The sequence below is a fragment of the Gilliamella sp. Gris3-2 genome (genome assembly GCF_001690345.1).
Classification (GTDB): Bacteria; Pseudomonadota; Gammaproteobacteria; order Enterobacterales; family Orbaceae; genus Gilliamella; species Gilliamella bombi.
The window spans coordinates 1-57,671 of sequence record NZ_LZHB01000014.1 but is presented as its reverse complement, the minus strand read 5'-3'; the positions used below and the strand labels follow the sequence as shown (position 1 = coordinate 57,671).

The following is a 57,671-nucleotide window of genomic DNA, read 5'->3' as shown; positions in this document are numbered from 1 at the left end:
ATTCGATTAGTTAGTGTTGACTTACCAACATTTGGTCGGCCAACAATAGCAACTTTAATAGGTTGATTGATTAATGATTCTGTTCCATCAACAAAATCATCACATAATTCAGTTAGATCATCTAATTGTTGATTATCATCCGAGTTATTATCTTCGTTATTATCGAACTGGAAAATAGGATCTAATACAGTTTCAATTAATGAACTTACGCCACGACCATGACTAGCTGCAATTGGATGAATTTCTCCCAATCCTAAACCATAAAAATCAGAAATCGCAGTATCGACATCAATACCATCAATTTTATTGGCTACTAAAAAAGTAGCTTTATCGCGAGAACGGAGATGTTTTGCAATAGCATGATCAGCTGGCATTGCACCAGCTCTAGCATCAACCAAGAAAAGAACAATATCAGCTTCTTCTATTGCTTGCAGGGATTGTTCAGCCATAAAGCTTTCAACCCCATCTTCTGTTCCATCAATACCACCAGTATCAATCAAGATATATTCATGGCCCTTGATCTCAGCTCTTCCATATTTACGATCACGAGTTAATCCAGGAAAGTCAGCCACTAAGGCATCTCGAGTTCGTGTTAACCGATTAAATAGAGTCGACTTTCCAACATTTGGACGACCAACAAGCGCTACAACAGGTACCATGTTTCTTCTCTAGATTACTTTAATTCTTTGTAAAGGCGTAAATATCACCATTTTTAGCTTGGACAATTAACTTATTGCTTACAACTAATGGTTTAGATATTAATCCGCTACTACTCACTTGTGTTTTAGCAACAAGTTCACCGTTTTCAGCATTTAACCAATATAGGTAACCTTCAAAATCACCAAACACGACATAATTTTGGTAGATGACAGGATCAGTTAACAAACGATGAGTAAAGTTTGACTGAGTCCAAAGTTCTCCGCCACCACTCTTAGCGATGGCCCGAACATTGTCATCCTGATCAATAACAAACAATCTATCGGTATCAACAGCAAAGCTATGAATAGATCCAAGTACTTTACGCCAAACAGTTTGACCATTACTTAAATCAAGCGCAACAACACTACCATTATAACCAACAGAATAGACTAAATTACCTTCAACTACCGGAGTAGAATCAACATCATTTAATTTTGCTATTTCTGTAGAGCCTGATGGCTGTGAAATGCGTTGTTGCCAAATTAATTGGCCATCATTAATATAGTAAGCATTTACTCGACCATTATCATCACCAACGATTGCTGCACCATGAGCGATAGTGGGTGTAGAGTTACCTCTTATTGATAATGTTGGAACTTCGAAGGAAACATCCCACAAATAATCACCAGTGTCACGATTAATACCTTGAAGAACACCATTAGCAGTATGAATTATTAATTTGTTATCAGAAGATACCGGGCGGGCAAGTACTTCCCCTTTCACTGCTTTTTCCCAAACAACTCTACCGTTGAGACGATCTAACGCATAGACAATGGCACGTTCACTACCTACATAGACATATTTATCATCAGCACTTACACCACCTGAAAATAGTGCAGTTTTACTACTGAAAAGTGTACTTTTAGATAAATTGACATCCCATATAGTATTACCGCTTGATAAATCAATTGCCTTAACTTGTCCACTACGACTCGCTACATAGATAGCATTATCATAATTAATCGGACCTAATAATGAATAAATATGAGTATTACCAGCAGTACTATTTTTCCATACTTGTTGAATAGAAAATTGATTATCTACTTTCGGTGACGGTGCAATTTGTACAATCTCATCTTCTTTACCGAATAAAGAACACCCAGCTAGTGAAAAAACAAAAACACCAACAAAAAGATATTTTGATAACTTCATTGTATAGACCCTTATAGCAGGATAAATTAATTTTTACTTTCTTCAGATGCAGCTTGTTTCGCTTTAGCTTCTTGCTCTGCTTTTTCTTTGGCTGCTTGAGCCTCTTTTTCTGCCTTTTCTTTAGTAGCTAAAACTTCTTGTTCAACTTCTTGTTTTGCTTTTAAATATTCAGCTTGGTTCAACTTCATTTTAATACTTTCTTCTAAATCTTTAGTTGGTGAAGAAGTCAAAGCAACATTATAAGCACTCACTGCGTCAGCATAACGAGTCATTTTAACAAGCACATCACCTCGGAGATCATTAATTACGGCACCCCAACTTTCATTAGTTACATTACCTAAAGATGTTAGGCTTTCTTGATATTGACCTTGTTGATACTGTAAGCGTGCTATACGAATATTGGTAATCGCTTTAACAGGCTCTGAATCCGCTTTCTTTAATGCATCAACTAACAAGGCTTGTGCCTCAGGATAATCTTTTAATACCTCAACATAAAATTTTGCTGCACGCAAATTAGCAAACACGCTATAAATAGTATCGTTGTTTTTAGCAAAAGATACTAATTCATTAACAGAATCTGGTTTATTATCATCTAATTGAGCAATTAATTGTTCATACTTATCTGATGATGCTATCGCCTTTTCAACTTTATATGATTGCCAATAACGCCAGCCATAAAAGGCCAATAATCCAATCACAATAATGGCAACCATAATTTTCCATGTTTTAGCAAAAAAACCTTTTATCTCTTCAATTTGTTCTTCACTGGATAACTGATGACTCACGTTTTTCTCCTATTTCCTTTACTTAATAGACAAACAAGTTTGGACAATATCTGCTTGTGCCACTTCAACTTGTTCGCCTGTTTGTAAATTTTTAATCATTACTGTCTGATTAGCTAATTCATTTTCACCAATAATAACTGCTATCTTAGCACCTAATTTATCTGCTTTTGTAAATTGTTTCTTAAAATTACTGCTACCATAATTTGTCATGATTCGCCAATCAGGTAGACCATCACGCAATTGCTCTGCAACACTTTGAGCAACTGAAATGGTTTTTTCATCACCAGAGGTGATCATATAAATATCAATCGAATTATCACCATTAAATGATGGATTAACCGCTTGAACTAATAATACTAAACGTTCAACTCCCATTGCAAAACCAACTGCTGGTGTTGGTTTTCCTCCAAGTTGGCCTACAAGACCATCATATCGTCCACCACCGCAAACGGTTCCCTGTGCCCCTAGGCTGTTAGTTACCCATTCAAAAACTGTTCGATTATAGTAATCCAAACCGCGTACTAATCTTTGATTAATATTATATTCTATCCCAGCACTATCCAATAGTCGGCATAAGCTTTCGAAGTGAATTTTGGACTCCTCATCTAAATAATCAAACAATTTTGGAGCTTGATTCAGCAGCTCTTGAACAACTGGATTTTTTGAATCAAGTATGCGCAACGGATTAGTATACATTCTACGTAAACAATCTTCATCCAATTTATCTTTATATTGTTCAAGAAAAGTAACTAATGCATTTCGATAGTTGACCCTAGCCTCAAGCGAACCAATTGAATTAAGTTCAAGAGAAGTATGCTGTTCGATACCAAGTGCTCTCCAAAAACGAGCCGTTAATAAAATCAGCTCGGCGTCAATATTGGGCCCTTCAAGTCCAAAGACTTCAACACCAAATTGATGAAATTGACGATAACGCCCTTTTTGGGGTTTTTCGTAACGAAATGCTGGTCCTAAATACCAAAGGCGTTGTTCTTGATTATAAAAAAGTCCGTGCTCAATTCCTGCACGAACACAACCTGCAGTAATTTCAGGGCGTAAAGTAATGCTTTCATCATTTCGATCATTGAAAGTATACATCTCTTTTTCGACAATATCGGTGATTTCTCCGACCGCTCGCTTAAATAGTGCGGTATCTTCAACAATAGGTGTTCTAATTTCGTTGTAGCCATAACTGTTTAGTACACCTTTAACGATTTTTTCAATCTGTTGCCAACTTGCACTATCTGTTGGGAGTAAATCGTTCATCCCTCGTATAGATTGGATCTTTTTCTCTGTCATTTATTTATTCACTATCTAATAAAATTATAATTCAGTTGCTGCAATTCTGTTTTTCAATATTAATGCTTTAGCACGAATTCTAGCTTCTAATTCATCAATCATTTGTTCATTATCAATACGACCAATACGTACACCATCTTCATAAAAACCACTTTTGTTATGACCGCCAGCAACTCCCATAGTTGAAGCTAATGCCTCCCCAGGACCGTTAACCACACAACCAATAATTGATACATCCATCGGTGTAATAATATCTTCTAATCGCTGTTCTAATGTATTGACTGTATTAATCACATCAAACTCTTGGCGAGAACAGGTTGGACAGGCAATAAAATTAATACCACGAGACCGTATACGCAGCGATTTTAAAATATCAAATCCAACTTTCACTTCTTCTGTAGGATCAGCAGCTAAGGAAACTCGAAGTGTATCGCCAATGCCTTCTGATAGCAATAACCCCAATCCAATGGCCGATTTAATAGCACCACTTCGAACACCACCTGCTTCAGTTATACCTAGATGTAATGGCTGCTTTATTTGCTTAGCTAGCAATCGATAAGCATCAACGGCAGTAAACACATCAGATGCTTTTACACTGACTTTAAACTGCTCAAAATTAAGTCGATCAAGTATATCGACATGGCGCATCGCTGATTCAACTATCGCTTTTGGTGTAGGTTCACCATACTTTTCTTGAATATCTTTTTCTAGAGAACCAGAATTAACGCCGATTCGTATCGGGATATTTTTATCTTTAGCACAATCAACAACAGCTCGAATTCTTGATTCATTACCTATGTTGCCAGGATTGATTCTTAAGCAATCAACGCCATATTCAGCAACTTTTAATGCAATACGATAATCAAAATGAATATCAGCAATGAGTGGAACTTTTGCCTGCTGCTTAATAAATTTAAAAGCTTCAGCTGCATCCATTGTAGGTATAGAAACACGCACAATATCTACACCAACACGTTCAAGTGCTTGAATTTGGGCTACTGTTTTTTCTACATCTGTGGTTCGAGTATTTGTCATTGATTGAACTGCAATCGGAGCTCCACTACCAATAGGAACATTGCCGACATAAATTCGGGTAGATTCTCGTCTAACAATTGGTGAATCTTGATGACTCATACATACTTAACCATTTTACAAAATAACTAGTAATGATCTTAACAAGATTTAAGACAAATGTCTGTATGAGAATAAGAAAATTTGCTAACTATTAACACGAGTAGCTGAGGCTGGAGAAATATAATGACTTACTTCAATAAGATTACTTTTATTATCTTTATTGGCATAATATAAAATTACACCAAGCGCACAAAGAATTATAAATATTCCCCAAAAAATAAAAGGAGCTTTTCTAGTTCTTTTTGTTTTAAATGCTTGCGTTTGAACTTTCTTTTGTTGAGACTTAGATTGTTTAGTTAATTCATCGAAATACGGTTGATAGTGTTCTGATGATAAGCCAACAATTTCGGCATAAGAACGAATATAACCTTTTACAAAAACAAGTGGGGCGTGAGGTAATTGGTCATTTTCGATATCAACAATTACTGTCTTTCGCACATGAATTTTATTGGCAATATCATCTTGAGTTAAACCCATTTGTTCTCGTAAATCAACGAGCATCACTCCTAATGAAATATTATCCATCATACCCTCATTTAATACTAATCGTTAGCTAATTTAATCTTTACAAACAGTTACATATTTTTACAATTAATCAATTTTATTTGCATTAAACCATTGTGCTGGTTTTTCAATTTCATTTTGAGCTGCAACTAATTGTAATTCATATTCATCTTGTTTTAAGGTTTCAAGCATAACCGCATACACGGCCGAAGTAGTATGTTCTAAAGCTTCAACCAATGATTTCCCAAGTAAAACATTAGCTAAAAAAAGTCCACTTGTCATATCACCAACACCAACGGGTTGTCTTACACCAAAGTCAACTAGTGGTCGGTCAATATGCCATGCTTCTTCGCTAGTTACAAGCAACATTTCAAAGCGATCAAGTTTATATCCAGCTCTGCTTAAATGTTTAACTAAAATCGCTTTAGGCCCTTTTTTACATAACTCTCGACAAGCTAAAATTGCTTCATCAACATTATTAATACGTTGTTTTCCATTAAGCTCTTCAAGTTCCAAAATATTGGGTGCCATCATATCAGCCATAGGCAATGCTGTATTGCATAAAAACTCAGAAACACCTGGTGCAACAAAACATCCTTTTTCAGGATGTCCCATTACAGGATCGCAAAAGTAAATAGCATTAGGATTAACAGCTTTTACTTTTTTAACTATTTCAATAATTGCATTACCTTGTTCAGGTGATCCCATATAACCACTTAATACTGCATCACACCGTTTCAATTCATCAATTTCATTAATTCCATCAGCAATTTCGCTTAAATGCGATGCAGACATTACCGTTCCAGTCCATTGTCGATATTGAGTATGATTAGAAAATTGTACGGTGTTTAAAGGCCAAACATTTACGCCTATTCGACGCATAGGAAATACAGCCGCACTATTCCCTGCATGACCAAATACAACATGTGACTGAATCGATAAAATATTTCTCATGAAATTAACTCCAAATTAACAAACAGTAATATTTTTTACCACGACGAAGTAAAGTATAACGATTATATAGTTTATCGCTATCAGTAAAATGATAATCAGTTGTAGTGTTACGTTCACCATTAACAGAAATAGCATTAGATTCAATCATCGTTCTAGCTTGTCCTCTTGATGGTGCAAATTCCGCATTAACAATTGCTTGTTGTAAATCAACATTTTCCTCAACAGCTAATGTTGGCATACCATCTTGAGCTAATTGTTCAAAATCAGCTTCAGACAAGTCAGTTAATTTACCAGAGAATAGACTTTCTGTAATACGTTTTGCTGCGATCAATCCTTCTTCACCATGAACTAAGCGTGTAACTTGCTCAGCAAGTACATATTGAGCTCGTGGTGCAACACCACTATTTTTATCTTCCTCTTCCAATGCATCAATTTCACTTAGAGGCATAAATGTGAAGAATTTTAAGAATCGATAAACATCAGCATCAGCAGTATTTATCCAGAATTGATAGAATTTATAAGGACTTGTCTTCTTAGGGTCTAACCATACGGCACCACTTTCAGTTTTACCAAATTTGGTCCCATCGGATTTAGTGATTAACGGTACAGTCAAACCATAAACTTGTTTTTGATGTAAACGACGGGTTAAATCAATACCTGCAGTAATATTACCCCACTGATCAGATCCACCAATTTGTAAAACAACATCATGTGATTTATTCAAACAAGCAAAATCATAAGATTGTAACAAGCTATAAGAAAATTCAGTAAATGAAATACCCACCTCATCACGATCTATACGTTGTTTTACTGATTCTTTATTAATCATCGCATTAACTGAAAAATACTTACCAACATCACGTAAAAATGTCAGTACATTCATGCCACTAAACCAATCATAGTTATTAGCCACAATCGCTGAATTTTCACCACAATTAAAATCTAAAAATGGTGACACTTGTTGTTTGATCTTTTCACTCCACTCAATAACTGTTTCCTCAGTATTAAGTTTTCGTTCAACAGCTTTAAAACTTGGATCGCCAATTAATCCAGTTGCTCCCCCTACAAGCGCAACAGGTTTATGACCAGCTAACTGAAAACGTTTTAAACAAAGTAATGGAACTAAATGACCGAGATGCAAACTATCTGCTGTTGGATCAAAACCACAATAAAGCGCAATAGGATTTTGTTCAATTTGTTCTATTAGTGCTTTTTCATCAGTAAGCTGAGCAATCAGCCCACGTTCTTGTAGTTGTTTGATCACATTTTTTGTCATGATATTTTACCTATTAAATTTATTACAGTTATATTCTAGTTTAAATAAAATTTATTCTAATTTATTTTGTTGTGATAACGTTTATACGCTTGTTTAAAATGATCTGCTACTGTTTCGTTTGGTTTTTTATCAAAAAGACTAAAAATAATAATAGCTATAGAAGCAAATAAAAATCCAGGGATAAGCGAATACAAATTAAACCAATTAAAATTAATCCATAGCAACACAGTTACAGTACCAGTTATCATTCCAGCTAGCGCTCCATTACGTGTCATACGTGACCAAAAAACAGAAAATACGATTATAGGACCAAACGCCGCACCAAATCCAGCCCAAGCATGACTCACTAAATCAAGTACACTATTATTTGGATTAATAGCTAATAAAATAGCAATAACTGAAACTAATAGCACCATTATACGACCAACCCAAACCAGTTCCTTCTGTTTTGCTTTTGGTCTAAAAAACGCACGATAAAAATCTTCTGTTAGAGCACTTGAGCAAACTAATAACTGACAACTTAATGTACTCATGACTGCAGCTAAAATAGCTGCCAACAAAATACCAGCAATCCAAGGATTAAAAAGTAATTTCGACAATTCGATAAAAATACGTTCATGTTTACCATCGTTAATCAAGTAAGATAAATCTGGATTATGAGCAAAAAAGGCGATACCAAAAAAACCAACCGTGATTGCGCCAGCTAAACACAAAATCATCCATGTCATACTAATCCGTCGAGCGTTTTTCATTACTTCATGTGAATCAGCAGCCATAAATCTGGCTAAAATATGAGGTTGCCCAAAATATCCAAGCCCCCAACCTAATAATGAAATAATGGCAATAAAATCCATATGAGCAAATAAATTGGTATAATCTGAATTGAGCGATTCAATATATATCAATGCATCAGAAAGCCCACCAGCATTCACCATAACCATAATTGGCGTTAGAATAAGTGCAAACATCATTAAACTAGCTTGAATAGTATCAGTCCAGCTTACTGCTAAAAAACCACCGATAAACGTATAGGCAATTGTTGCACCTGCACCCGCTAACATCGCCCAGCCATAGCTCATACCAAATGTACTCTCGAATAACTTTGCGCCTGCAACTACACCAGAAGCACAATAAATGGTAAAAAATATTAGAATAATGACAGCTGAAATAATGCGTAGAAGTGAGCTTTTATCATCAAATCGACGAGCAAAATAATCGGGTAAAGTTAATGAATTATGATTGATTTCAGTAAAGACTCGTAATCGTCCTGCAATGAGTAGCCAATTTAAATAAGCACCAATAATCAATCCGATTGCAATCCAACTTTGTGAAATACCAAACAAAAAAACAGCACCAGGTAATCCCATTAATAGCCAACCACTCATATCTGATGCGCCAGCTGAAAGCGCAGTCACAACACTACCGATACGACGCCCACCTAAAATATAATCACCAAAATTTTGCGTTGAGCGAAACGCAAAAAAACCTATGGCAATCATGCCTAAAATATATACAGCAAAGGTGACAATCATTGGTAAGGGCATATCTTTAAAAAACCTTATTTGATAAAATTAAGAAATAGTACGCTAGCTTATCATAAAATGACTATGCTAAAAAGTCAGTGAGTATAAATGTGAATAGACAAATAATAAAAAACTAAACAACATTAAAAATAAAAATATCTTACAATTATTAATCAGTATGTTTCATCGTTCCCATCTATATTAAAAAAACTAAAGGCAACTTACAGATAAACAGTAAATAAAAGTATATAATATGCACCTTACTATTTTTTAATAAAATTATTTTGTGAAACAATCTACCCGAATTCAAATTCTAGAAAGATTAAAGGATCATATTAAAGATCCAACAACAGAACTAGTGTATGAAACACCTTTTGAACTATTAATCGCAGTAGTACTTTCTGCTCAAGCGACTGACGTTAGTGTAAACAAAGCCACAAAACCACTGTTTGCTATTGCAAATACGGCTGAACAAATTTTGGCTCTTGGTATTGAGAAATTAAAAAGCTACATCCGCACCATTGGCCTTTATAACAGTAAAGCAGATAACATTATAAAAACATGTCAAATTTTGGTAGATAAATATCAGGGTGAAGTCCCTGAAAGTTTTGATGCACTAATTGAATTACCGGGTGTTGGTCGTAAAACGGCAAATGTTGTGTTAAACACCGCTTTCGGTTGGCCTACCATTGCAGTTGATACACACATATTTAGAGTAAGCAACCGTACAGGTTTTGCACCAGGTAAAACGGTAGAGGTTGTTGAAGAAAAATTACTGAAAGTCGTACCTAAAGAATATAAAATAAATTGTCACCACTGGCTAATATTACATGGCCGTTATACCTGTATTGCTAGAAAGCCTAGATGTGGATCCTGTGTTATAGAAGATTTGTGCGAATTTAAAGAAAAAATTTACCCAGAGTAGAAATCAATGCCAAATAAATTTAATTTAGACCAAGATGATATAAACTTGTTTAAAAATAGTATTGGTAACATCACCAAAAAACTAAAACAAGATACTGTCGTTCATAAACCACAAAAACGTTCACAAAAAGCAATAGAAACCCAAAAACAGCAATATGAAAAAATTAATGCTGAATTTTATTTTTCTGATGATTATCAGCCGCTATTGCAAGAAGACCCAATTCGCTATAGCCGAGAAAATGCAGATCCCTACGAAGTAAAAAAATTGCGCCGTGGATTTTATGAACCAGAATTCTTTTTGGATCTACATGGGTTAACTCAACAAGAGGCTAAAAAAGAAATTGCCGCTCTTATCGCAGCATGTTTACATGAAAGAGCTCATTGTGCTTGTATCATGTATGGACATGGGAAAAACATCTTAAAAAAACAAACACCCATGTGGCTAGCTCAACATCCTCATGTTATCTGTTTTCATCAAGCGCCTAAAGAATTTGGTGGCAACGCAGCACTTCTCATTTTATTTGATATCGAGAACAAACTAATAAATAGTTAGCTTTTGAAAACTTAACTATCTAGATAATCATAAAAATAATTTTTTACTCTTCTTCCGTCAATTTTCATCTAAACCTTTGTGATGACATTAGCATGTAGATAAAAAACAAAAAATAAAATAACGTTAACTAAAGAATAATGTTTAAAAAATAGTTGTTAATAACATAAAACAAAAAAACCAGCTTAGCGATAACGTCAAGCTGGTAAACATTGGAAGCAATGTGAGCAATGTCATACTTTTTCAAAAGCCTCTAAAGCTCTAACAAAGTACGAATTAATGATAATGATTATCATTAACAAAATCAAGCATTTTTTTATTTTTCTAAGCTAAATAAAAATAAACGCTTTATTCACTAATTTCATAATAAGAGGATTGATATTTAACAATATAAAAAATAAGCAGAATATTCCTATTCTGCTTTTTATAAAAAATTATACGCAATGGCTAATTTAGGCGAAATAAAATAGAGTATAATACTTATTATTTTTGATAAATAAATTCAACACCTTCTTCATCGCTTTCGTCCCAGTCATCAAAATCATCGTCATCATCAAAAGCCTCATCCATTGCTTGTTGATGGTAATCATCCCACATAAATTCCACTTTTTCAGGTGATGACTCTTCTTGTTCGGCTTCACGTGGATGCGCATTGATATATTCCATTAAGTCCCAACATAAGGCCTTTATACCTTCTTGATTAATGGCTGAAATAATATAATATTTATCTTGCCAATCAAGTGCCCTAGCTATTTCAGCTGCACGTTTAGCGCTCTCTTCAGGACCTAATACATCCATTTTATTAAATACCAACCAACGTGGTTTATTAGCTAATTTTTCACTATATTGTTGAACCTCTTTGATTATTACTTTAGCATTTTCTATCGGATCTGATTCATCTACTGGTGCCATATCGATCAAATGAACTAAAACACGACAACGTTCAAGATGTTTTAAGAAACGAATACCAAGTCCTGCACCGTCTGATGCCCCCTCTATTAAACCAGGAATATCAGCAACAACAAAACTTTGTTCGTTATCCATTCTTACTACACCTAAACTAGGCACTAAAGTAGTAAATGGGTAATCTGCAACTTTTGGTTTAGCAGCTGAAACTGAGCGAATAAAAGTTGATTTACCAGCATTAGGCAAGCCCAACATCCCCACATCAGCAAGTAACAATAATTCTAATAATACATCGCGCTTTTCACCTGGAGTACCATCAGTTTTTTGTCTTGGCGCACGATTTACCGATGATTTAAAACGCGCATTTCCAAGCCCATGAAAACCGCCCTTGGCAACCAATACTTTTTGTTGGTGATGCGTTAAATCACCAATAATTTCACCTGTATATTTGTCGGTAATTCGTGTTCCCACAGGCACTTTAACGGTAATATCTCGACCACGCTTACCCGTACAATCAGAACCCTGTCCATTTTGGCCACGCTCAGCGCGGTAATTTTTTTCAAACTGAAAATCAACTAATGTATTTAAATTCTCATCAGCAATAAAAAAGACATCACCACCATCACCACCGTCGCCACCATCAGGACCACCTTTAGGTATATACTTTTCTCGGCGAAAACCGACACAACCATTTCCACCATCTCCAGCTTCAACACGGATTGATGCTTCATCAACAAATTTCATTATTCTTCCCCTTTATTGCGGTTAATTAGCCAGCCTTTCCTTGGATGCCAAATATAATGCCCAATGGTCGCAAACATAGCACCCGCAACAACAGATACTGCACCAATATAACCTAAAATATTTAAATATTGCATAGCAAACTTTTCAGGCCAAATTAAAGCAAACAAATCTGAAAAGATGAGCGAAAATAATGGCGTTAAAGTTGTTATTGCACTCACTTGTGCTGCTTGCCAGCGCTCCATAGCCATCACTAACGCACCATAAGCAATAATAGTATTTAAACCACAAAATATGATAGCAAACAGTTGAGTTGCATCAGCATTTATAATTTTACTTGACGACGTAAAAGGCAACAAAAAAACAGTACAAATAAGGTAAATTAACCAAAGTAACTGTTCTGCACGTAATTTCTGTAATAGTACTTTTTGAGCAAGCGCATAGCAAGCCCATGATACCGAAGCCAGTAAACCAAACCACACACCAATACCATACGAAGACATATTAGAAAACAGATCTACAATATTTTTATTAAAAAATAACGCAAGCCCAACTAATAATACTAAAATACCAATAATTTGAGTCGGCCTGAGTCGCTCTCTAAAAATAAAAGCACTTGAAATCATAAAAATCACAATGCCAGTTTGCCCGACAACCTGAGCGGTTGTAGCTGAAAGATACTGAACTGCACTAGCAAACAGTGCAAAATTACCCAACAACCCAAAACCTGCAATCATCAATAAAACAAAACGACGATGTTTTCTGAACATCATTAAATTAGGAAATTGCTTTTTGTAAGCCAACCAAATAGTAATACCAAGAGCTGAAATAGCCAATCTCGACCAAGCTAATGTCAATGGATCAACAACCACTAGCGCATATTTCATTGCAATTGGCACAATGCCCCACATCACTGCGGTTAACATGGCAAGTGCAAAACCTAATTTAACATTTTGCTGCTTTATCATATCACCATCAATTTTATATTAACTTCAAGAAATGAAAAAAGCCCCACAATAATTGTGAGGCTTCTAAAACTTTTTGAACCGTTTATGAATTAGCTGTTAGCAACTACACTAACATAACGACGATTCTTAGGTCCTTTAACTTCAAACTTTACTTGTCCATCAATTAAGGCAAATAAGGTATGATCACGACCACAACCTACATTAGTGCCTGGGTGGAATTGAGTTCCACGTTGACGAACTAAAATGTTACCAGCAAGAACTTCTTGACTACCATAACGTTTAACACCTAAACGTTTACTTTGGGAATCACGACCATTACGTGATGAACCACCAGCCTTCTTATGTGCCATTGTTCGATACTCCTATTAAGCGATTGCAGTGATCTTCACATCAGTGAACCACTGACGGTGACCTTGTTGTTTACGATAGTGTTTACGACGACGGAATTTAACAATTTTCACTTTATCGCCACGACCGTGTTCAACAATTTCTGCTTTAATTGTTGCACCTTCAACAAACGGAGCACCAACTTTGATGTCTTCACCATTTGCTACCATTAAAACTTTATCGAAAACAACTTCTGCACCTGTTTCGACTTCAATTTTTTCCAAGCGAACGACTTGTCCTTCGCTAACTCGGTGTTGTTTACCACCACTTTGGAAAACTGCGTACATACTTAACTCCGCAATAAAAAGCAGACGATTACTTGATTAAACATATATGTCTGCGTGATTAATCTTATAGGGCGTGAATTTTACGCAAATTTTATTCTTGTTGCAAGCGCTGTTTAACAAAAGATCGCAAAAAGTTACAAAAAAGATCAGATAGATACTCTTTTCAAGCTACAATAACCATAAATTACTATTTAGCTAAAATAAAATTACAAAATAATATTGAGTGTTTATATGTCGAAAATAAAAATTCGCCCCACCGAATCAATTATTAATCGTTTAACACTATTACTGTTCTGTTTAGGTGCTATTGCTTTAATCGCTTTATCATTTTCAATCCAGGTAGCCAATGATACAAAAGGTGGGGCATATATGGTTAATCAATTAGGCTTACTAAGAATGAAGAACTACCAAATACTAACAATGGTTCCACTCAATAAGAAAGATTATGATAATTTAAATATTTTTATTAATATTTCTTCATCACAAAAACATTTAACGCTTTTAAAACGCTATAATTTAATTAATGAATTTAATCAGTTAGAAACTGATTGGAATACTCGACTTATTACTAAAATACAGCAAGCACAAAAAATCGATGAAATAAGAATTGATATTGAAAGCTATGTTGCTCGTATCAACCATTTGGTAGATAAGATTGATCAAAAAACCGAAAACAAAATTTATTATATTTCTCAAGTACAACAATTATTTATTGTTATTATCGTAATTTTTTTAGCTGTTCAAATTTATTACTTACGTTACTACCTTCTTGCACCATGGCAAAAATTAGTTAGTATGGCTGAAGCAATTTCTAGCCACAATTTTAAATCGCGTTTTAATATTAAAAGCAGAAAGAATGAATTTGATCTTTTAGGGCTAGCTTTTAACAAAATGTCCGAGCAAATTGAATCACAATATTTATTGTTAGAAAAACAAGTTGCAGAAAAAACAGCTAAATTACAACAAACCAATAAAATTGTTTCATTTCAATATCAAACAATTAAGCAACTACATACTTCAGAGCCATTGTGTGAACGTTTTCTAAAAATACTACACAAATTAGAAGATTTAGTACCATTAACTCAATTTAAAATCCGTTTTTATGAATCAAATGATCCTGAGCATTATCAACAAATCAGTTACGATAATGAGCAAAAATTACCTTATTGCCAAAATTCTAAATGCAAAGCTTGTTTAAGCTCATCAAAATCTTATCAAAAAAATAACTTTCAACGCCATTGGCACCTTCAAGAAAACGGGGAAAAATATGGGATATTATTTGCTTTGCAGCCAAAAAATATCATATTAACCAATGAACAAGAAAACTTAATTGTGGGAGTTATCGAGCAAATGACTACTGCAATGAAGCTCGATAGACAAATTGAACAACAAAAACAATATTTATTAATAAAAGAACGCTCAGCAATGGCCAGAGAGCTGCATGATTCCATTGCTCAATCTCTATCTTGTTTAAAAATACACCTCAGCTGCTTACAAATGCAATCAGATTTAACATCACAAAGCAGTATTGATTTATTGGCAACAATGCGTAAAGAAGTCAATATAACCTACTCTCAACTAAGAGAACTAATTACCTCTTTTCGCTTACGCCTTAACCAAACGGGTTTTTATGCAAATTTAATGGAATTAATTGAGGAATTTAATCAAAAATTACAATTTAATATTCAGTTTGAATATTTATTGCCGCTGAATATTATCAATAGTAAATATGCATTTCATTTATTACAAATTATTCGTGAAGGACTAAATAACATATATAAACATGCTAAAGCCACACAGGTTATTGTCAGTTTAAAAATTGATGATCATCAAATTATTTCCGTCTGTATTGAGGATAATGGCATTGGTTTACAAAACAATATTAAACAGGATAATAGTTATGGTCTAATCATTATGCGTGATAGAGTTGAAATACTAAATGGTAATTTAACAATAAACAGTCCTCCCCACAAAGGGACACAAATTATGATAGCATTTAAGGTTAATAAAACCATTTCATTCAAAGCAATAGAAGAGTAAAAATGGAACAAATAAATTGCTCAATACTTCTTATTGATGATCATCCAATGTTAAGAAATGGCGTAAAACAGCTGATAAATACAGTCAACCATTTTGACATTGTGGGAGAAACTGGCTCTGGAATAGAAGGCGTTAAATTAGCCGAAGAGCTTGATCCTGATATTATTCTACTTGATATCAATATGCAAGATGTTAATGGATTAGAAATATTACGCTACCTGCGTGAAAAAAAAATATCGAGTCGCATTATTATGTTTACAGTATCAGATGCAAAAGAAGATATAATCACCGCACTAAAAACAGGTGCTGATGGCTATTTATTAAAAGATATGGAGCCTGAAGATTTTCTAAAATCACTACAAGAAATCTCGATTGGAAAGCTAATTATGGATAATGCTATTTCACATATTATCCTCAATTATATGCGTAATAACGAACAACTAACTACAAAACAAATGCATGATGTCAGTTTATTGACACCAAGAGAAAATGAAATTTTTAATTTATTAGTACAAGGACTACCAAATAAGCTAATTGCAAAAGATTTAGGTATCGTTGAAAGCACAGTCAAAGTACATATCAAAAGTATATTCAAAAAACTTAATTTTAAATCAAGAATGGAAATGACAGTATGGTATTTACAAAGTAAGGAATAAACGTATACATTGAAAAATAAAATATATCTTGTTCAGCGATGCACCAGATAAAATCATTTATTCAACAGAATAACAAACATCACAAAACGGAGTATAGCATTTAAAAAATATAGAAAACTACCATGATCTATTATAGAATTAGATTAAAAAACAGCCACTATTTATAATAATAAAAATACCAAATCTAAACTAGGAATATTTGAAATGCCAATATTGATAAATGCTTATTCTACAGTCACTCATCCACCAGCCATTAATTTTCCCTGCGAGCGTCTATACCATCGCGGATTGGATGATTCTGAGTTGACGAAACACCTTGATGGTTTTATCGGTTATGTCATGCAAGCAGGAGATGGGCAGATGAATTCACGCCGTTATGCTTTGTATCGCCATATCCAACGAGTTAAACATCAATTTACCTTTGAGATTGAAGAAGATAATTTCAATGAATTTACCACTTGGGGCTGGCAGGCGAATGCAATTATATTTATGCCTGATGGAACTATTCGGAATCCTGACGGAGATGTATTACAAGATCCTGATGGTAACATTGATTTAGATGTAATCGTCCCTTATCCACTAGAAGCATTAAAGCGAAAAACAAAAACTGAACAGTATTTAGCCAAATTGGGGTTGCATACACCTACACATTTACCACCGGTTATTGCCGAATCGGAAGTAATACTTAGAACACCTGACGAAGTAGCTAAACGAGCCTTAGCAATAATGTTAACAGGTATTCAGGCTGAAAGTTTTAGAGAAAATGATCCAATTAATCCGATGGAATTTAAAGAACGTTGTCCAATGGGGTTTGAGGCTTTATCAAATAATGAGCGTGACTTTATTTATAGCGGGCAGCCGACAGAGCAAGATGTGATAGATATGTCTTGGAAATACGAAGCATTATTACCTTTACAATGGGCTATCAATTGGCAATCTGAGCTCCCTTTTGCTGATACTATCTGCGATGTTTCATCGTTAGTTGACCAAGGAATGCAACATAGTGGACAAGATTTTTCAACCGTGGCCTTAAGACCAGTTAGTGAATTGTTGGATGCTTTAGATTTACACTACCGCTTACATTGGATAACCACAGATTTTCGAATGAAAGATAAGCAACCTCCCGCATCGATTATAAGTGATGTTATTCAAGAGCGTCATTATGCTTTAAATTGGTTAACCAATTTTGAAAATGCTGATTGGGATGATGTCGATACACCAACCTAATATTTTCATCTTCTCATTTGTTGACATCATATTTAATATGGTGTCAAAGTTCTAAATATTGACCATAATATCAAAGCTAATAAATAGTTTAAACTTTCGTTTTCTATCTTTTTAAATCGCTAAATATTTGCTGATTATGTCACATCACCATAAAAAGAATTAACACGATCCTTACCAAAATATTATACATAGCCCCCTCTATCATTTTTTATTTTGATAATATTGTTGTTCATATTGTTCTAGCAATACCTAGTTCTTGGCTGAACAACCACGCATACAATAATAATAGATTTCAATATATTTAAATAGTGCTTTATTGGCTAGCATCCTCGGTCACTGCGAACGAGCATATTTTTAAGAAAGTAGCGCCGAAACAAAGCTTGCTTTAATGTATTACAGACTAAATGACGGTCTAGGTAACGACTCGTTTGCCTAGCTTTTCGATATTATGAAAGTTAATATTCCCCCATAAAATCGTTCAGGTAGAGCATTGATTTTATTAAAGTTTTTTAAATTTAATGTTTTTGTAAAATCAAATAGTTATAGTTTGCTTTATGTTTTTATTACGATGTTTTTTGGATTATTTACCACTCTTACAAATTGCTGACAACTGCAGCAGGATAGCAAAGAGACCATTTTATCCCAGCTAAAGCCAAAAATTGCTAAGAAAATCGCTCTATCTTCTTAGCTCATACATTGCTACTAAAACTATTTAAAGCAAAAGCTCAAAACGTCCGAAACTATACCGAATAAAAACAACCATTAAAGTTTACTTTTTTTAATAGATTGTCTGCTATTGAGAATATAATTCCCCCCAGCAGTCAAGGACTAAATCCGAAAGGCTAATTAGCAGCACAAAGTCCATTCCTACTAGCTCTCCCACCGAGCACATCACCGTCGTCCGAGTCAACACCGAATAAGTAATTATTTCCAGTATCACTTGTCCAGTAGTTGCGACTAGCAAAATCTGCGTTGGTATAACGGCTCATATCTCCCCACTCAGTAAAAAAGCCTACGCCAATTCGACGCTGGTAATGATTACCAGATGATGATGGGATGGCACCGACAGAACCTTGACACCAGTGACCTGACCACTTACCGGAACAAACCGCATTAGTTAAATCCCTTACCTGTGGAAAACGATAACCTAAATGGCTACACCAAGAAGCTTGTTTAGAAGCGTCAGTCGCTCGAAATCCACGATTAACGAACCATTGCTTCAACACAAACCCATACTTGACAACCACACTACCTTGACTATCTCTACCCACTAACTCGAATGTTTGAGGCAAGGTTGGCTTGCTAATTGGACTTGGGGAATCTGAGCTTTTTTGGTTATCACTTGCCCTAGGACCCGTTAACGTAACGCGCATTACCTCTACTGAATGATTGGATATCCAATTATCGCCTGCATTTGGTAACGTCCTTGTCACAGTAGCTGTTATTCCCCCATGTGTAACAGGAGTCCAAGTCAACTGACTACCTCCACCTATGTCTAAATCAAAGTACAAACCATCTGCACCTGTTGTCGGAAAATTTAATTCGTAAAATGTTGGATTAGTTGATTGAACTAGAAATCCTTTAGTTGGATTCCAAATATTAGCTGGACCAGCGTAATCACCTGCACCATAGGTTAGATTTGGTCTTACATGACAGATTTTAGGAGGTAAATTTGGGCTGATGTAGTACTCCACCGATTGACGGTGGAAATAATTTGTATCTGGTACACCGTACTGTGTTTTTAAAGACCCCTCTGTACTACTTAATATCACCTTATAAGGTGCTTTACAAATATCTAAAATATCATTACGACTAACAGCATTACCATTTTTATCGGAAAAATAAGCAGATAGATTTCCTTTTGCGGTTACGCCATTTATTCCCTGACCATCACCATCATCATCGCCCCAATAATGATAAGTGTTCACTATATCATTTAAACTGACTGAATCAACTGATGAGGGAATCAACATGTGAATATCACTTAAAGTACTTCCTTTAGGTAAAGTTATTGGATTTGTTACGCTTGATGTATTGGTTGATGGAGTAACTATTGTTCCATCCAATAGAGTGATATTCAATAAATCATCGGTTGTGATCGCTTTAGTTTTACCACCATCAAATGTTAAATATGGTGCACTACCTTGTATAACATTACTAGTATGCGCAGTTAATGCCTGCAAATTAGGCGAATACGGCAATAACAACAATGGCACTAATACCAACGTTTTTTTTGTAGATAATTGTATGGATAATTTCGATGCTAAAAATGAAGTAAGTGTAAAAACTCGTCTAACGTGGTTATTTAATAAATTTAAGACATAGGTTTGCCAGTGCTGGTGTCTGGTGTCTGGTGTTGATAAGTATACTGCATAACATCCCTTTTGTAAAGTAATATATTGTTTTATTTTATTTTTTTAACGATCTATAATCTATAAAATATAGCTGAATTAATTCTAATTTTTAAAATTATAATGTTTAAAAAAAATTTGGCTACATTTTTAACTAAAAATTTTGTAAAGATTTATTAAGATACTTGATTTTTTTTGGATGTGCTGAGTTTCGATCGTTTTTATCTTGTGATAAAACACACTCGGCTCAATAAAACAGAGTATTATAAAAAAAATGAAAAATAGAAGAATTAAATTCCATTAACTCTTTTCCTTCATCAGGATGTGCTGTCACCTAAGCGAAATTAGCACGCCAAATAATAATATTTGGTAAATTATTGATATAAATGTTATTTCTTTCACGAAAAACTAAAATTTAAACACAGATTTTTATCTGTACTATTTCAATCAATTACGCCATAATGTTATAAAAATAACAGTGCTTGGCTATATTTGTTATTTTTATAACATCCCTATTTATTTACAGACTAACAATATTTAATTAAACATTATTACAAAGACATTTTAAGGATCTCGTTATGAGTTATGCAAAGTATATCGATCATACTTTACTTGCAATGAACGCAACAAAAGACCAAATAACTAAACTCTGTGAAGAAGCTAAACAATATCATTTTTATTCAGTTTGTGTAAATTCAGGCTATGTTCCTTTAGTGGCTAGTTTACTAAAAGGTAGCGATGTAAAAGTGTGTTCAGTCGTTGGCTTTCCTTTAGGTGCAATGCTAACTAGCGCTAAAGCCTTTGAAACCGAAATGGCGGTTAAAGCAGGCGCGCAAGAAATCGATATGGTTATTAATGTGGGTTGGTTAAAAAGCAATGATTGGGATGCGGTTAAACAAGATATTGAGGCGGTATTTAATGCTTGTGGTGCTGTGCCATTAAAAGTGATTTTAGAAACTTGTTTATTAACTAAAGACGAAATTGTTAAAGTTTGTGAAATTTGTAAGCAAATCGGTGTTGCTTTTGTTAAAACCTCGACTGGGTTTAGTGTATCTGGCGCAACGGTTGAGGATGTTAAGTTGATGCGTGATACCGTTGGCAATGAGATGGGCGTTAAGGCATCGGGTGGTATTCGTGATCGTCAAACGGCTGAAAAAATGGTTCAAGCGGGGGCTTCGCGTTTAGGGGCTAGTGCTGGTATTGCGATTGTTTCTGGTGATGTAACTTCGACCAGTGATTATTAATCAATGATATCAATTAATAAGCTACTTATGTAGCTTGTTATTATTGATTTATAGGATCAGCATGGAAACACAATCACAAAAAAGAGTGAATGATCTTATTCAACTTTTAAAAAAAACAGATAAGATTCATTTAAAAGATGCTGCAAAGTTGTTGGCTGTTTCAGAAATGACTATTCGCCGAGATTTGAGCCATGTTGGCTGTTCCCTAAGTGTTTTGGGTGGCTATGTTGTTAGTGATGCTCGTCATCAAATTACCCCGTATTTTTTGTCAGACCAACAAGATAAACAGGTTTATGAAAAACAATATATTGCCAATATAGCTAGTAAATACATTGTAGAAAACGATACCGTTTTTTTTGATTGCGGTACGACTATTCCTTTTATTATTGATGCCATTGATGATGAAATAACTTTTACTGCTATCTGTTATTCATTAAACGCATTTTTAGCATTACAAAATAAATCTAATTGTAAGACAATTTTATGTGGTGGTCATTATCAGGCTAATAATGCGATTTTTAGCACTATTGGACAGCATAGTGAATTAAATTCGATTTGCCCAAATAAAGCGTTTATTTCGGCCGCAGGGATTGATATTGAACAAGGTGCAACTTGTTATCATTTTGATGAAGTTGCTATGAAATTGCAGGCGATAAAAAAATCAGGTCAAAATATTTTGATTGCCGATCATACTAAATTTAATCAAGTTAAACCGGCTTTTATTGGTGAGTTAACTCTGTTTAATCAAATTATTACAGATAAAGTGCCAACCAAGCAATTTATTAATTTTTTAGCTAACCATAATATAGATTTAATGTATTAATATGAAAAATATCACAATTTTAGGTTCGACAGGTTCAATTGGTTGCAGTACGCTAGCGGTTATTGCTCAAAATCCACATCTATTTAAAGCTTATGCTTTAGTAGGAGGTAATAATGTTGCCAAAATGACTGAGCAATGTCTGGCTTTTAAGCCTAAATACGTTGCCATGGCAACAGCGCAAGCTGAGACGGCATTAAGAGCAAATCTTGCTAATTTAAAATTGGATATTGAAGTGTTAAGTGGTGAACAAGCCATTTGCGACTTAGCGCAGTTGCCCGAGGTCGATCAAGTGATGGCGGCTATTGTGGGGGCGGCAGGGCTAAAACCAACGCTTGCTGCGATTAAAAAAGGTAAGCGTATTTTGTTGGCCAATAAAGAATCGTTAGTAACCTGTGGGCATTTGTTTATGCAAGCGGTTAAAGAGTATGATGCTGAGTTGTTACCAGTGGATAGTGAACATAACGCTATTTTTCAAAGTTTGCCAACGGCGGTACAGCATGATTTAGGTTTTGCTAATCTTGCTGATCATGGTATTACTAAAATCGTGTTAACAGGTTCTGGCGGACCATTTCGCGATTGGGATTTAGCTAAACTGGTACATGTCACCCCCGAGCAAGCGGTTGCTCACCCTAATTGGTCGATGGGTAAAAAAATATCTGTCGATTCGGCAACGATGATGAATAAAGGGCTGGAATATATTGAAGCTCGTTGGCTATTTAATGCCAGTGCCGACGAAATGGAAATTATTATTCATCCGCAATCAATTATCCATTCAATGGTACGTTATCAAGATGGCAGTGTGGTGGCTGAACTTGGTGTGCCTGATATGTGCACGCCAATTGCTTATGCCATGTCTTACCCCGATCGTGTTCCTTCAAGCGTACCACCTTTAGATTTTACGCAAATTTCGTCGTTAACATTTAAACAACCTGACTTTGACCGTTATCCATGTTTAAAATTGGCAATCAATGCCTTTAATCAAGGGCAAGCGGCTACCACGGCGCTCAATGCCGCCAATGAAGTTGCGGTTGAAGCATTTTTGCAACATAAAATTGGTTTTATGGATATTGCTAAAGATGTATCAAAAGTATTAGATCAATTGGCTTTCCCTGAGCCATCGACGATTGATGATGTTTTTATGATAGATCAGTGGGCAAGATCACAATGTAGTCGGTGTTAAATGCTATTTGATTTTATAAACAGTAATTTAATTAAATAGTTGAGTTATTAAATAGTTAAATTACTGAGTAGTTAAGTTATTGAGTGGTAAAGGACAGTCAATCATAATTATATTTTGAAACTATTGTGTTCAATCTTGCTGCCCTATTAGTAAGTTTTTACTATTTTTAGTATGCCATTTGTTTTGCTGTTAATGTTGGATTATCGCTAATAAATGATTGTAAAAATGTACTATCAGGTAGTGCAGTTAATGCGCCTTTTTTGGTTGTAGCTAAGGCTCCACAAGCACTGGCAATGGTCATCATGCTTTCTAACATCAGTTTATCCTCAGGCATGCCTGATGATGCAATACTGCTGAGTAATCCTGCGACAAAAGCATCACCTGCACCGGTTGTATCAACACTATTTACATGGTACGAATCAAACGAAAATGTTTTACCTTTCCATAATACAATGCTGCCATCTTTACCTTTGGTAATTAATTTTAATGGTGCTTCATAGTGTTGTTGTAGTTTATTTAATGCTTCACTCCAATCATTGCTTTGAGTTAACCAAAATAGTTCTTCGTCTGATAGTTTGAGGATATCAGCATCATGACAAAATTGGGTAATGGTGGTGCGCATTTCGTCTTTATTGGCCCACATCTGTTCGCGCAAGTTAACATCAAAGCTGATTAGGCCATTTTTAGCGGTAAGTTGTTCAATCGCAATTTTAAGTGTTTGACGGCAGGTGTGGCCAACTAGCGCCAAAGAGCAAAAGTGTAAAATATCTTGGTTAAAATTAGGAATTGCTTGCTGAGATAAAAATTGATCAGCTGAAGGTGAAACCAAAAAAGTAAAACTACGTTCACCGTTTTTTCCTAAATCAACAACCACAGTACTTGTTCGATGATGTTCATCTTTTTCAATGCTTTGGCAATCAACGTTATATTGGCGGAATGTGGTTTCCATAAAATCACCAAAAGGGTCATTACCAACACGACCAATAAACGCTGAAGGCAGCCCTAATTTTGCAATACCAATTGCAACATTTGCAGGTGCGCCACCAGCACATGCTTTATAATTCATATCACCAAATGGCAATAAATCAATAACGGCATCCCCAAGGGACCAAACTTTAGTATTATTCATTTTTTAACTCGATTATAGTCAGTTACTGCGGTAATCTAGTATAGAGACAGATTACTTGAGTTTTTTGAAATATGTCATCTTTTTGCTTTTTAGTAAAGTCATTAATAGTTAATCTGTTGTTGAATTTATAATAGTCATTTTTTAAAAGTCCGTCATAGACTAAATCATTTGACAAAAAATTCATTGTTAACGTTAAAAATATGTGACTATCATCACATATTTTATCGCTAATTTCATTAACAGTTAACGTTAACAATTAAATTAAGATACATAAAATATTGGATAAAAAAGGGGTTTTTATGTCTACTGCTATTGATAAAGCCAATCTAGCTGTTAAAAATTTAGAAAAAGTAATGAATAAACAATATTATCCACATTTTCATTTAGCTCCACCAGCTGGTTGGATGAATGATCCTAACGGTTTGATTTACTTTAAAGGTCAATATCATGCCTTTTATCAGCATCATCCTTATGATGAAAATTGGGGACCAATGCATTGGGGACATGTTGTTAGTGATGATTTAGTCACATGGCGAAGGTTGCCAATAGCTATTGCTCCCGATCAAGAATTTGATAAGTCAGGCTGTTTTTCTGGATCGGCCGTAGATAACAATGGTGAGTTATACTTAATTTATACTGGTCATATTTGGTTGAGTGGCCAAGGTTATGATGAACAGATTCGACAAAGCCAATGTCTTGCAACTAGTAAAGATGGCATTCATTTTGAAAAGCAAGGCACAGTACTTACCCCTCAAGACGGAGTGATGCACTTTCGCGATCCTAAAGTGTGGCAACAAGATGGTAAATGGTGGATGGTTGTTGGTCAAAGAACGCCAAATAATGTTGGTCAAGTTTTGCTATTTAGATCTGATGATTTAAATGAATGGCAATTGGATCATGTTGTAGTGAGTGATATCGATCCTGATGTTTATATGCTTGAATGCCCTGACTTTTTTCCACTTGGTGATAAATGGGTTTTGATGTTTTCACCACAAGGGTTGAAAGCAAAAGGTTATCAGTATCGTAATCAATTCCAATCAGGCTATATAGTAGGTAATTGGCAACCTGGGCAGCAATTTTCAATAGTTAAACCTTTTCAAGAAATGGATTTTGGACACGATTTTTATGCACCGCAATCATTTCTTGCCGCTGATGGACGTCGTATTATTTTTGCTTGGATGGATATGTGGCAGTTAGCCATGCCAAGCAAAAAAGATAAATGGGCAGGCGCATTTACACTTCCTCGTGAACTGATTTTAGATCAAGATAATAAAGTCAGAAATCGCCCAGTAAAAGAACTTGAAGCATTGCGCGAAAAGCCAAAATCATTTGGTGAAATAACGCTCAATAGTGAACTTAAAAATACCAATATTGAGTCAATTTGTTGTGAACTTTGTGTTGAGTTTGATCTAAAAGAAAGTGATGCTGAGCGTTTTGGTTTGCAACTTGCTGCCACTGAAAATGGTAAACAAGCAACATTACTATATGTTGATTTACAATCTAATCGTATTGTTCTTGATCGTAGTTTATCCGGTCTTGAATTAACTGGTTATCGTAGCGTACCATTACCAGAGAGCCAAAAATTAACTTTACATGTGTATGTTGATGCTTCATCTGTAGAAGTATTTGTTAATGGTGATTTATATAGCCTTTCAAGCCGTATCTATCCAAAATTACCAGCAGAGCGAGTAGTTAATTTATTTGCTGAAAATGGTAGCGCCAAAATAACCAAAGTAGATAGCTGGCAGTTAAAATCTATTTATGCGTAATTGATGATTGAATTGATCGCCATTTGGCGGTCAATTTAAGTAAGCTATAATGAATTCCTTTCTAAATAAGGTGATGCTACCTGTATTATCTGTTTTTGGTTTTTGTTATTAATTATATGTAAAGCTGCTTGTTCTCCAATCTCATAATGAGGCAATTGCACTGTTGTCAGGGGGGGATAAAATAGTTCTCCAGTACCTACCATGTTATCGTAACCTAATACAGCCACATCAGAAGGAATATGAAGTCCTTGACCGAGTAAATATTGATAAGCAACAAAAGCTATTCGATCATTACCACAAATTAATACATCAAAATCGGGTTTTTTATTACAATGCTGTTTGAGTATATCAACCGTCATCATATATTCTTGAGCAAGATCATCTGATAAAGTTGAGGTATGGTAACTAGTAATCTTATTTAAATTGTAACCCGCATCTAACCACGCTTGCTCAACAGCTTTACGTCTAGTTTTCCCTGCTAATGTGGTTTCTGATAAATAGATGCATAATGGTTTTTTATAGCCTTTCTTTATTACTTGTTGCATGGCTTGATATTGACCCAAATAGTCATTTGGAATGTAGCAAGCTAGTTGTTTTGAATCACTTATACAGTTGGCTAATACAACATTTTTATCTAATAACTTTTCAGGAAGTTCAACTTTTCTTAATCCCATTGTGGTATAGATAATACCGTTAGGGCGATATGATAGCAGGGTGTTTATTGCATGATCGGGATCTTTATCATCAAATAAATTAACGATAAAGGTATTCCAGCCATGATCTTGTGCGGTCTTTTCTATGGCTTGTAGTAATTCTACCGAAAATGGTGTCATTGCTGTTTCTAATGCCAAAACACCAATTGCACTTGGTCCTGACTTATCACCACGAATCTTCCTTGCCGATAAGTCAGGTACGTAATTAAGGTGCTCAATAGCTTGTTTAACGCGTTTGTAAGTTTCTTTATTTAATTTTTCAGGGTTATTTATTGCGCGTGAAACCGTCATCAATGAAACAGATGCTAGCTTTGCAACATCCTTAAGTGAAGCCATAGTTAAATCCTTTTGTTTAACAAGATAAATATGATTATCAGCCATTACTATGCATGATGATACCACAAATAGAAATGATAAAAAGTGTGAGGTAAGTAACATTTATGACAATTGGTTCTATCTATTTAGTATCAAATATGACAATAATGTTAACGTTAAACTTCATCGATTTTCAACAATATAAGAGTAATAAACATGAATATGATAAAAAATAGAAACTATTGGTTCTCGTCTGGTTACCTTATTACTTTTTATGCTGCGTGGTCGCTGTGGTGGTCTTTTTACGCAATTTGGCTAAAAAGTAAAATTGACTTATCCGGTGAGCAGTTAGGTATTGTTTATGCGGCTAATTCTGCCGCAGCCATGTTTTTCATGATTTTCTATGGCATTATCCAAGATAAATTACAAATAGGTAAAGCCGTAGTGACCTTCCAAAGTATTATCATGGTTCTTATTGGCCCTTTTTTAATTTATGTGTATGAGCCTTTATTAAAAAATGATTTTATTTGGGGTGTTTGTATCGGTGCACCAGTTTTAAGTGCCAGCTTTATTTCGGGCAGTGCTTTGATTGATTCTTTTATTGAACGTATTAGTCGATTATTTGGCTTTGAATTTGGTCCTGCTCGTTTTTGGGGATCATTTGGTTATGCTGCTGCAACGTTTGTTGCGGGTATTTTATTCGGCATTGATCCTCATATTAACTTTTGGATGGCGTCGGGTGTTGCGGTTATCTTTTTCACCATTAATATAGTATTTAAGCCAAAACAATATCAAGCATCACCAACTGAAAATAACGATACTGCTTTAGTAGAAAAAACAACGACTATACCAACAATGGGCGAAATCTTATCGCTATTTGGTTTGCAAAAATTTTGGTTGTTTGTGTTGTTTGTTATTGGTACTTATAGTTTTTATACTATCTATGATCAGCAGTTATTTCCTAATTTTTATACTGGTTTTTTTGAAAAACCAGAAGATGGCTATCAAGTTTACGGTTATTTAAATTCCTTCCAAGTCTTTTTAGAAGCAACTTGTATGATTATTGCTCCTTATTTTATTAACAAAATGGGAGCTAAAAAATCGCTATTAGTTGCTGCACTAGTTATGATTTGCCGAATTGCATTATCTGCAACGTTAGATAATATTTATCTGATATCATTCGTTAAGTTATTTCATGCAATTGAAATTCCATTATTTATTTTGGCGATGTTTAAATATATTGTAGGTAATTTTGATGCTCGGTTATCTGCTACACTTTATTTAGTTGGTTTTAATATTTCATCAAATCTTGGCGTTATTGTGTTGTCATGGTTTGTGGGTAAATTATTTGATAATACAGGATATGCGACAACATTTTATGTGCTTGCTGGGGTTGTTTTGATTACTTCGATAATAGCTATATTTACTTTAAGTGACGAGAAAAAAGCAAAACAACAATAATTTTAAATTAGCCCTTATAATTATAAATATGGAAACATATTGTTTCCATATTGATGTTAAATCAATACAATCCTTGCTTCTAAGGAAAGTTTGCGAAACAATATTAGCAATTTTAGATAATATGTATAGGGACTTGTAGTGAACGATGTAAAAGTAGTTGTTAAACCCGAGATGTTATGGAAAACCATTCGACAAGAAGCTTCTGAGTTAGTTGAAAGCGAGCCGATGTTAGCTAGTTATTTCCATGCAACTTTACTCAATCATGAAGATCTGGGGAGTGCTTTAAGCTATATTTTAGCTAATAAGCTTGTTTCTCAGGTTATGCCCGCTATTGAAATTCGTGAAATTGCCCGTCAGGCTTATCAAGCGGACCAAAATATTATTCAGTCAGCTATATGCGATATCATGGCTGTTTATATTCGCGATCCAGCCACTAATTACTATTCAACACCACTACTTTATTACAAAGGATTTTTATCCTTGCAAGCTTATCGAATTGCACATTGGCTTTGGAAGGAAAACCGTAAATCATTGGCTATTTTTTTACAAAGCCAAATTGCGATTGTATTTGGCGTTGATATTCACCCTGCGGCAAAAATTGGCTGTGGAGTAATGTTTGATCACGCAACAGGTATTGTGATTGGAGAAACAGTGGTAATTGAAAATGATGTTTCTATTTTGCAATCGGTTACATTAGGCGGTACAGGTAAAGAAAATGGTGATCGCCATCCAAAAATTCGTGAAGGAGTGATGATTGGAGCTCATTCAACAATTTTAGGTAATATTGAAATAGGCAAAGGTGCTAAAATTGGAGCTGGCTCTGTTGTGTTAGATCCCGTACCTCAGCATACAACCGTTGCAGGTGTACCAGCCAAAGTGGTGGGTTGCCCTGATTGCGAAAAACCAGCGTTAAATATGGATCAAGATATTTAATTTTTTTTAGATAATAAAAAACTCCGTTGATAAACACAGACGGAGTTTTTAATAATTGATTGGCTACTTACTGCTAAGATTTACATCCATTGTTGGGTATGGAATATTAATATTATTTTCAGTTAATCCATTTTTGATATTTTCAAGCAGATCACCTTTTACCGTGCCATAATTTTCGTTTAATGTCCAAACTAACACATTAAAATTCATCGAGGACGCATCTAAAACATCTAATCGAATGGTAGGCTCTTTGGATGTTAATATATTATTAGTTTTATCAACTGCTTGCTTTAACACTTGATAGACTTTTTGAATATCTGAATCATAACCAACATTAACCACCAAATCTAAACGTCTTTCTGGTAAGCGAGTATAGTTGATAATATTAGCACTTACTACTTGGCTGTTAGGAATTATAACTAGTTCGTTGGTTGGTGTAACAATAGATGTTGAGAAAATTTGTATAGAATCAATAATACCTTGCTGACTATTGATTATTACCGTTTCACCGACTTTAAATGGGCGAAAAATAATTAAAATCACTCCAGCCGCAAAGTTAGATAGTGAACCTTGTAACGCTAAACCAACAGCTAAGCCAGCCGCACCAATCACAGCAACAATGGATGCTGTTTGTACTCCTAATTGACCTAAAACAGCAACCAATGTCATTACAATAGTCGCATAGTATGCTAATGCACTGACAAATTTAACAACAGTTGGATCAACGTGTCGATTTGATAATATTCTTTTTAATTGGTTACTAATAAATCTAGCGATAGTTCTACCAATAACAAAAATTATAATGGCAAAGCAAAAATGAGCAATATAGCTAAATACAACCCCATCATATTTTTCAATAAATGAAAGGGTATAATTTAAGAAACCTTCAAAATTCATATTATTATCCTCAGCAATGGGTAATAGAAATTTTTGTTAAAATAATTTAATTCGCAATTGGCTAAACAAGTTGTTTGATTAATAAAGACCAACGTGTATCAAAATTAGTTGTTGGTAGATATTTAAAACCTGAACGAGAATAACGTGCCATCATTCCCTCGCAAAAAGCTAATAATTGGCTAGATAAAATACGTTCATCAGTTATGAAGGCAACACCTTCACGAATTTTTCGCTCGCGTAAAACTTGTTTAATTTGAGTTTCAATTCGTTCAAATAGCTGGCTAATACGTTCTTGTAACTGATCTTGCTCAAACATTAATGCATGCCCAGTCATAATTCTGGTTAATCCTGGGTTCTTTTCAGAAAACCCTAATATCAAAGCAAGAATAAGTTGTAACCGAGTAAATGTATTTGGCTCTTCATGCATGATCACATTTATACGGGATAACAAGATATCTTCAATATAGACAATTAAACTTTCAAACATTTTTGTTTTACTTGGAAAATGTCGATATAAAGCTGCTTCAGAAACACCTACTGTTGCAGCTAATTTAGCTGTAGTTATTCTTTGAGTGCCTTCATTAGATTCAAGCATTTTTGCCAATGCTTGTAAGATATCTTCTTTGCGATTTCTATTTTTGCTACTCACGATCATTTTTTACCCGAATGTCCAAAACCACCTTCGCCTCGTACTGATTCAACAAATTCATCAACAATGTTAAATTCGGCTTGTACAACCGGAACAATGATTAGTTGGGCAATTCGATCGCCTGCTTCAATCACAAAAGGAGTTTGGCTTCGATTCCAAACAGGAACAAATAGTTGTCCTTGATAATCTGAATCAATCAAACCCACCAAATTACCAAGTACAATACCATTTTTTGAACCAAGCCCTGAACGCGGTAACACTAATGCCGCTAAACTAGGATCAGCAATATGCATTGATAAACCAGTCGGAGTTAGGATAGTTTCTCCTGGTTTTATTTCGGTTGTTTTATCAAACATTGCTCTTAAATCAATGCCTGCAGATCCTTCAGTTGCATAAGTAGGCAGAGGAAATTCGTTACCTAAACGTTTGTCTAATACTTTTATATTAATTTTTCTTTTCATCATGACTCGCTTTATATCGTGTTATAACAGTTTGAAGTAACTGTGTTGCTAATTGGTTTTTACTGCTTAATGGTAACGTTTGCTCACCATTTTGCCAATACAGTGTTAATGCATTTTGATCGGAATTAAAGCCAATGGTTTTATCAGAAACATCATTAGCACAAATTAAATCTAAGTTTTTTGCGGTTAATTTTTTTAGTGCATAAGCTTTAACATCATTAGTTTCAGCGGCAAATCCTACCACAAAAGGGCGATGTGTTTTTAGCGCTGCGACACTAGCTACGATATCGGGATTTTTAACTAATTCAATCACAAGTTCATCGTTATCGCCCGTTTTTTTAATTTTTTGTGTCGCAATTGTTTTAGCATGATAGTCGGCAACAGCGGCACAAGAAATAAAAATATTTGATTTTTTAGCGTAATTCATTGCTTCATCGTACATCTGTTTAGCGCTTTTAACGTCAATTCGGTTGACATTATTCGGCGTATGTAAATGAACCGGTCCACTAATTAATGTGACATTGGCACCCATTTGAGCAGCGGCGTTTGCAATTGCAAACCCCATTTTTCCTGAACTGTAATTACTAATATAACGAACTGGATCGATTTCTTCGATTGTTGGTCCTGCCGTAATGGTAATTGATATATCTGAAAGCACTGAGGTTGATTTAAAATAGTGGGTTATTTCTTCAACAATAGTGAGCGGCTCAAGCATACGTCCTGGTCCAACATCACCGCAGGCTTGAAAACCACTGTCTGGACCTAAAATTAAGGTATTTCTTGACGCTAATACAGATAAATTATGTTGAGTTGCGGCGGCTTTATACATTTGTTGATTCATCGCCGGAGCAATGGCAATTGGCGAAGATGTTGCTAAACAAATTGTTGATAACAAATCATCGGCAATACCATTTGCCATTTTAGCGATAATATTGGCGGTTGCAGGCGCAATTAATACTAAATCTGCCCATTTGGCAAGTTCAATATGACTCATAGAAAGCTCGGCCGATGGATCAAAGAGATCGCTAGAAACCTGATTGCCAGAAACAGCTTGAAGCGTCATTTTAGTGACAAAATAGCTAGCAGAATCAGTCAAAACTACATGCACTTGCGCGCCAGATTTTTTTAAATAGCGAACAAGTTCAGGACATTTATAAGCGGCAATCCCACCAGTAATCCCTAACAAAATACGTTTACCCGATAGACTCATGATCATGCATCCTTCACACCAAAAATGAAAGCGTTATATTACCACAATTAAGTTAGATAATAAGTAGCTCTTTCGCATTGGCTAATGTTGCGTCTGTAATTTTATCGCCGCCTAATAATCTCGCTAACTCGTTTAATCGCCCATTTTCGTTTAATTTTTGCATATCTGTAGTGGTTTTTTTACCATTAGTTTGTTTACTAACAAAATAGTGTTGATTAGCTTGTCCTGCAACTTGTGGTAAATGAGTAACGGTAATTACTTGAGTTGATTGTCCAAGCTGCCTTAATAGTTGCCCCACTTTTGCGGCGGTTGGACCGCTGATCCCAACATCAATTTCATCAAAGATTAAAGCTGGCGTATCCATTTTTTGCGCAGTTAAAACTTGAATTGCCAAAGCAATACGCGATAATTCCCCACCCGAAGCAACTTTAGCCAGTGGTTGGGGGCTTTGTCCTACATTAGTACTAACTAAAAAAGTGACTTGATCAGCACCATCTTCATTTAATCGATTTTCATCAAAAGCAACATCAATACTAAATTGACCATTGGGCATTGATAAGTCATGCATGATAGTGGTCACTTTTTTAGCTAATGTTTTGCTTATCGTTAACCTTTTTTGATGCAATTTTGTAGCAATTTCAACGGCGATTTGATGGTATTTAGTAATATCATTTTTAAGTTGTTCACTTTGTTCATCTTGCTGATTAATTTGTTTAAATTCAGCTAACAAAGTTTGATGTAAATCTGGCAATTCTTCGGGCGAGACATGATGTTTACGCGCCAAAGCAATCTGTTTAGATAACCGCTGTTCTAGTTGCATAACTCGAGCAGGATCAAGCTCTAAACGTTCACTATAATGACGAAGCTCATCGCTTGCTTCTTTAATTTGAATAGATGCCTCTTCCAACATGTTATAAACATTATTTAACGTAGGATCGAGCGAGGTTAGTTCTTGAACACTATTTTTCACACTGCTTAGTAAATTACTAACGTTATAGTCGTCTGCCTCGTCTAACAACATGACAGATTGCTGGCTTAGATTAATTAACTGTTCGCTATTAGATAACCGTTTGTACTCTTCATCAATTTGTTGAAACTCCCCTTCAATGGGCGAAAATTCATTAAGTTCTTTTAATTGATATTGCAAAAGCTGCATATGCGCATCACGCTCTTGCCTTGTTGTTTCGTATTGTTGGTAAGCCCGTGTTGCCTCTTTCCATTGCCTATAGGCTTGATGCATTTGAGCAAGTAGTGTTGATTCATTCATATAATGATTTAACAACAACTGCTGATAATCACTGCGTAACAGGCGTTGATGCTCATGTTGCCCATGAATTTGAATCAACATTTGCCCCAAATCTTTTAATTGCGAAATAGGAACAGCTCGACCATTAATAAACGCTTTAGAACGCCCATCTTGATTAATTACTCGTCGCAAAATGCACTCATTGCCCTCATCAAGTTGGTTTTCGCTTAGCCAATCAAAAGCCGCTGGCGTATCATCAAGCACAAAACTTGCAGAAATATCAACACGATCAGCGCCATGTCGAATAGATGAAGCATCAGAACGATTACCTAAACATAATCCCAATGCATCAATAGCAATCGACTTCCCCGCTCCTGTTTCACCCGTAATCGCCGTCATCCCCGAAGTAAAATCGACAAGAAGTTGATCCACAATAGCAAAATTATTAATAGTTAGTTGAGTTATCATAATAAATTAATACATAAGGCTAGTTATAATATTGGCAGTATAGCAGTAAAAACACTGTAAATAAATACAGGATTGGTGTTTTTGTTTTTTGGGAGGGGAGTCTCCATCCATGGGCATATATTGATCTAATTGTGTTAGCTTATATAACAACTAATCAAAATTGATGTATAACGTCTGCGGAATGAAATCATTTTTATCATTTCCCCCATTCAAGGCATACAGCCATAATAATTCTCAGTTCTCAAATTAATAATAAAGAGCGTTTTATATTGAATAAATAAAATATTGACCATTAATTAATGTTGTAATAAATTTAAAGAGATTGTTTTTTCATCGCTTTTTGGTTAGAAATAATTATATTTTTGCTCAGAAAAATAATTTAATGTTACATAAGGATCAAAAATAGTGAAAATTTTAAAAATAAAACGAATCGAGAATTTTGGAATTTTTCGAAATTTTGAATGGGATAATGAATTAGCTTATCTACAAAATAATAAAACAGAAATATATAATTTTAAAAAGATTAATATTTTTTATGGTAGAAATTATTCTGGAAAAACAAGTCTTTCTAAAATAATTAGATCATTAGAAACTAAAAACATTTCTAATAAATATGAAAATCCTGAGTTTGAAATTTGCTTAGAAAATAATAAAACCATTAAACAATCTGAGCTTGATTCCTTTTCTTATCCAATTTATGTTTATAACTCTGATTTTGTTAAGGAAAACTTAAAGTTTATTTATGATGATTCACAATATATTGAATCATTTTCAGTTACTTTAGGCGACGAAAACCAAAAAGTTTTGAATCGTATTCAAGAATTAAACGATAAGCTTGGCACAGATAAACAAGATGCTGAAACTGGTATATATTTATCCATTAAAAAAAAACAAAAAGATTTGAATAAGGCAACGGATGTTTGTTCCGATAAGCAAAAAGAACTCGATAAATTACTTTCAGATAGAGCTACAAAAAGTGAAGATTCTATAAGAAAACAACCTGAAAAATATGGTGATCAAAATTATACTATTACAAAACTAAAAGGAAAAGATATACCTAAGGTTTTAAAATCAACTTATAAATCATTAGATAAAAACCAAAAATATTCATATGAAAAACTTATTTTACAAGTAGAAAAAGAAACTCCTAATAAGATCCCTTCGTTTGTAATCAATTACCAAACGATAATTAAATCAGTTAAAGAGATACTTAACACTCAAATTGGAAAATCGAGAAAAATAGAGGAATTGGTTAATAATGGTCATCTCAATAAATGGGTTGAAGAGGGTATGCATTACCATGAAAAAAGAAATATGTGCGCTTTTTGCTCAAATAGTATTTCTACCAAGCGTTTAGAGGCTCTACGTAATCACTTTGATGAAGAGTCAACAAAATTGAAAAAACGTATTATAAAAGGTATTGAATATTTAGAAAAAGAAAAAGCTTCTATGACTGTTAATATTGATGTAAATGCTTTTTATGAAAATTTTCATCCTGAGTTAAATGAATTAAAAACAGAACTTTCAAGACTTTTACAAAACCAAATCCAATCATCAGATATTCTTATATCTTACTTAACGAAAAAGCAAGAACAGTTATTTAGTGTGTTGGAATTTTCACCCCCAGCGGATTATTCTGAGGCAATAACAAAAAAACTAGAACAGATTGAAAACATTAGACAAAAGCATATTGAATTAACAGCCAATTTAAATCATCAAAAAAAAGTAGCGAAAGATCATCTACGCTTAAATAATGTTTATAATTTTTTAAAAGATATCAATTATATCGATAAATTAGCTGAAATAGAAAAGCTTAAGACTGCTATTCCACCATTAGAAAATGAATTGCAATCATACATAAAAGAAAAGGATCGTATTCTCAACGAAATTAAGTTAGAAGAAAATAAACTGAAATCTGAACAAGAGGCTTGTAATCGTATTAATAAAATACTACAACATGATTTTGGTCATAACGCTTTGAGTCTAGAAGCAAAAGAACTAGATGATCCTCAAAATAAAATTATCAAATTTGAAATTAAACGAAATGGTATTAAAGCACATAATTTAAGTGAAGGAGAGTGTAGTCTTATTGCCTTTTGTTATTTTTTAACAAAAATCCAAGATGATCTTGAGCAAGATAAAAACCCAATTATTTGGATAGATGATCCAATCTGTAGTTTAGATAGTAACCATATCTTCTTTATTTTTTCTTTAATTCAGAAAAGAATTTGTAAAAATAAAAAATATAAGCAATTATTTATTTCAACTCATAGCTTAGAATTTTTAAAGTATTTAACAAATCTTGATAAAGAAAATAGAAATAAAAAATGTAGTTACTATTTAATTGAACGAAATGATCGTATTTCGACAATAAGACGTATGCCTTTGTACTTGAGAGAATTTGTAACAGAATTTAATTTTTTATTTGGAAAAATCTATAAATGTGCAACCGTGAAAAATATTGATGATAGTAATTATGATTTATTTTATAACTTCGGTAATTATGCTCGTAAATTTTTAGAAATTTATACTTTTTACAAATTTCCATCTCCATCTTATGGAACAACCCAAGTACTGAAAAGTTTTTGGGGTGATGATCTTTATGTATTTATGACCGATAGAGTGCATAACGAATATTCTCATCTGTGTGGCGTTTTAGAAAGAGGTGGGATTATTATAGATCAACCTGAAATGCAAAAATCAGCCATCGCAATAATAAAAAAAGTTCAAGAAGATATAAACCAATATAATGCATTGTTAGAAAGTATTGATATTGAGATACCAGACGATTCTTTGTATCCAAAAGAAGTAGAAGTATAAAAGTGATTATAATTTAAGCGCCTATTTTATAGGCACTTAAAATTAGTACTTCTATAAATTTAAGACTATTCAGCTTCCTCTGCTTTATTCCATAATTACTAAAAAACTAACTTAAAAAATTACGCTATAGAAAAAATACTGGGGTAATCAGTTTTATGAGAATAAGCTAATATCGTTTTATAACTCAATAACACATGTATATATCATCTTTACCTTCAATATAGCATTGCTATGCTCAATTATTTATTCACTGTATAGTATAGAAATACCTCTTGTAAACCACCCTCTTCAAATCGGTACAAAATGCCCCATAAATAATCACCACCACTCCTCACAATAACTTTTACACCTCCCCCAACTTATTCTTCTTTTATCCCAAATTACACAGGAGTATAATTTATACACTTCTTATTATAATTATGGAAAACTCAGTATGTTTGGAAATAAAACAAATCGTCAAGTCATTATTTGGACAACAATCATTGGTGGTTTTATTAGTGCTTTAGTTAAGTGGGGATCCGAGGTTAATATGCCTCCTCGTGTCCCGGGTGAAATTTCGCCTCCAGCTGCACATATTGATGCATGGCTTGGCTGGCTTGGAATTGATTCTCATTCACTTGATTATATTTATCAAACAGCAACTGTTTCTGGTGCGGTAACGCTTTATCACTGGTTATTCAGTTTTGCTTTTGCCTTTGTTTATGTGGCTGGTGCATATTATTGCAACAAAATCCGACTATGGTATGGCGCAGTTTATGGCACGATTATTACTATCTCTATGCATGGTTTTTTAATTCCATTACTTGGCTTTCGTCATCCTGCTTATGATGCCGAAGGTACTGTTGGTTGGTTATGGAATTTAAATGGCTATGAGCTTTGGAGCGAAATTTTGGGTCATATCTATTGGGGCGTTTCAATTGAAATTTGTATGATTGCCGTTCTTGCTCATTTTTCAAGACCTATTCGTGGCGAGTGGCGTCAATAATTTAAGTTAAATCACTTAATACTAAATCCTACTATTTAACTATAGTGGGATTTTTTATTTTATCAATTATAGTTAAAAACTATATTAACCAATAAAAAACTAGAATTATTCAATATCTGTTTTTTTTGTTATCTTCTTTATCACTAAAGAAAGTCGATAAAAAGGAAATAAAAATGAATACTGCTGTTATTGGATATCCTCGAGTTGGTAAGCTTCGTGAACTTAAATTTGCAACAGAAGCCTATTTTAAAGGTAATAAAACACAAGCTGAATTATTAAACGAAGCTAAAGCGCTACGAGCTGAGCATTTAAAACAACAAGCGGCTCAAAAAATTGCCTTTATTTCATCTAATGATTTTTCATTCTATGATGCGGTGTTAGATACAGCGTGTTTACTTAATGTTATTCCAAAACGTTACCAAGATTTAGGTTTACCTGAACTTGACCGTTATTTTGCGATGGCACGTGGTTATCAGGGTGAAAAAGGCGATGTGCGAGCACTCGCTATGAAAAAATGGTTTAACACCAATTACCACTATTTAGTACCTGAAATTGAAGATTCAGTACAAATTAAGTTAACAGGCACTAAACCTTTTGACGAATATCAAGAAGCTAAAGCGTTAGGTGTACAAACCAAGCCGGTTGTGATTGGTGCATTAACCTTTTTTAAATTAGCGCAGTATTTAGGTAAAAAACAGCTTGTTGATTTTAAAGCTGATATTATTAAAGCTTATCAAGACATCATCCAAAAATTCACAACGCTTGGCGCTGAGTGGATCCAAATTGATGAACCCATTTTAGTCACTGACCTAAATAAAGACGATATCGCTTTATTTACCGAACTTTATCAAGCGATTTTATCGGTAAAAGGACAAACTAAGATTGTTTTACAAACTTATTTTGGTGATGTACGTGATTGTTATAAAGAACTTGTCGCTTTACCTTTTGATGGTATTGGTCTTGATTTTGTTGAAGGTAAACAATCATTAGCTTTACTTGAAAACAATGGTTTCCCTGCCGATAAAGTCTTATTTGCTGGTGTGGTAAATGGAAAAAATATCTGGAAAAACAATTACCAAAAAACCTTAGCATTACTTGGTAAAATCAAACAAAAAGCCGCAAATATTGTAATCAATACTTCTTGTTCATTACTGCATGTTCCTTATACATTGCAAAATGAGACCAAATTAACTATTCAACAACGTGCTTATTTTGCTTTTGCACAAGAAAAGCTACAAGAACTTGCTGAACTTGGTCAATTAGTTAAGGATGCAAATCCTGAAAATAATGCCGCTTATAAAGCTAACCAAACATTATTTACTCGTGAGCGTGAAGGCGCAAATCAAGCTGTACGCCAAAAAGTGGCCGCATTAAAAGATTCGGACTTTACTCGTTTACCTGAATTTTCAGTGCGTGAAGCAGCGCAGAAAAAGGCCTTTAATTTGCCACTATTACCAACAACCACTATTGGATCATTCCCACAAACACCTGATGTACGTTTAAATCGTGCTAAATTCAAAAAAGGTGAAATTTGCCTGAACGAATATACTGAGTTTAATCAACAAAAAATTGCGCAGTGTATTAAATTACAAGAAGAAATTGGCATTGATGTGTTAGTACATGGTGAATTTGAACGTAATGACATGGTCGAATATTTTGGCGAAAGCTTAAATGGCTTTGTGTTTACTGAAAAAGCATGGGTGCAATCTTATGGTACTCGTTGCGTTAAGCCACCAATTGTTTGGGGTGATATTTCACGCTCAAAACCGATTACTGTTGCATATTCAAAATATGCACAAAGCCTGACAGACAAACCAGTTAAAGGTATGTTAACAGGACCTGTGACTATTCTAAATTGGTCGTTCCCACGAGAAGATATTTCTCAAAAAGAATCGGTATTCCAAATAGCATTAGCAATTGGTGATGAAGTATTAGATCTTGAAGCAGCGGGTATTAAGATCATTCAAATTGACGAAGCGGCATTAAAAGAAAAATTACCACTACGTAAAGCCGATTGGAACAGTGAATACCTTGATTGGGCGATCCCTGCGTTTAGATTGGTACATAGCAAAGTGCAAGCAGATACGCAAATTCATACTCATATGTGTTATAGCGAATTTGCTGACATTATTAAAGATATTGATGCAATGGACGCTGATGTTATTTCGTTCGAGGCTTCTCGCTCTAATTTGCAGTTGATTGACGTACTTAATGCAAACAACTTCAAAACTGAAGTAGGACCAGGGGTTTATGACATCCATTCACCACGTGTACCACCAGTAGCCGAAATCAAAGCAACGATTGAAAAGTTACTAGCGAAGATTGATAACCAAAAATTGTGGATCAACCCAGATTGCGGTTTAAAAACTCGTGGCGAAAAAGAAGTGGTTGAAAGCTTACAACATTTAGTACAAGCCACTTTAGAAGTAAGAAAAACACTGAACTAAGTACTATTTTTACAAAGTCGTTGAGTTTTTTATTAACAAATCAGGCTTTGTTCATAGCCTTACGTTTCCGCCGCCTATTTGGGCGGCGGAAGTGTCAATAAAGGAAATGAGTGACATAACCAATGGATGAAACAAATGAAAACAAATCTACTATTTAATAAAAAAACCGTATTCTCCTTTGAGGTTTTTCCCCCTAAAAAAACCTCACCTCTAGAAACAATTTATAGTACATTGCGTGAACTTGGTTATTTTAAACCTGATTTTATCAGTGTCACTTATGGTGCAGGTGGTAGCTTAAATGGTCAAACCACCATTGATATTGCCCACTCAGTCAAACACACTTATGGCATTGAAAGCGTCGCTCACTTGCCGGGGATCAATTTTGATAAAGCTGAAATGCAAAAAATCCTACACGATCTTAAATGTGCAGGAATTGATAATGTGCTCGCTTTGCGTGGTGACATCAGCCCAAATGTACAACCCAAAGATGATTTTCGATACGCTAGCGAACTGGTGACATTCATTAAGGAAAACGGTGATTTTAACGTGATTGGTGCATGCTATCCCGAAGGACACCTTGAAGCAGCAACACTAAAACAAGATCTGATCCACCTAAAAGAAAAAGTCAATGCAGGTACCGATCAACTTATTTCACAGCTATTTTTTGATAATGACTATTTTTATACATTTTTAGATAAAGCTCGCGATATTGGCATTAATGTTCCAATAGAAGCAGGCATCATGCCAGTGACCAATAAAAACCAAATTGAGCGCATGGTATCGATGTGTGGGGTAAATTTACCGAAAAAATTCAAACAAATGATGGAAAAATACGAACACCACCCAGAAGCATTTCGTGATGCCGGTATTGCTTACGCAATCGATCAGATTGTTGATTTGGTTTCGCAAGATGTCGATGGCATTCACTTATACACCATGAACAATAGCTACATAGCAAGACGCATTAGCGAAGCAGTATCTACATTGCTAGCGGTGCCAAAATCGAAATAGTGATGGTATAAAAATAGTAATGGTATAAAGATAAAGTGTAATGTTTGGAGTACTGTGGCGTTGTTACGGACTAGCTAAAATTGGTTGCGGGGGCTGGATTTGAACCAACGACCTTCGGGTTATGAGCCCGACGAGCTACCAAGCTGCTCCACCCCGCGTCAAAGAAGTGGCTATATTATAGCAATAAAATAATAAAGCAATACCTATTTAGCTTAAACGCCACATTTTTAAACATTCTTGAGGGGATCTAGATTATTTTCTTACATAAACACAAATTCACTTGAAAGTTTTTAACAAAAATTTTAGTCTCCTCCAAAACCAAAGACAGCAAAATCCAACTACACTGAAAATAGCAATAATTTTATAACCATAGGATTTTAATAAAAAAATCAAGATAAAAACTTAAATAAAATCAATACTCTACCTGAGCAATTTTGATAAGTAACACACTGATTTTTTTACATCAGTATTTCAGTACACTCAGATAAATAAACAAAAGCCATTAACATTAATATAATGATTAACAAATATCGAGGAGTGATCAACATAATGCTACTATTTGATTATCTAAAATCTACAGATATTGAATTAATCAATACTAAATTAAAAAAAGTTGCTATGACAAACTTAAAACATATTCTTAATGATCACTACACAGAATTAGAACTTAATACTAAACAAGAGACCCAAACACTTACTTTTCATGAAAGCTTAAGTGTGATTTTAACGGGAGATTATAATGAACCCGTTTTTCAAATGTGTTTAAAAATTTATAAAGATGAAATGTATCTTGGTTATTATCACTATTTAACAACATTAGACCTTACCTTTGTTGATGAATTCTTTGTTATCAGATAACCAATAAAAGCACGTTGTTTTGCATTTTATAGATGATCAACTACCGCTCTTTTTTAGTTTATATTAAATACAGGTATTATCGATTTTTACAATTCCTCATGCTCCGTATAATCTTCTAACACCGCATCAGTCATACGGTCTAAATGTTTGACTTTGCTAAGGTCTTTTAAATTACTGTAAGGAATATAGCTACAACGCTCCGATAATGGCCCACTTTCTAGTAACGAAAATACAGGGCGACGGATCTCTTGAAATACTTTTTCCTGACGACTGTCTGGGGCGACAATATGGAGATTAATATTCATATTGGGTTGTAAGGCGAGTAAATCCGCCATGCGTAAAATACCAGAGTAAACCGAAGTGGTATGTTCGACTTCAAACGCGCGTGTGATAGCGCGCCCTTTTAACCAAATCACATCAATTTGTTCAATGGTGCTTAAGGTGGTTTCGTCATAATTAAGTGGTAATTTTTCTAATAATGCTTCGGTGCCTTTTTTCCACTCTTTTAATACCCGGCTGCGATCCGCTTTCGGTAGCCAAATCTTCATCCCCATACAGGCACCAATTTGGGCAAGTAACGCCTGCATTTTGATCGATTCGCGTACTTCTGGGGTTGTTTGGTTTGGGGCTTCATCATCGACCAGTTCATTATCACTCGGAACCGAAACCTCAACCACTTTATCGGTTCGATTGACAGTATGGGTTTTTAATTTCTTTTGATCTTGCTCATTAAGGGGATAATCAGCGGCGATGTCATGTTGCTGTAATAGACAGTGCATTAATAACTTGCCATCTTTTTCATTAATTTTATTTAAACTATTACGCAGCAATCCAGTCCAACCCTTACTGTTTTTCTCAATGCCTTGGGTAAAAGAAAGATGTTGCCATATTTGGTCAGTATAAATAGGAATGGCTTGGGTTAATGGTAACCACACCTTAACCCGAACATGAAAACGGATAGTAAAAGGATCATCCGATGCTAAAAAAAGGGGCGTGCTATCTTCATAAGGACCATCAACCACTTCAAGCAGCCCGCACCAGCGAGATAGTCGGGTGAGATAACAAATAAAAATATCCCCAGCTTTTACTTTTTCTGCCAATAATTTTTGTCGAACCCGAAAACCAGATACTGTTTTATCTGAATTCATAAAAGCTTGATACGTTTCGGGTGAAAAGATGTTGGTATAGTAAGCCATAAATAATTATCCGTTTTTAATTAACCTTACTTTAATGGTTTGGATCTATTTAAAAGTAATCAGTTAAATTGTTGTTTAATCTCGGTCATCCAACGTGGAAGTTCGTCATGTAAGGCTAAATTTAGCATAAATAAGTTATCAATATCTTTATTCGCTTTGCTTAAGTCAATTGTTTGAATAATTTCAGCAAAATAAGGCACAATGTCCGATTTTGATAGTTCAAACTCAGTTATTGCTTGTAATAATAGCTTGCTATCAATACCCCATTCGTTAGCAAATTCGTTTGCAGCATGTTTGATTTTATCGTTTTTCCAATTGGTAAATGCTTGATCAAAATGGACTTGGCTAGATAGGCGACCGGTTAATAATTCGGTATCGACAAATTCCTTTAATATTTTTGCTTGCTGATCTTCGCCCATTTGGCTTAATTCTTGAATTTGTTCGTAGATAATGCGCCTAGTTTCGTCGTTAATGGTTTGTACACCATCAACATGCGACACTTTAGATCCAATTAAGCTAAGGATATGCGCAGCATCAATCACCTGTGTGCCTGCTAATTTGGTTTTACCAATTAAAGTGGGCACAATGGTTGGCGTTTTAGTGGTACTTTCTTTAGCGGTTAAGTTTTTAAATGCGCCAACATATTGCAACCAACGGTGCTCGGTCATACCAAAAGTGGCATTATCCCATTGATATTCATAATATTGTTGGACAATATTAAGCTGATCAGCCGCTATTTTAAATGCTTTGCTAAATTCAGTTAGTTTTTTATCATCATGTTGAATTAATTGCCATTGGGTTGGATCGGCTAAGGTTAAAACTAATTGCTCCAAATCGTTAGCTAAAATTCGCACAGCAGTGGCATAGGTTTCAACAATCGCTTTGCTACTACCACCACCACTACCATATAGCTCAAGGGCTTGGTTAACCATTTGTTCGGTCAGGCGTGGGGTTTGGAAATTTACAATTGTGCCAAACTCTTTGCTAGAACCAAACACGCGATTGGTGCGTGAATAAGCCTGAATTAAATTTTGTAGCTTTAAGGTGCGGTCAACATAAAGAGTATTGAGTCGTTTAGAATCATAGCCTGTCAATAGCTGATCAGCAACAATCACTAAATCGATATTCTTACTATTACGACCACTACCGCCACGGGTAGCACGCTCGACCACATCCTCAAAATAGGCTTGTTCACCATGTTTTTTATCACCTGCTATAAACTTAATGCCAGTAAATGCAGCGTAATCATTAAACATGGTATTGATAATTTCGGGATCGACATTATCCGGATCATTTTCGTTACCAAAGCTAAAGGTCATGGCAATATTGATTTTTTGCTGTTGGCTTGAAAGTTGTTTTTTAAATTCCTGATAATAGGCAATCACCCGTTCCTTATAAGCGACGGTTAAAATAGCATTAAATTGTTGCTGTTGCGATTGCGCTTGCCAGTTGCTTAAAATCTCTGTAACCACTTGTGGTATATGAGTTTGATCATGATAAACTAATAGCGATTTATCAATGGCTTGCTTTTCAACTTCGCTTTCGCTCCAGCTATGTACTAATCGGACGATTTCGCGATCGGATTGTTCTGGCTTTTCGATTTTTATACGCTCAATAAGCTTATCGCGTAAATCGTCATAACTGCTAAATTCGCCAGTATTGATGTAATCAACATGAAATCCAAGCACGTTACCATCGGCAATGGCTTCATCAATGGTATATTGATGTAATTTAGGACCGAATAACTTTTCGGTGGTGTTAATCACTTCGCTGTTTTCGTTTATTTTGCCTTTCACTTTGTTTTCATCAAATAGTGGGGTGCCAGTAAACCCAAAAAATAACCCATTTATTTTAAAATGGTTTTTTATATCGCCCATCATATTTTTCATGGTGGAACGGTGTGCTTCGTCAACAATAAAGACGATTTTTTTATCAGCTAAACAACTATCTTTGCTCTCTTCAAGGGCTTTAACCAAATTATGCAGTTTAAAGATAGTGGTTACCACAATGCCATTGTGTGGCGAGCTAAGGTGTTTTCTAAGCTGCGCGGTGCTGTGCGTATCATCAACGGTGACTGGTTCAAAAGCAGCATAAGCTTTAAAGTTATCACTGGTACGGCTATCAAGTTCACGCCGATCGACCAAAAAGACCACTTTATCAAAACCTGCACGGGTCGATAAAAATAGAGCTGTTTTAAAGCTGGTAATGGTTTTACCTGAACCCGTCGTATGCCAAACAAAGCCGCCATGTGGTTTTTTATCGGGATTATCCCAACCAAATGCCGCCCCTTCTACCGCTTGCAAAGCAAAGACCTGATAAGGGCGCATTAGCATATGTCGGCGGTTTTCTTCTTCTTTGGCTTCATCAATGACTAGGTAGTCGCCCACCATTTGATGCGCCATTGGGATCATTAAAAATTGTTCTATTACTTGCTGCCAATGATTGATCGGTTGATTTGATTTATTCGCCCAATGAAACACAAAGCTAGGATTAAAGTCATTAATTGTTTTGGGCGTGGCAAAGTAACGGGTTTCGATTTCGCTACTTATTACCATCATTTGCGAAAAAGCCATAAAATTGTTGCTATATTCGCCATCTCGATAATAACGCTTAAACTGTTCGAATGCTTCGTCAAGGTTTTTATCGGTACGTTTTTGTTCGATATTAATTAACGGTAAACCATTAATTAACAGCACCAAATCAAAACGGTTACCGTTAGGTGTTTGCACTTCGCGGGCAATGCGATAACAGGAATCACCGCCACGCACCTCGGGTTTTTTAAAGATAGTTAAGGTGATTTGTTTGCGCGTGACAAGCGGGTTATCATCGCGATAGATGCCATCGATTTTGCCTTTTGACTCTTCCATGGCGAGCAGTTTTGCCGCTTGGTAGCTGTTTTGTAGTTGGTTAACTTTTGCCATTACTTGGTTAAATTCGTTATCGGTTAACTCAACACCTTCAAGTTGATCGGCATTAAGCCGATTAAGTTCACTCCGCCAGTGGGTGACTAAATCATTAACCGTTACTTTACGTCGATTACCATCTAAAAAGTCAGGCGCCTGCCATTTATATATTTCTAATTCTTTAACAAAGTTTTCTTGAAAGGTTTTTTCTGCGGCATCTTTTACAACCTGACTCATTCCTTAACTCCTTTTTATACAAACATTTCGTTTAAATAAGCTTGTTTGATGTTTTTTAATTTATCTAATTTTTTTTGTTCTAGGGCGATTTTATCATCAAGTAATTTAAAGAAATTACCGATTTTGGTTTGTTCTTGTTCTGTTGGAAGCGTAATATAAAAATTTGATAGAGCTTCTTTGGTTATAGTTTTAATAGTTCCACCTGGCGCTTTTTTTTTCTCTATTTCAAATAATTGTTGAATAGTATATGCCCAAAAAGTTAAATCAATTTTTTTAATAAAATTTTCAAAAACTAGTAATGTTCTATCAATATAAGAATCATATTGAGTTATAGCAACACGACCGATACTACCTTGAAGAGTAACTATTATTTTACCTGCTGGAACAAAAACACTAAAAGGTTGTGCTAATTTACTAATCCTTTGTTTTGTTTTATGCGCTAATTTGAGTTGATTTGTAACATCAACTACTTGTACAAAGGGCTGAGAATTATTCCCATTATACCATTTTTCATAACCATAAGGTTGAGGAAATGCGCCTCTCCGGTAATGAGCCACTTCACCTAGTTGATATTTTTCCCAAGCCAGTCTAAACCCACTAAACCGCAATCTAGGCTTTAATTCCCCTTCATTCGGAAACATTTCCGTCAGATAGGCAGATTTTAGGGTTTTGGCTTTTTCTAGTTTTTTTTGTTGAGTATTAATAAGGTTATCAAGTTTTTTTAAAAATTCGCCTATTTGGATTTGTTCATTCACTTCAGGTGTATTGAATTTAAATTCAGTCATATCAGCCTGAAATAAGTGAGGTATACTACTTCCCGATACTTTTAATCTAATAAGATTTTTAAATTGGCTACTCAACATTATCTGATAAAAGAATATTGAACTAATATTCTTTTTTAATCTAACTAACATCATTGTAGAGTTAATAGTTGCTAAACTATTTAAGTTTGTTATTAACGCAGGATTACCTAAAGAACCATCTTTTGAAAAAATTATATCTCCATTTTTTAACATAATTTCAGGTGATTCGTCATAACGCCATTGTGGAATATGATCAACTTTATTCCAATTGATGATACCTTCAGTAATATGTTTACCTGCTATCATGCTTGGTCCTTGATCTACATATTCCTCCTGTTTTAAACTTTTCCATCCTAATCTTCCTTTAATAATAGCATGATCACCAAGTCTAAGTTTTTCCCACATTTGAGCACCCTCAAACCCCTTAAACCGCCGCTTAGGAATTAATTTTTTACTTTGACTCATTGCGTTACCACCAGATCTTGCATCATTGCTTGTAACTCGGTTTCGAGTTGTTCGATCTCTTTATCAATCGAAGTTAAGGTATCTTGATAACGTTCGTTTAACATTTGTAGGGTTTTTAATTCGGCTTTAATCGGTTTTTCAATTAATTCGCTCAGTAACGCAATGGTATTACCAAACCATTTTTTGTACATTAGTGTGTCAATTTCTTGATCCGTTAAGCTTAAAATCCGTTCTTGTACCGCTTCTTTTAATGCTCGTTCGTCCGTTTTAACTTGTTTGCTTAATGTCGATTTTTGGCTGATTAATTTATCGGTTTTTTTCAGTAATGGATAAGTTTCCGCCTCTTTTGCGGTATTTTTTAACTCTTCTTTGAGTTTTTTGTTATCAAATGTATCGAGCGGTTCGTCGTCATCGTTCTTTTTCAACGATTCATACAGCGCATCGTACTCAGGGCTGTCTTCGACTTTGGCCGCTTCAATAAGATCCGCAAGTTCGCTTTCTAGCGTTTGGATTTGCTGTTTATTGTTGTCGATATTGGTTAGCTCATCGGCATATAATTCACGGGCAATTAATTCGCTTGGAATTAGGCTGCTAATAAAGCCGTCTTGCTCAGACCGTTTTTTAGCACCGCTACCTTTGTTGACCATATTCGGTACTCGATTACGTGCTGCGGTATAAAAATTAGTTTTAGGTGCTGAAATAATTTCAATATCATGCAGTAATGCATTTTGCCAAATTTCGGCAATAATCTGATAGCCGTCATAGATATCAATGTGATTAAAGCTAGCTAGTAGGCTTTTTATGTCGTTTAACATCGCTTCCATTAGCGGGTGAATTTGCTCTGCATCATTAACTGCAATGATTTGTGACCAATAGCTGTCAATATAAGCTTGCGTTTGCTGCGCTAATTGCGCCGATTGCTGTCGTATCCGTTCATCATTTAAGATTTTAGTGCTTAATTCGCTAATCTCTTCTTTTAAGGTGAAATAGTGCGGACGCACAGGCACTAATGCCGACTGCAATAAGTCGGGCGTGGTGGCACGGATAACAGCAAGTTGCTCAATATTGTGCTGTGGTATGCCACCTAATAAATGACCTTCGACGTCGTGAGCAATATCATCATCAATGGCATCAATATAACGGGGGATATTGAGGTTGTATTCATTGGCGATAATCTCTTGACGAGTGGCTAAATGGCTATAGCCAGTTTGCTCTTGACGTAATACATAAGTATCCACAATTTTGGCGATGTCTTTTTCTTGCAAGACATTTTGCTTACCGACTTTTATAAAGGTATTTGATGCATCAATGATTAATACCGGATCAGTCAGTTGACGATTCTTTTTTAACACTAAAACCACAACGGGGATGCCTGTATTGGTAAACAGGTTGCTTGGCAAGCCGATGACGGTATCAATGTAATTCTTTTCTAATAATCGTTTGCGGATTTCACCTTCAGCTGCACCACGGAATAAGATTCCATGTGGTAACACGATTGCCATAGTGCCACTTTGCCCTAAATGGAATAGTCCATGTAATAAAAAGGCAAAGTCACCTTTTGAATCAGGCGGCAATACGCCTGCTATTTCAAAACGGGGATCGCTCACTTTTAATCCTGCGCGATTCCAGTTTTTGACTGAATAAGGTGGATTCATGACTACCGCATCAAATTGGACGCCCTCACTAGGACGCTCAGGATCTTCTGGCCAATCATGGGCTAAAGTATCGCCATTTCTAATAGTCATTTTATTGGGTTTGACTTCATGCAGTAATAAATTCATCCGCACCAAATTATAAGTAGCGGTATTTTTTTCTTGACCGTAATAGGTTAAGCTTTGTTGCGCTTGTTTCGTTAAATGTTTTTTAACAGTTAGTAACAATGAGCCTGACCCCACCGTTGGATCATAAATTGAACGAATATTTGGCGTTTTGGCGGCAATTTGTGCCATTACTTCACTCACTTGACGTGGTGTATAGAATTCCCCGGCTTTTTTACCGGCTTCCATAGCAAATTTACCAATCAGATATTCATAAGCATCGCCTAATACATCGCCTTTTTGTAAAGCGACCATATCAAGATCGGCAAATAATAAGATTAAGGCTTTAATATTTTTACTGCGCTCATGTAAATTACTACCAAGTGCAGTATCGGTTAAATCTAAGGTTGAATTAGAAAACAGATTCTTAAAGTCATCGGCATCTTTGCTATTGGCAATTGACCGTTCAAAGTGATTTAAGCTGTCGATTACTTTTTGTACTTCAAAATTACCTTTATTTATATCTTCAATCCAAGTTTGATAAAGGTGCTCCGGTAAAACATAATAACCCAGTGTTCTTTGCAGCATGCTTTCTAATTGAGGACCACGTTCAGCCATGCCATTATAATAGTTGGCGATAAGTTCGGACTGCGTGATCTCATCTCGGGTTGTCATCGTTTTAAATGCAGATAATGTTTTATCACTTAAAAATTTATAAAACATTAAACCTAACATATAATCTTTATAACGACTGGCATCCATCGAACCACGCAGCTCATTGGCTCCATCCCATAACCGACTTTTAATCTCTTCAGATGTAATCACAACGTATAACCTCGTTAACTCATTTACTTTGGCATGAAAGTATCATCGGTTTATTTTTGATTTATCCCATAGCCAACACAATTGCGTCGTATTTTAGCGGTAATTAGTTTCAAATCCTAGCTAAATAAGTAAAAACCCATACCATATAGAAATCACTCAAGTTTTTTACAATAATTTGGAAACGATTGTAATGAATATAAAATATAACGCCTTTTCATAAAGAAAAAATGACTATCACTGATTGGGTTAAACGTTTTATAGAGTGATACGAAATTAGAATTGAGATATGGAATAATCTATAGAAAAACGCCGAGTTGTTTGCACTTCATAGGTTAAAATAATCCTCTAAAAACTCATAAAGTGTTTTTCCAAAAATCACTTTATTCGGTTTAGCGATATTATAAAAATTAATAAAGCGTTCAAGTTTTTGTTTTCTACCTTTTGAATCGCTAAATATTTGCTGATTATGCCACATCGCAATTCAAAGTTCGTGTTACTCTTTCGACTTTCCATTTGTTTGTGGGTAGGCTGCTTTGGTGAATTTTTGATTAATAAGGTAGTTATGACTCATTTTTATTTTCTCACTTTTTAAGATTTTCACCACTGCTGTTTATTTTCCCATACTACTTTATTCAAAAATAAGCACATAAAAATTATAGAAGCATTGATTTATTTAATTTGTATAGATAGAATCATATTTTTAATATATCCAAAATAAATAATAACTTATAATGAAAAAATTAACTTTATTGAGCTGTTGTTTTTTCTTACTACTACCACTAAAAGCGCAAGCTGTCGTTGTAAATGATGTTACAGGTATGACACCAGTACAAGCATCTGCGGTTATGCAACCAGAATCGACTCAACAGGTCTCTGAACTAGTTAAAAATACCTCTGGTCCAATTAGTATAGCTGGTGGCAAATACAGCATGGGTGGACAAACAGCAATAAACAATGGAATTCAAATAGATACACAAAAACTCAACCATGTGATTGATTTCAATCCTGAGAAGAAAATTTTAACCATTGAAACAGGCGCAACTTGGCGTCAAGTACAGGAATTGATTGATCCCTACAATTTATCGGTAAAAATCATGCAAAGCTATGCCAATTTTAGTATTGGTGGTTCGCTTAGTGTAAATGTGCATGGGCGTTATATTGGAGAAGGCCCTATGATTTTATCTGTTGAGAAGTTCAAAATTGTCCTAGCTGATGGCGCTATTGTCGAAGCCAGTCCAAAAGAAAATCAAGATATATTTTATGGCGCTATCGGCGGTTATGGTGGATTAGGCGTAATTACAGAAGTCACTTTGCGACTTGTTGATAATGTTAAAGTAAAACGCATTAGCGATGTTATGCCAATTGCCAAGTATTACCCATATTTTATGCAACAGATTCGTTCTGACAAAAGTGCCATATTCCACAACTCAGTAATTTACCCACCTGATTTTGAAGAAGTTCGTGCTGTCACTTTTAAAGAAACACAAGAACCATTGACTATTTTGGACAGATTACGCCCAACCGACCAATATTCGTTTGAACAGGAACAAAAAATAAAAATTGTCGCCTCATCAAATTTAGGCAAGCATTTACGTAAATTGTATGATGATATAGATTATACAAAACAACCAGTAATGTGGCGTAATTATGAAGCCAGTTATGATGTGTCGAATTTACAGCCAATTAAAAGCAAAAATAAAAGTTTTGCTCTACAGGAGTATTTTATCCCCATAGAGCGGTTTGAGGATTTTTATCCTGAATTAATTGCTATCCTAAAAAAACATCAGGCTAATGTAATTAATATTTCGATTCGTCATGCAAATCCTGATAGCGGTTCATTACTAGCATGGGCTAAAACCGAAGTGTTTGCTTTTGTTATTTATTATCAACAAGATACTGATGAACAAAGCAAAAAGAAAGTAGGAATCTGGACACGAGAATTAATCGATGCAGTATTAGCAAAGGGTGGAAGTTATTATTTACCGTATCAATTACATGCAACTGGTGAACAATTTCAGCGCGCATACCCACAAGCAGATCGCTTTTTTAAACTTAAAGCACAATTAGACCCAGAAAATAAATTCAATAACATGCTATTAGATCGATACCACCCTAAAATAATTCAGTAAACAAAATAAGGCATATTTATCTTGTTTATTATTACTATTTAACAATATTGGACGTACTTTTTTTGATAAGTTTTATACTCAAACACCATGTTACCTGAAACTTTTTAACAAGAATGTACGCTTATTTGTAGAATGAATTAAGTTAATTTGTCTTCTAATCAATATAAAGGAGGCTTAGAGCCTCCTTAATTCAAAACAAAAATCTTATATTATTGGTTTTCTGATTTTGCCTTCCAACGTTTAAGTAAAAGTGCATTGGTTACAACGCTAACACTACTTAACGCCATAGCGGCACCAGCTATCATTGGATTTAAAAATCCCAATGCCGCTAGCGGAATACCAATTAAATTATAGAAAAATGCCCAAAATAAATTTTGTTTAATTTTATTATAGGTTCGGCGCGAAATATCGATCGCATCAGCAATCAAAAACAGATTACCACGCATTAGAGTAATACTTGCTGCATGCATAGCCACATCGGTGCCTGTGCCCATAGCAATACCAATATCGGCAGCCGCTAAGGCTGGAGCATCATTAATACCATCTCCTACCATTGCCACTGTTTTATTGCCAGTTATATCTTCACTTTTTTGTAGTTGATAAATATAGTTTGCTTTATCTTGCGGTAATACTTCAGCAATAACCTTATCTAAGCTTAACTGCTGCCCTACATAATTAGCTGCTTTCTGATTATCGCCAGTTAACATAACGGTTTTTACATTTAACTGATGTAATGCTTGAATAGCTTTTTCGGCTTCCCCCTTTATTACATCGGCAAAACCCAAGAGTGCTAATATCACCACATTACCTTCTGATTGCTGTTTCGCTAAAAATGAAATGGTATAACCTTTACTCGATAACTGATTAATTTTATCGTCCATACCAACAAAATAGGCATTTAATGATTTCATCCAACGCAAACTACCTAAATAATATTCGGTGTTATCAACGGTTGCCATCACTCCTGAACCAGCTACCGAAGTAATATTTTGAGCATAATGATACTCTTTAGCTTTACTTAAAATAGCTTTAGCAAGTGGATGCTCACTACCTGCTTGTAACGATGCTGCGAGCGATAAAATTTGATCGGGCGTCTCACTACCCATAACATCCATTTCAACTAATTCTGGTTTACCAATGGTTAATGTGCCTGTTTTATCAAATGCAACCATATTAATATTATGCAGTGTTTCTAATGCCTCGGCATCTTTAATTAAAATACCATGACGAGCAGCCACTCCTGTACCAACCATAATTGCTGTTGGTGTTGCCAAGCCTAATGCACAAGGGCAAGCAATCACTAACACAGCCACCGCATGGAGTAATGCTTGTTGCCAATCATGCGATATCACACCCCAAGCCAATAACGTAACAAGTGCAATCAATAAAATCACTGGCACAAAAATAGCGCTGATGCGATCAACAACTCGTTGGATTGGTGCTTTCTTAGCCTGAGCAGATTCAACCATTTCAATGATTTTAGATAAAGTAGAATCTGCTTGAATCGCTGTAGTTTTAACGATAAGTAACCCTTCGCCATTAATTGTACCGCCAGTAACAACATCATTAACGGCTTTATTTACAGGAAAGCTCTCACCTGTTAGCATTGATTCATCACTACTAGATGCACCTTCAATCACAACGCCATCAACTGGAATACGCTCTCCAGGCTTAATAATAACAATATCATCCACTTTAACTTGGTTAATGGGTAAACTTATTTCTTGATTATCACGCCTTACTAAAGCAACATCAGGGCGTAGCGCAGACAGGGCTTCAATTGCTTGTGTTGTTTGATGTTTAGCTCTTGATTCTAACCACTTACCAAGCAAAATTAAGGTAATAATAATAACTGAAGATTCAAAATAAAGGTGCTCATCATTACCCATGATAAGCTGATAAACTGATAACCCATATGCCGCACTAGTACCAATGGCCACTAATAAATCCATATTACCCGACAACGCTTTAGCCGCATTAAAACCGCTTCGATAAAATTTAGCACCAAGTCCAAATTGCACAATAGATGCAATAACCAGTTGTAACCAAGCTGGCATCATCACATGAAACCCAAAAGGCTCTAATAACATAGGTAACACAAAAGGAATGGCCAAAATAACAGAAATCACAATCGGCCAAATAGATGCTTGTTTGTTAACTTTCTTTGCACCTGATTGTTGATCTGAAATTTTAATAGCACGATAGCCCGCTTTATCAACCGCAGACATTAATGCTTCAAGTTTAACATGAGTATCTGCATTAATAGTTGCTTTCTCAGTTGCCAGATTAACACTGACATCAATTACACCATCAACTTTTTTAATTGCTTTTTCTACACGACTAACACAAGAGGCACAACTCATTCCTTCAATATTAAGATGATATTGTATTGTCTTCATAAAATGCAGCCTTAATTTTTATACGATTATTGATTAGTATATACTCAAAATTAATAACAATGCAGAAAAATACTAGACAGATCGCAAGAATTTAACTTGCGATCAAAATAAGAGGAAATAAAAAAGATAACGTTAGTTACGTAATTTTTCGGGCCACTCGTTTTGAGTAGAAACTAATAAATCCTTAACAATTCTAGGATTACCCGCAACAACATTGCCCGAAACCATATAATTATTGCCACCTGCAAAATCGGTAATAACGCCACCTGCTTCACGCAAAATCAACTCACCGCCAGCAATATCCCATGGTTTTAAGCCAATTTCAAAAAAGCCATCTAAACGACCTGCAGCAACATAGGCAAGATCTAAAGCGGCAGAACCAGTACGACGAAAATCGCCACATCTAACAAATAATTTTTGTAATACGCCAAAATAACTATCGCTATATTGTTTAGCTTTAAACGGAAAAGCCATTGCTAGCACGCTACCGTCTAAATCTTTCGCATTACTAACTCGAATACGATAACCATTAAGTTGGGCGCCTTTACCACGAGCAGCCGTAAACAGCTCATTACTCATTGGATTATAAACAACAGCAATTTCGGTTTTACCTTTAACCCGAGCTGCGATAGACACTGCAAAATGAGGGATATTTTTAATAAAATTGGTCGTACCATCAATTGGGTCAATTATCCACTGAGTATCGGCATCATTACCTTTAGCTAAGCCGCTTTCTTCGGCAATGATAGTATGGTCAGGATAAGCTTTTTTAATTGTTTCAATAATCAAAGCTTCAGCCGCACGATCGGTATTAGTGGCAAAATCATTAGCGCCTTTGGTTTCGATTTCGATTGAACTAGGGTTTTCATAAGCCTTGATGGCTACATTACCTGCTTTACGAGCAGCACGAATAGCAATATTCAGCATCGGATGCATAAATTTATTCCAATTGATGATGTTAAAGAACGAATTATATTAGTATGCCATTTGTCATACTAAAAACTGTTATATAGTATAAAGGTTTTGTGGCTTTATTGCCAGTGTGTGTGGAGTGTTTTTCGGTAAAAAAACAGTTAAGAAAACTTTAATAAAATCATCATCTTTTCTGACTGATTTTTAGTGAAAAATAATTTCTTTTTGTTTTGGTGAATAAAATAGATTGGTGCGGTGGTTTCAGCGTCGGTGGCGGTAGGGGCGGCGCAGTTTTGTGGCTTTGCCACAACTGCGCAACCCTAAGGGGTTTTCCTGGATCGGCTACACTAAATCTGGAATGGCAACACATTTTCAAACAAAAAAATTAAGGGGTAAGTGTTTTTTAAATTCAACGGGAGGCAAGTAGCCTAACGAAGAATGTAATCGTTTATGATTATACCAATAAGCATAAGCCGAAAAAGCGCGTTGTAACTCAGCTGTTGAGTTGAAACGTTGGCCTTTTACAAATTCCGTTTTAATTGTTTTAAATGTCGCTTCCGCTACCGCATTGTCATATGGACACCCTTTCTTGCTTAATGAATGCGTGATATTAAATGTCTTAAAACAATCCGCTAATAACCGATTATCAAACTCTTTACCGCGGTCTGAATGAAATAAATCCAATTTTGATAATGGCAGTTTAATTTGACTTAATGCCGACATAACAAGCTCTGCTGTTTTATGTTGACCAACATGATAACCGACAATTTGCCTATCGGATAAGTTCACTAAAACACATAAATAGTTCCAACGTTGCTTAACTTGAATATAGGTTAAATCCGCAACAACAATTTGTTTTTTATCACCTACATCAAATTGTCGTTGCAGGTGGTTTTCTGTGGCGGTTTCATTCACTTCCGTAGTATGAGATTGATAACGTTTAACGGTGTATTTTGATACCAGCAATAAGGCTTTCATCACCCGAGCAATGTAACGGCGTGACACCCAAATATTCTCTTTCTGTAAATCAAATCGAATTCGTCTTGTACCATAAGACTGATAGCTC

At 35.0% G+C, this 57,671-nt stretch carries 46 protein-coding genes and 1 tRNA gene (1 of these 47 running past the window's edge); 17 read left to right on the top strand and 30 right to left on the bottom strand.

What is annotated here, in order from left to right:
* The 9 genes from der to putP all read right to left on the bottom strand — a co-directional run.
* A protein-coding gene (gene der / locus A9G32_RS02350) for a ribosome biogenesis GTPase Der (protein ID WP_065590194.1) crosses the window boundary here: on the bottom strand, window positions 1-659 show its 5' portion. It extends 808 nt beyond the left edge of the window; 659 of the gene's 1,467 nt are visible here — the first part of the coding sequence; the start codon lies at window positions 657-659; its stop codon lies off the left edge, out of view.
* Between the two features lie 19 nt (window positions 660-678).
* On the bottom strand, window positions 679-1,851 hold the full coding sequence (bamB, locus tag A9G32_RS02345) for an outer membrane protein assembly factor BamB (RefSeq protein ID WP_065590195.1): 1,173 nt from the start codon (window positions 1,849-1,851) through the stop codon (window positions 679-681).
* 26 nt (window positions 1,852-1,877) lie between these two features.
* Window positions 1,878-2,636, bottom strand: a complete 759-nt coding sequence (locus A9G32_RS02340; protein WP_065590196.1) for a YfgM family protein — start codon at window positions 2,634-2,636, stop codon at window positions 1,878-1,880.
* Between the two features lie 18 nt (window positions 2,637-2,654).
* Window positions 2,655-3,932, bottom strand: a complete 1,278-nt coding sequence (gene hisS / locus A9G32_RS02335; RefSeq protein WP_065590197.1) for a histidine--tRNA ligase — start codon at window positions 3,930-3,932, stop codon at window positions 2,655-2,657.
* A 24-nt stretch (window positions 3,933-3,956) separates the two neighbouring features.
* Window positions 3,957-5,066: a flavodoxin-dependent (E)-4-hydroxy-3-methylbut-2-enyl-diphosphate synthase gene (ispG, locus tag A9G32_RS02330; protein ID WP_065590198.1), complete on the bottom strand. Its 1,110-nt coding sequence runs from the start codon at window positions 5,064-5,066 to the stop codon at window positions 3,957-3,959.
* Window positions 5,067-5,150: 84 nt separating this feature from the next.
* Window positions 5,151-5,591, bottom strand: coding sequence for a helix-turn-helix domain-containing protein (locus tag A9G32_RS02325; protein ID WP_065590199.1), 441 nt, complete (start codon window positions 5,589-5,591; stop codon window positions 5,151-5,153).
* Between the two features lie 66 nt (window positions 5,592-5,657).
* Window positions 5,658-6,524, bottom strand: a complete 867-nt coding sequence (gene pdxY, locus A9G32_RS02320; protein WP_065590200.1) for a pyridoxal kinase PdxY — start codon at window positions 6,522-6,524, stop codon at window positions 5,658-5,660.
* Window positions 6,525-6,528: 4 nt separating this feature from the next.
* The gene (gene tyrS / locus A9G32_RS02315; protein WP_194240441.1) at window positions 6,529-7,800 is read right to left on the bottom strand and encodes a tyrosine--tRNA ligase; all 1,272 of its coding nucleotides are present in this window, start codon (window positions 7,798-7,800) and stop codon (window positions 6,529-6,531) included.
* 56 nt (window positions 7,801-7,856) lie between these two features.
* A complete protein-coding gene (gene putP, locus A9G32_RS02310) occupies window positions 7,857-9,344 on the bottom strand; it encodes a sodium/proline symporter PutP (protein WP_176701303.1) in 1,488 nt (495 codons plus the stop codon).
* A gap of 265 nt (window positions 9,345-9,609) precedes the next feature.
* Here putP and nth point away from each other — a divergent pair, with 265 nt between their 5' ends.
* Window positions 9,610-10,248, top strand: a complete 639-nt coding sequence (gene nth, locus A9G32_RS02305) for an endonuclease III (RefSeq protein ID WP_065561076.1) — start codon at window positions 9,610-9,612, stop codon at window positions 10,246-10,248.
* A 6-nt stretch (window positions 10,249-10,254) separates the two neighbouring features.
* Window positions 10,255-10,800, top strand: coding sequence for an endonuclease SmrB (gene smrB / locus A9G32_RS02300; protein WP_065590202.1), 546 nt, complete (start codon window positions 10,255-10,257; stop codon window positions 10,798-10,800).
* Between the two features lie 480 nt (window positions 10,801-11,280).
* Here smrB and cgtA read toward each other — a convergent pair whose 3' ends face one another.
* The 4 genes from cgtA to rplU form a co-directional block, all read right to left on the bottom strand.
* Window positions 11,281-12,447, bottom strand: coding sequence for an Obg family GTPase CgtA (gene cgtA, locus A9G32_RS02295; protein WP_065590203.1), 1,167 nt, complete (start codon window positions 12,445-12,447; stop codon window positions 11,281-11,283).
* A complete protein-coding gene (locus A9G32_RS02290; RefSeq protein ID WP_065590204.1) occupies window positions 12,447-13,412 on the bottom strand; it encodes a DMT family transporter in 966 nt (321 codons plus the stop codon). Before A9G32_RS02290 ends, cgtA begins: the two co-directional genes overlap by 1 nt.
* Before the next feature lie 89 nt (window positions 13,413-13,501).
* Window positions 13,502-13,762, bottom strand: coding sequence for a 50S ribosomal protein L27 (gene rpmA / locus A9G32_RS02285; RefSeq protein ID WP_034915250.1), 261 nt, complete (start codon window positions 13,760-13,762; stop codon window positions 13,502-13,504).
* Between the two features lie 15 nt (window positions 13,763-13,777).
* The gene (gene rplU, locus A9G32_RS02280; RefSeq protein ID WP_025314436.1) at window positions 13,778-14,086 is read right to left on the bottom strand and encodes a 50S ribosomal protein L21; all 309 of its coding nucleotides are present in this window, start codon (window positions 14,084-14,086) and stop codon (window positions 13,778-13,780) included.
* A 231-nt stretch (window positions 14,087-14,317) separates the two neighbouring features.
* On the opposite strand from rplU, the gene narX reads away from it, so the two are divergent.
* From narX to A9G32_RS02265, 3 genes are all read left to right on the top strand, one after another.
* Window positions 14,318-16,126: a nitrate/nitrite two-component system sensor histidine kinase NarX gene (gene narX / locus A9G32_RS02275; protein WP_065590205.1), complete on the top strand. Its 1,809-nt coding sequence runs from the start codon at window positions 14,318-14,320 to the stop codon at window positions 16,124-16,126.
* A 2-nt stretch (window positions 16,127-16,128) separates the two neighbouring features.
* Window positions 16,129-16,782 (top strand): two-component system response regulator NarL, encoded by a 654-nt coding sequence (gene narL, locus A9G32_RS02270; RefSeq protein ID WP_065590206.1) that lies wholly within the window; start codon window positions 16,129-16,131, stop codon window positions 16,780-16,782.
* A 204-nt stretch (window positions 16,783-16,986) separates the two neighbouring features.
* Window positions 16,987-18,009 (top strand): DUF4272 domain-containing protein, encoded by a 1,023-nt coding sequence (locus A9G32_RS02265; RefSeq protein WP_065590207.1) that lies wholly within the window; start codon window positions 16,987-16,989, stop codon window positions 18,007-18,009.
* Between the two features lie 842 nt (window positions 18,010-18,851).
* Here the strand turns inward: A9G32_RS02265 and A9G32_RS02260 are convergent.
* On the bottom strand, window positions 18,852-20,225 hold the full coding sequence (locus A9G32_RS02260; RefSeq protein ID WP_065590208.1) for a hypothetical protein: 1,374 nt from the start codon (window positions 20,223-20,225) through the stop codon (window positions 18,852-18,854).
* A gap of 713 nt (window positions 20,226-20,938) precedes the next feature.
* Between A9G32_RS02260 and deoC the strand changes: the two genes are divergently transcribed.
* The 3 genes from deoC (at window position 20,939) to ispC (ending at window position 23,607) form a co-directional block, all read left to right on the top strand.
* Window positions 20,939-21,604, top strand: a complete 666-nt coding sequence (gene deoC, locus A9G32_RS02255) for a deoxyribose-phosphate aldolase (RefSeq protein ID WP_065639686.1) — start codon at window positions 20,939-20,941, stop codon at window positions 21,602-21,604.
* Window positions 21,605-21,665: 61 nt separating this feature from the next.
* A complete protein-coding gene (gene deoR / locus A9G32_RS02250) occupies window positions 21,666-22,427 on the top strand; it encodes a DNA-binding transcriptional repressor DeoR (protein ID WP_065590210.1) in 762 nt (253 codons plus the stop codon).
* 1 nt (window position 22,428) lies between these two features.
* The gene (gene ispC, locus A9G32_RS02245) at window positions 22,429-23,607 is read left to right on the top strand and encodes a 1-deoxy-D-xylulose-5-phosphate reductoisomerase (RefSeq protein WP_065590211.1); all 1,179 of its coding nucleotides are present in this window, start codon (window positions 22,429-22,431) and stop codon (window positions 23,605-23,607) included.
* 166 nt (window positions 23,608-23,773) lie between these two features.
* Here ispC and A9G32_RS02240 read toward each other — a convergent pair whose 3' ends face one another.
* Window positions 23,774-24,736, bottom strand: coding sequence for an aminoimidazole riboside kinase (locus tag A9G32_RS02240; protein WP_065590212.1), 963 nt, complete (start codon window positions 24,734-24,736; stop codon window positions 23,774-23,776).
* 299 nt (window positions 24,737-25,035) lie between these two features.
* On the opposite strand from A9G32_RS02240, the gene A9G32_RS02235 reads away from it, so the two are divergent.
* Window positions 25,036-26,505, top strand: coding sequence for a glycoside hydrolase family 32 protein (locus A9G32_RS02235; protein WP_065590213.1), 1,470 nt, complete (start codon window positions 25,036-25,038; stop codon window positions 26,503-26,505).
* Window positions 26,506-26,549: 44 nt separating this feature from the next.
* On the opposite strand, the gene A9G32_RS02230 is transcribed toward A9G32_RS02235, so the two are convergent.
* Window positions 26,550-27,554 carry a LacI family DNA-binding transcriptional regulator gene (locus A9G32_RS02230; protein WP_065590231.1) on the bottom strand — a complete coding sequence of 335 codons (1,005 nt, stop codon included), beginning with the start codon at window positions 27,552-27,554 and terminating at the stop codon, window positions 26,550-26,552.
* Window positions 27,555-27,749: 195 nt separating this feature from the next.
* Here A9G32_RS02230 and A9G32_RS02225 point away from each other — a divergent pair, with 195 nt between their 5' ends.
* Together A9G32_RS02225 and cysE are read left to right on the top strand one after the other, a co-directional pair.
* Window positions 27,750-28,994 carry an oligosaccharide MFS transporter gene (locus A9G32_RS02225; RefSeq protein WP_065590214.1) on the top strand — a complete coding sequence of 415 codons (1,245 nt, stop codon included), beginning with the start codon at window positions 27,750-27,752 and terminating at the stop codon, window positions 28,992-28,994.
* 171 nt (window positions 28,995-29,165) lie between these two features.
* Entirely contained in the window at window positions 29,166-29,927 is a 762-nt protein-coding gene (gene cysE, locus A9G32_RS02220; RefSeq protein WP_034909630.1) for a serine O-acetyltransferase, read from the top strand.
* Window positions 29,928-29,990: 63 nt separating this feature from the next.
* On the opposite strand, the gene A9G32_RS02215 is transcribed toward cysE, so the two are convergent.
* The 5 genes from A9G32_RS02215 to recN form a co-directional block, all read right to left on the bottom strand.
* Entirely contained in the window at window positions 29,991-30,824 is an 834-nt protein-coding gene (locus tag A9G32_RS02215; protein ID WP_065590215.1) for a mechanosensitive ion channel domain-containing protein, read from the bottom strand.
* Window positions 30,825-30,885: 61 nt separating this feature from the next.
* Entirely contained in the window at window positions 30,886-31,479 is a 594-nt protein-coding gene (gene slmA, locus A9G32_RS02210) for a nucleoid occlusion factor SlmA (RefSeq protein ID WP_034909580.1), read from the bottom strand.
* Window positions 31,476-31,934, bottom strand: coding sequence for a dUTP diphosphatase (gene dut / locus A9G32_RS02205; protein ID WP_065590216.1), 459 nt, complete (start codon window positions 31,932-31,934; stop codon window positions 31,476-31,478). Before dut ends, slmA begins: the two co-directional genes overlap by 4 nt.
* Window positions 31,918-33,144: a bifunctional phosphopantothenoylcysteine decarboxylase/phosphopantothenate--cysteine ligase CoaBC gene (gene coaBC, locus A9G32_RS02200; protein ID WP_065590217.1), complete on the bottom strand. Its 1,227-nt coding sequence runs from the start codon at window positions 33,142-33,144 to the stop codon at window positions 31,918-31,920. The genes dut and coaBC overlap by 17 nt, the downstream gene beginning before the upstream one ends.
* Window positions 33,145-33,196: 52 nt before the next feature.
* Window positions 33,197-34,858 carry a DNA repair protein RecN gene (gene recN, locus A9G32_RS02195; RefSeq protein WP_065590218.1) on the bottom strand — a complete coding sequence of 554 codons (1,662 nt, stop codon included), beginning with the start codon at window positions 34,856-34,858 and terminating at the stop codon, window positions 33,197-33,199.
* A gap of 405 nt (window positions 34,859-35,263) precedes the next feature.
* On the opposite strand from recN, the gene A9G32_RS02190 reads away from it, so the two are divergent.
* The 4 genes from A9G32_RS02190 to metF all read left to right on the top strand — a co-directional run bounded on the left by A9G32_RS02190 (window position 35,264) and on the right by metF (window position 42,121).
* A complete protein-coding gene (locus A9G32_RS02190) occupies window positions 35,264-37,678 on the top strand; it encodes an AAA family ATPase (RefSeq protein WP_065590219.1) in 2,415 nt (804 codons plus the stop codon).
* A 433-nt stretch (window positions 37,679-38,111) separates the two neighbouring features.
* Window positions 38,112-38,663, top strand: coding sequence for a YagU family protein (locus A9G32_RS02185; RefSeq protein WP_065561279.1), 552 nt, complete (start codon window positions 38,112-38,114; stop codon window positions 38,661-38,663).
* Between the two features lie 173 nt (window positions 38,664-38,836).
* On the top strand, window positions 38,837-41,110 hold the full coding sequence (metE, locus tag A9G32_RS02180) for a 5-methyltetrahydropteroyltriglutamate--homocysteine S-methyltransferase (protein ID WP_065590220.1): 2,274 nt from the start codon (window positions 38,837-38,839) through the stop codon (window positions 41,108-41,110).
* Between the two features lie 135 nt (window positions 41,111-41,245).
* Window positions 41,246-42,121, top strand: a complete 876-nt coding sequence (gene metF / locus A9G32_RS02175; protein WP_065590232.1) for a methylenetetrahydrofolate reductase [NAD(P)H] — start codon at window positions 41,246-41,248, stop codon at window positions 42,119-42,121.
* Between the two features lie 81 nt (window positions 42,122-42,202).
* Here the strand turns inward: metF and A9G32_RS02170 are convergent.
* Window positions 42,203-42,279: transfer RNA gene (locus A9G32_RS02170), tRNA-Met, on the bottom strand.
* Window positions 42,280-42,670: 391 nt separating this feature from the next.
* Between A9G32_RS02170 and A9G32_RS02165 the strand changes: the two genes are divergently transcribed.
* Complete coding sequence (locus tag A9G32_RS02165; protein WP_065590221.1) at window positions 42,671-42,979, top strand: hypothetical protein; 309 nt, start codon at window positions 42,671-42,673, stop codon at window positions 42,977-42,979.
* 86 nt (window positions 42,980-43,065) lie between these two features.
* Here the strand turns inward: A9G32_RS02165 and A9G32_RS02160 are convergent, their stop codons facing one another.
* Genes A9G32_RS02160 through A9G32_RS02145 form a run of 4 tightly spaced genes read right to left on the bottom strand, consistent with a single transcriptional unit; the run spans window position 43,066 to window position 51,165 of the window.
* The gene (locus tag A9G32_RS02160; RefSeq protein ID WP_065590222.1) at window positions 43,066-44,175 is read right to left on the bottom strand and encodes a hypothetical protein; all 1,110 of its coding nucleotides are present in this window, start codon (window positions 44,173-44,175) and stop codon (window positions 43,066-43,068) included.
* 59 nt (window positions 44,176-44,234) lie between these two features.
* Entirely contained in the window at window positions 44,235-47,315 is a 3,081-nt protein-coding gene (locus A9G32_RS02155; RefSeq protein WP_065590223.1) for a type I restriction endonuclease subunit R, EcoR124 family, read from the bottom strand.
* Window positions 47,316-47,329: 14 nt separating this feature from the next.
* A complete protein-coding gene (locus tag A9G32_RS13175; protein ID WP_065590224.1) occupies window positions 47,330-48,583 on the bottom strand; it encodes a restriction endonuclease subunit S in 1,254 nt (417 codons plus the stop codon).
* A complete protein-coding gene (locus A9G32_RS02145; RefSeq protein ID WP_065590225.1) occupies window positions 48,580-51,165 on the bottom strand; it encodes a type I restriction-modification system subunit M in 2,586 nt (861 codons plus the stop codon). Before A9G32_RS02145 ends, A9G32_RS13175 begins: the two co-directional genes overlap by 4 nt.
* A 731-nt stretch (window positions 51,166-51,896) precedes the next feature.
* On the opposite strand from A9G32_RS02145, the gene A9G32_RS02140 reads away from it, so the two are divergent.
* Complete coding sequence (locus tag A9G32_RS02140) at window positions 51,897-53,294, top strand: FAD-binding oxidoreductase (protein WP_065590226.1); 1,398 nt, start codon at window positions 51,897-51,899, stop codon at window positions 53,292-53,294.
* Window positions 53,295-53,503: 209 nt separating this feature from the next.
* On the opposite strand, the gene A9G32_RS02135 is transcribed toward A9G32_RS02140, so the two are convergent.
* The 4 genes from A9G32_RS02135 to A9G32_RS02125 all read right to left on the bottom strand — a co-directional run.
* Window positions 53,504-55,693: a heavy metal translocating P-type ATPase gene (locus tag A9G32_RS02135; protein WP_065639684.1), complete on the bottom strand. Its 2,190-nt coding sequence runs from the start codon at window positions 55,691-55,693 to the stop codon at window positions 53,504-53,506.
* A gap of 132 nt (window positions 55,694-55,825) precedes the next feature.
* A complete protein-coding gene (suhB, locus tag A9G32_RS02130) occupies window positions 55,826-56,629 on the bottom strand; it encodes an inositol-1-monophosphatase (RefSeq protein WP_065590228.1) in 804 nt (267 codons plus the stop codon).
* A 137-nt stretch (window positions 56,630-56,766) separates the two neighbouring features.
* Window positions 56,767-56,913, bottom strand: coding sequence for a hypothetical protein (locus tag A9G32_RS12930; protein ID WP_167370059.1), 147 nt, complete (start codon window positions 56,911-56,913; stop codon window positions 56,767-56,769).
* Between the two features lie 64 nt (window positions 56,914-56,977).
* Window positions 56,978-57,671, bottom strand: a 694-nt coding sequence (locus tag A9G32_RS02125) for an IS3 family transposase (RefSeq protein WP_065640632.1), incomplete at its 5' end; no start/stop codon positions are given.

What these genes read in the sequence shown, in the direction of transcription:
- narL (WP_065590206.1), top strand. Translation starts at nt 16,129, where the DNA reads ATGGAACAAATAAATTGCTCAATACTTCTTATTGATGATCATCCAATG.
- A9G32_RS02325 (WP_065590199.1), bottom strand. Translation starts at nt 5,591, where the DNA reads ATGGATAATATTTCATTAGGAGTGATGCTCGTTGATTTACGAGAACAA.
- coaBC (WP_065590217.1), bottom strand. Translation starts at nt 33,144, where the DNA reads ATGAGTCTATCGGGTAAACGTATTTTGTTAGGGATTACTGGTGGGATT.
- A9G32_RS02155 (WP_065590223.1), bottom strand. Translation starts at nt 47,315, where the DNA reads ATGAGTCAGGTTGTAAAAGATGCCGCAGAAAAAACCTTTCAAGAAAAC.
- narX (WP_065590205.1), top strand. Translation starts at nt 14,318, where the DNA reads ATGTCGAAAATAAAAATTCGCCCCACCGAATCAATTATTAATCGTTTA.
- rplU (WP_025314436.1), bottom strand. Translation starts at nt 14,086, where the DNA reads ATGTACGCAGTTTTCCAAAGTGGTGGTAAACAACACCGAGTTAGCGAA.
- A9G32_RS02290 (WP_065590204.1), bottom strand. Translation starts at nt 13,412, where the DNA reads ATGATAAAGCAGCAAAATGTTAAATTAGGTTTTGCACTTGCCATGTTA.
- suhB (WP_065590228.1), bottom strand. Translation starts at nt 56,629, where the DNA reads ATGCATCCGATGCTGAATATTGCTATTCGTGCTGCTCGTAAAGCAGGT.
- A9G32_RS02185 (WP_065561279.1), top strand. Translation starts at nt 38,112, where the DNA reads ATGTTTGGAAATAAAACAAATCGTCAAGTCATTATTTGGACAACAATC.
- A9G32_RS13175 (WP_065590224.1), bottom strand. Translation starts at nt 48,583, where the DNA reads ATGAGTCAAAGTAAAAAATTAATTCCTAAGCGGCGGTTTAAGGGGTTT.
- smrB (WP_065590202.1), top strand. Translation starts at nt 10,255, where the DNA reads ATGCCAAATAAATTTAATTTAGACCAAGATGATATAAACTTGTTTAAA.
- rpmA (WP_034915250.1), bottom strand. Translation starts at nt 13,762, where the DNA reads ATGGCACATAAGAAGGCTGGTGGTTCATCACGTAATGGTCGTGATTCC.
- A9G32_RS02140 (WP_065590226.1), top strand. Translation starts at nt 51,897, where the DNA reads ATGAAAAAATTAACTTTATTGAGCTGTTGTTTTTTCTTACTACTACCA.
- A9G32_RS02225 (WP_065590214.1), top strand. Translation starts at nt 27,750, where the DNA reads ATGAATATGATAAAAAATAGAAACTATTGGTTCTCGTCTGGTTACCTT.
- hisS (WP_065590197.1), bottom strand. Translation starts at nt 3,932, where the DNA reads ATGACAGAGAAAAAGATCCAATCTATACGAGGGATGAACGATTTACTC.
- bamB (WP_065590195.1), bottom strand. Translation starts at nt 1,851, where the DNA reads ATGAAGTTATCAAAATATCTTTTTGTTGGTGTTTTTGTTTTTTCACTA.
- A9G32_RS02165 (WP_065590221.1), top strand. Translation starts at nt 42,671, where the DNA reads ATGCTACTATTTGATTATCTAAAATCTACAGATATTGAATTAATCAAT.
- recN (WP_065590218.1), bottom strand. Translation starts at nt 34,858, where the DNA reads ATGATAACTCAACTAACTATTAATAATTTTGCTATTGTGGATCAACTT.
- deoC (WP_065639686.1), top strand. Translation starts at nt 20,939, where the DNA reads ATGAGTTATGCAAAGTATATCGATCATACTTTACTTGCAATGAACGCA.
- A9G32_RS02135 (WP_065639684.1), bottom strand. Translation starts at nt 55,693, where the DNA reads ATGAAGACAATACAATATCATCTTAATATTGAAGGAATGAGTTGTGCC.
- A9G32_RS02235 (WP_065590213.1), top strand. Translation starts at nt 25,036, where the DNA reads ATGTCTACTGCTATTGATAAAGCCAATCTAGCTGTTAAAAATTTAGAA.
- A9G32_RS02215 (WP_065590215.1), bottom strand. Translation starts at nt 30,824, where the DNA reads ATGAATTTTGAAGGTTTCTTAAATTATACCCTTTCATTTATTGAAAAA.
- A9G32_RS02230 (WP_065590231.1), bottom strand. Translation starts at nt 27,554, where the DNA reads ATGGCTTCACTTAAGGATGTTGCAAAGCTAGCATCTGTTTCATTGATG.
- ispC (WP_065590211.1), top strand. Translation starts at nt 22,429, where the DNA reads ATGAAAAATATCACAATTTTAGGTTCGACAGGTTCAATTGGTTGCAGT.
- A9G32_RS02265 (WP_065590207.1), top strand. Translation starts at nt 16,987, where the DNA reads ATGCCAATATTGATAAATGCTTATTCTACAGTCACTCATCCACCAGCC.
- dut (WP_065590216.1), bottom strand. Translation starts at nt 31,934, where the DNA reads ATGAAAAGAAAAATTAATATAAAAGTATTAGACAAACGTTTAGGTAAC.
- A9G32_RS02240 (WP_065590212.1), bottom strand. Translation starts at nt 24,736, where the DNA reads ATGAATAATACTAAAGTTTGGTCCCTTGGGGATGCCGTTATTGATTTA.
- ispG (WP_065590198.1), bottom strand. Translation starts at nt 5,066, where the DNA reads ATGAGTCATCAAGATTCACCAATTGTTAGACGAGAATCTACCCGAATT.
- cgtA (WP_065590203.1), bottom strand. Translation starts at nt 12,447, where the DNA reads ATGAAATTTGTTGATGAAGCATCAATCCGTGTTGAAGCTGGAGATGGT.
- tyrS (WP_194240441.1), bottom strand. Translation starts at nt 7,800, where the DNA reads ATGACAAAAAATGTGATCAAACAACTACAAGAACGTGGGCTGATTGCT.
- cysE (WP_034909630.1), top strand. Translation starts at nt 29,166, where the DNA reads ATGTTATGGAAAACCATTCGACAAGAAGCTTCTGAGTTAGTTGAAAGC.
- putP (WP_176701303.1), bottom strand. Translation starts at nt 9,344, where the DNA reads ATGCCCTTACCAATGATTGTCACCTTTGCTGTATATATTTTAGGCATG.
- metE (WP_065590220.1), top strand. Translation starts at nt 38,837, where the DNA reads ATGAATACTGCTGTTATTGGATATCCTCGAGTTGGTAAGCTTCGTGAA.
- metF (WP_065590232.1), top strand. Translation starts at nt 41,246, where the DNA reads ATGAAAACAAATCTACTATTTAATAAAAAAACCGTATTCTCCTTTGAG.
- pdxY (WP_065590200.1), bottom strand. Translation starts at nt 6,524, where the DNA reads ATGAGAAATATTTTATCGATTCAGTCACATGTTGTATTTGGTCATGCA.
- slmA (WP_034909580.1), bottom strand. Translation starts at nt 31,479, where the DNA reads ATGATCGTGAGTAGCAAAAATAGAAATCGCAAAGAAGATATCTTACAA.
- A9G32_RS02160 (WP_065590222.1), bottom strand. Translation starts at nt 44,175, where the DNA reads ATGGCTTACTATACCAACATCTTTTCACCCGAAACGTATCAAGCTTTT.
- deoR (WP_065590210.1), top strand. Translation starts at nt 21,666, where the DNA reads ATGGAAACACAATCACAAAAAAGAGTGAATGATCTTATTCAACTTTTA.